Below are 50,844 nucleotides of genomic sequence, written 5' to 3' on the forward strand. Positions count from 1 at the left end.
TCCGACGTCGAAGCCGCCAAGTCGGGCGCGCCCGCCGCCAAGGCCGCTCCGGCGGCGACCACCGTCGCCCCGGCTGCCGCCGAGCCGCGCAAGGCCCTGTCGCTGGAGCAGATGGGCATTCCCGCCGGCTCCTACGACCTCGTCCCGCTGGACGGTATGCGCAAGACGATCGCGCGTCGCCTGACCGACAGCTTCCGCGACGTGCCGCATTTCCCGCTGACGATCGACATCGAGATCGACACGCTGCTGGCCGCTCGGACCAAGATCAACGGGCTGCTGGAAAAGCAGGGCGTCAAGGTCTCGGTCAACGACATCGTCATCAAGGCCGCCGCCGTGGCCTTGAAGCAGGTGCCGGAGGCCAACGCCAGCTACACGCCCGAAGGCATCGCCATGCATAAGCACGCCGATATCGCCGTGGCCGTGGCGATCGACGGCGGCCTGATCACCCCGATCATCCGCGCCGCCGAGACCAAGGGCCTGGCCCAGATCTCGACCGAGATGAAGGACCTGGCCACCCGCGCCAAGGCCAAGAAGCTGAAGCCCGAGGAATTCCAGGGCGGCACCTTCTCGGTCTCCAACCTGGGCATGTTCGGCATCAAGGCGTTCTCGTCGATCATCAACGAGCCTCAGGGCGCGATCATGAGCGTCGGGGCCGGCGAGCAGCGCCCGGTGGTCAAGAACGGCCAGTTGGCTGTCGCGACCGTGATGACCGTGACCTTGACCTGCGACCACCGCGTGGTCGACGGGGCTATCGGCGCCAAGTTCCTGGCGGCCTTCAAGCCGCTGATCGAAGAGCCGCTGACCCTGATCGTTTAACCGGGAAGCGGGGAGGGTCACCATGTCGGTCTACGACTATTCGGCCAAGACGCTGGACGGCCAGGACGTGAGCCTGGCCGACTATCGCGGGCAAGTGCTGCTGATCGTGAACACCGCCAGCAAGTGCGGGTTCACGCCGCAGTACGAGGGCCTGGAGGCGCTCTACAAGGCCTACAAGGATCGTGGCTTCACGGTCCTGGCCTTTCCCTGCAACCAGTTCGGCGCTCAGGAGCCGGGAAACGCCGAGGAGATCGCGAACTTCTGCTCGTTGACCTACGACGTGACCTTCCCGGTGATGAGCAAGATCGACGTCAACGGCGCCGACGCCCATCCGCTCTACCGCTTCCTCAAGAAGGAACAGAAGGGCCTCTTGGGCACCGAGGCGATCAAGTGGAATTTCACCAAGTTCCTGATCGGCAAGGATGGCCAGGTCGTCGAGCGGTTCGCGCCGACCGTGAAGCCCGAGGACCTGAAGGTCGCGGTCGAGGCGCTGCTTTAGATTTCTCCCAGACCGGTTCGCGAACCGGTCGACCGGTGCGGCTCCGCTCCCCCGGACCCGCGCCCAAGCTAGGGTAAGAACACCATGTCCACGGAATTCGATGTCGTCGTCATCGGCGCCGGTCCTGGCGGCTACGTGGCCGCGATCCGCGCCAGCCAGCTGGGCCTGAAGACGGCCATCGTCGAGCGTGAGAACCTGGGCGGCATCTGTTTGAACTGGGGCTGCATCCCGACCAAGGCCCTGCTGAAGTCCGGCGAGATCTACGAGCAGCTCTCGCACCTGTCCGGCTACGGCCTGTCGGTCGAAAAGGCCTCGTTCGACTTCACGAAGATCATCGAGCGCTCGCGCGGCGTCGCCAAGCAGATGTCGGGCGGCATCGCCTTCCTGATGAAGAAGCACAAGATCGAGGTCATCGAGGGCGAGGCCAAGCTCGAGAAGGGCAATCCGGCGCCGAAACTGGTCATCGCCCTCAAGGCCGGCGGCAGCCGCACGGTGCAGGCCAAGAACGTGATCCTGGCCAGCGGCGCCCGCGCGCGCGAGATCCCGGCCATCGGCGCGGTCTCCGACGGCGACAAGATCTGGACGTATCGCGACGCCCTGGCGCCGAAGACCATGCCCAAGTCGCTGGTCGTGATTGGCTCGGGCGCCATCGGCATCGAGTTCGCCAGCTTTTACCGCGCGCTGGGCGCCGAGGTGACCGTCGTCGAAGCCATCGACCGCATCATGCCGGTCGAGGACGAAGAGGTCTCCAAGGCCGCCCAGAAGGCGTTCGAGAAGCGCGGCATAAAGTTCCGCATCGGCGCCAAGGTCGGCAAGATCGAGAAGACCAAGGACGGTGTTGCCGTCACCGTCGAAGCTGGCGGCAAGATCGAGCAACTGACCGCCGAGAAGTGCATCGTCGCCGTCGGCATCGCGCCGAACAACGATGGCCTCGAAGCGTTGGGCGTGAACCTGGATCGCGGTCATGTCGTCACCGACAAGCACTGCCGCACCAACGTCCCCGGCCTCTACGCCATCGGCGACATCGCTGGCGGTCCGTGGCTCGCCCACAAGGCCAGCCACGAGGGGATCCACGCCGCCGAGGCCATCGCGGGCTACAATACCCCGAACGTTCACTCGCCGATCCCGGGCTGCACCTACGCCAATCCCCAGGTCGCCTCGGTGGGCTACACGGAAGCCAGCGCCAAGGCAGCCGGCATCGAGGTCAAGGCGGGCCGCTTCCCGTTCCGCGTCAATGGCAAGGCCGTGGCCGCGGGCGAGGTCGAGGGCTTCGTCAAGACGGTGTTCGACGCCAAGACCGGCGCCCTGATCGGCGCGCACATGATCGGCCACGAAGTGACCGAGATGATCCAGGGTTTCGTCACCGCGATCACGCTGGAAGCCACCGAGGAAGACCTGCACGGCATCGTCTACGCCCACCCGACCATGTCGGAGGCCATGCACGAAGCCGCTCTGGACGCCTACGGCCGCGTGCTGCACATCTAAGGCAGCTAGGGAGTCTGGATGGCGCGCAAGGCCGCCGCGACAACGGGTGAGAAGTCGAAGGCTCGGAAGGGATCGAAGACGACCCTTTCGGAGGCCAATCTGGCTGACCTGGGTCCCGAGCGCCTCGCCGCCATCCTGCTCGACCTTTCCAGCGACAGCCACGTCAAGCGCGTGCTGCGGCTGGAACTGTTCGCTGAGTCGAGCGCCGAGGGGCTGGCGCTTGAGATTTCAAAACGCCTCGCGACGATTGGCAAGTCTTCGTCGCGGATCCACTGGCGCAAGCGCGCCGCCTTCGCCAAGGACCTTGATCTGCACCGTCGGATGATCGAGCGGCTGGCGGAGGATGAGCCGACCGCCGCGCTCGATCTGATGCTGGATCTTCTGGATCTGGCGACGCCGACCTTGGACCGTCTCAGCCAGGCCGAAGGCCCCATCGGCGATGTTTTCCTCGCCGCCCGTGACAGCGTCGGCGCGATCGCCGCCAAGGCCATGCCGGATCCTATCGCGTTGGCGGACCGAACCGCGAGACTTCTTCGCCGCGACGACTACGCCCAGTTCGGTCCGCTGGTGAACGCCCTGACGCCGGCGCTGGGCGCCAGGGGGCAGGCGTATCTGCGCGAGACGCTGGAGAAGCTGCTCGCCGCGCGCTCGACCCGCTCAACGCACCTCTTCGACGCCCAGGGCGCGATCTTCAAGGACGCCCTGCGCCGTCTGGCCGACGCGAGCGGCGATGTCGACGCCTTCGAGGCCACCTTCTCGCCGGAGCTTCGCCGCACGCCGCTGGTCTCCGCCGAAATCGCCAGGCGCTTGCTGGCGGCGGACAGGGCGGAGGACGCCCTTGCCACCCTGCAAGCCGGCGCGCCCAGCGCGCAACGGGGACGCCACCAGAGCGCCGTCGAGGAGCGCGCGGCCTGGGAAGACGTCATGCTGGAGGCGCTCGACGCCACGGGGCACCACGAGGAAGCCCAAAAGCGCCGCTGGGCGGACTTCGAGGCGACGCTGTCGATCGCCCGCCTGCGCGCCTATCTGAAAGGCTTGCCGGACTTCGACGACGTCGAGGCCGAGGACCAAGCCAAGGCGGTGGCCAAGCGCTTCCCGCGTTTCGATGCGGCGCTAGCCTTCCTGGTCTCCTGGCCCGATCTCCCGGCCGCCGCGCGGCTGGTGCTTTCCCGCTCTGGCGAGATCAACGGTTCGGACGACACCCTGATCGCCGAGGCCGCCCGCCGGCTGGAAGGGGGCCACCCCCTGGCCGCCACCCTGTTGCTGCGGGCCTCGATCCAGTACGTGCTGACCTACGGCGTCGCGACACGCTACGCAGAGGCCGCGCGTCAATTGCTAGAAGCGGAGTCGCTCGCGGCGATGATCGGCGACCACGGCGAGTATCCCGATCACGCGGCCTTTGTCGCGGACCTGCGCGCGCTGCATGGCCGCAAGCGGGGGTTCGTCGCCGAGCTTGAAGCCCTGGGAGCGACCTTTTAGGGGCGTTTGCGCACCTGGGCGTCCAGGCTCCATTCCCCGGGGCCTTGGAACACCAGATAAAGGAAGACGAAGCAGAACAGGATCGCCGCTTCGCCGCCGTTCAGAGCCGGCCAGAAACCCTTGCTCCCGTGCGCCAGGAAATAGGCGACCGCCATCTGGCCCGACAGGACGAACGCCACCGGTCGGGTGAACAGGCCGACCGTGAGCAGGGCGCCGCCGATAATCTCAAGCCAGGCCGCCACTAGCAGCAACGGCGGCAGCGGGTCCGGGGCGCCGGGTTGCGCGGCGGGGAAATGCAACAGCTTCATCAGCCCATGCTCCATGAAGAGCAGGGCGGTGATGATCCGCAACACGCTGAGGACGCGGGGCGACCATACGATAAGACGTTCCATTCCTTCCTCCGTTGGCGACGTTCGTTGAACGCTTGGAGGGCGGATTCGTCACGCCGCTCTGGTGTCGGTCTCGGCCATGCGCTGGATGGCGACATAGTCGGTCTTGCCGCTGCCGAGCACCGGCACTTCCTGCACTTTCAGAATCTTGCGCGGCACCGCCAGTTCTGGAGCGCCGATCGTCTGGGCATGAGCGACCAGCGGGGCCACGTCGGCGTCGGGACGGTCGGTGACAAGGATCAGCTTCTCGCCCTTCTTCTTGTCGGGCATCGAAATGACGGCGTGTCGGCCATCGGGCCACACCGCCGACGCCAAGTCCTCCGCGGCGGTCAGAGAGACCATCTCGCCGCCGATCTTGGCGAACCGCTTCACGCGTCCCTTGATGGTGATCCACTGGTCGTCGGTCATCGTGATCACGTCGCCGGTGTCGTGCCAGCCGCCCTCCGGCGCGTCGACGCCGCCGTCCTCGCGCAGATAGCCGGACATGATGTTGGGGCCGCGAACGAAGAAGCGGCCGCCCTCGGCGATACCCTCGACGGGCTCGATCCGCACGTCCTGACCGGGAAGAAGACCGCCCACGGTGCCTGGACGGTTGTCGAGAGGCTTGTTGACCGCGATGACCGGCGAAGCCTCGGTGGCGCCGTAGCCCTCCAGCACCGGAACGCCATTGAAGCGCTCGCGGAGCAGGGCGTGGGTCTCGTCGCGCACCTTCTCGGCGCCGCAGACGATGAACTCCAGACCCGACAGCTCGTCGGTCTCGGCGGCGCGCGCGTACTGGTTCACGAACGTATCGGTGGCCAGCAGGATCGAGGCCTTGCTGTCCTTGATCAGCGGCGGAATCTGCTTGGTGTGAAGCGGCGAGGGATACTGGAACGCTTTCATGCCGGTCAGGATCGGTAGGATCACCCCGCCGGTGAGGCCAAAGCAGTGGAACACCGGCAACGGGTTGAACATCACCCAGTCGGGATTCAGCGCGATGTGCGCGGCCACCTGCATGGCGTTCTGGACCAGGTTCTCCTGACTCAGGACCACGCCGCGCGGCGCGCCGAAGCTGCCCGAGGTGAACAGCACGACACCGGGATCCGAAGGCTTGGCGTGAGCGCGAAACCGGCGCGGAAAGAAGCCGGCGGCCGCGGCGAACAGCTTGTCCTTCAAGCCGATCGTGGCGCGCACGTCTTCCAGATAAGTCACTTCCGCCGTCTCGCCCACGGCGTCGACGATGTCGTGCAGCTTGCCGAGTTCGATGAACTTGTGGGCCGTCAGCACGCGCTTGACGCGGGCGAGCCGACAGGCGGCCTTTATGTTCCGCAAGCCCGCAGTGAAGTTCAGCATGGTCGGCACGCGGCCGAAGGCGTGCAGGGCGAAGAAGGTCACCACCGAGCCCGCGCCCGAGGGCAGCAGAACGCCCACGTGCTCGCCCGGCTCGGTGATGGCCGCGATCTTGCGACCCAAAGCGAAGCTGGCGCGGATAAGGTCCGTATAGGTCAGGGGGGTGCGATCCTGGTCCTCCAGGATCGGCTTCTTGGCGCCATACTTGTCGCGAGCATCGATAAGGGCGTCGAACAGGGCCTTCTGGCCATTCCGCACGTCAAAAGCTACCGGCATCCCGGCGAAACCTCCCCGAAAAGCGACGGTTCGCTTTCGTTCGTTAAACGCCGAGACTGCCGGGGAAGGTCCGGTTTTGCAAGAAAGAGTCACAAAGTGTGAGGTTCAACCCTTGCGCCGGGACGTCTTGGCGTCGATGCGAGCGCGGGTGAAGCCGATGATCGCGGCCAGCCAGGGACCGCGAATGGCGTCCGATTCCATATGAAGATCGTGTCCCGCGCCGGTGAAGCGGGTCTCCTGACAAGCGGGCAGCGCGATGCAAAGACGGGTCTGGGGCGCCTCGGTGACAGCGCGGTCGCGGCCGGCGTCAAGCATCAACACCGGAACGCCGACCTTGCGCGCGTCGCGAGCGGCGGCTTCGGAGGCGTCGAAGAAGGCCGCGAACCAGCCGAGGCTGCGCCCGCCCATGCGCAGGTCGGGATTGGCCAGCATCCAGGCGTCTCGCACGCGGCCCCGTTCGGCGTCGTGGGTCAGTCCCAGCTGAAAGCCGTCCGGGCCGTCGCGTCGCCAACGGGGCTGATCGGGCGTTCTGATCCAGCCCAGCCGCAGGGCTCGCATGGCGGGCGTGAACCGGGCGAAGTCGGCGCGCGAGCGGGGCAAGGCGGTCAAGCCAAGGGCCGGCGAGGACAGGATCAGGCCGTCCATGGGAAGACCGGTCTCGGCCGCGCGCAAGGCGATCAGTCCGCCCTCCGAGTGGCCGAGAACGATCAAGGGGATATCGCCCTTGGGACGGATCACCCCCTGGACCATCGCGCGAACCGCGCCGATATCGGGGTCGAAACTGTCGGCGTGGCCCAGATCGCGCCAAGGCGTGGCGCGTTCGGAGCCGCCCTGGCCCTGACGCTCAAGCGCCCAGACCGTGAAGCCCTGGCCGACCAGGTCTTCGATCGTCTCGAACCACGTCTCGGCGCTTTCGCCATAGCCGGTCAGGATCAGGATCGTCGCCTTCGGGGCCACGGGCGGCGCGGCCACGCCATAGCGTTGCGTGAGGCCTTCGCCGACGCGCAGGAAACCCCAAGCCCAGCCCTGCGGCGGATAGAAACGAACCCCCAGCGCTGGCGGCGTTCGGGTGTCGGCGAAGGGCGCGCGCGAGGTTCCATCTCCGCAGGCGGAAACGGTCAGGGCGAGCGCGATGGCGAGAAGGCGGCGACGCATACCCGGCCACTCATTTCGCGCATCTCGACCTTAAGCAAGATCGAGCGCTTGATCCGGAGCGCAAGAAGACCGATTTAGGCGCCATGGCCACGGTGATCGACACCCTCAAGGCGCGCGGTCCGGAAGCCCGGACGGTGCGTCACCCGGAAAAGCAGAACCGCCCCGACACGCCGGTGCTCCGCAAGCCTGAATGGCTGCGCGTGCGAGCGCCCGGCTCGGGCCAGTACAACGAGACCAAGGGCATCGTGCGCGAGCACAAGCTGCACACGGTCTGCGAGGAGGCGGCCTGTCCGAACATCGGCGAGTGCTGGAGCCAGAAGCACGCAACCATGATGATCATGGGCGATATCTGTACGCGCGCCTGTGCCTTCTGCAACGTCACCACCGGCCTGCCCACCCAGCTGGATCCCGATGAGCCGCGCCGCGTGGCCGAGGCCGTCGCCAAGATGGGCCTCAAGCACGTGGTCATCACCTCGGTGGACCGCGACGATCTGCTGGACGGCGGCGCCCGGCACTTCGCCGAGGTCGTCACCGCGATCCGGTCGGCCGCGCCCGGCACGACCATCGAGATCCTGACGCCCGACTTCCTGCGCAAGGACGGCGCTGAGACCGTGGTGATCGACTCCAAGCCGGACGTCTTCAACCACAATCTCGAGACCGTGCCGCGCCTCTATCTCAAGATCCGTCCCGGCGCCCGCTACTACAACTCCCTGCGCCTACTCGACCGTGTGAAGCAACGCGACCCCTCCCAGTTCACCAAGTCCGGCCTGATGGTCGGCCTTGGCGAGACCAAGGAAGAGGTCATGCAGGTGATGGATGACATGCGCTCGGCCGGCGTCGATTTCATCACCATCGGCCAATATCTGCAGCCGACTCGCAAGCACGCGGCCGTCGAGCGCTTCGTGACGCCGGAAGAGTTCCAGGCCTACGAAGCGATCGCTCGCGCCAAGGGCTTCCTGATGGTTTCGGCCAGCCCGCTGACCCGCTCGTCGCACCACGCCGGCGACGACTTCGCCAAGCTGCGGGCCGCCCGCCAGGCGCTTGACAGCCGCGAGGCCTAAAGGCTTGCACCGCCACGCCGTGACGCGCGCGCTGCCTTACGCGCCCGAGCAACTGTTCGACCTAGTCGGCGATGTCGAGGCCTATCCAAGGTTCGTGCCCTGGATCACCGGGATGCGCACCTGGAACGCCCGTGTCGATGGCGCGGTCAGCACGGTCGACGCCGAGGCCCAGGTCGGGTTTTCGTTCCTACGCGAGAAATTCGCCACGCGAGTCCGACGTGACCGCGACGCGCTGAGCATCGACGTCAGCCTGCTCTACGGTCCCTTCAAGGCGTTGGCGAACGGATGGCGGTTCGTTCCCGAGGGGGAGACGACGCGCGTCGAGTTCGTCATCGACTTCGCGTTCAAATCGCCGCTGCTGGACGCGATGCTCGCCGCCAATATCGACAAGGCGGCCAATAAGCTGATCGCCTGCTTCGAGGATCGGGCGAGGCAGATCTACGGCGCGAAAGCCTAATCCTTCTTCGCTACGGTTTCCTCGATCCGTTCCTGAAAGTCGCCGAGGTTGCCGAACAGGTTCTCGATCGCGAAGACCAGGCCAAACACGCGCGCGGCCTCGTCGAACCCCAGTTCTCGAGTCACACCCTTTTGGCGCAGACCTTCGACGCAAGTCTGAAAGGTCTGATGCGCCTGGGCGAAGGCGACACGGTCCGGACGCGCGCCGCTGGCCAGCAGGGCGGCGGTGGCGCGCAGGAAGCGGGCGCTCGCCTCAAGCATGTCGGCGGCGGCCGGCGCGAGATCCGGCGCGGGCAAGGGCTGGCGCAGGGTTCTGCCGATCATCACCGTGTCGTTGCGCAAGCGCCAGAGCGTGCGGGGCAGGGCGTCCGACACGGATCGATCGCTAAGCCTTGTCGCGCTTTCGCGATCGGCTTCGGTCATGGCCGTCTGCAGCTTGCCGAGGGCGGCGCGCAGATCGTCCTGCGCCTTCAACGGATCGGTGGGCTCGGGCTTTCCGCGCAGCGTCATGACGTAACCCTCCAGCAGGCGAGCCTGCAGGTCGGTGATCGTCTGGACGCCGGTGATCACCGAAGCGCCGGCTCGGGCGGGAAAGATCAGTAGGGTGGCGGCGACGCCGACGATGCTGCCCACGGTGATCTCCGCGATGCGGAACCCCGCCGCGACAAGGGGCGACAGATGCGTCGTCGTGTTGCCGATCAGCATGATCACCGCGGTTACGGGCGCCACCTTCAATGAAGGCCGCATCGAGACCACAAGCGAAAGCAGCGCCACGGTGGCGCAGAGGATCAGGCCGCCGAACTCGGGCCAACGGACGTGAAGATAGGCGGCGACCGCGCCGGCCAGAGCCCCGACAACCGTGCCCATGAAGCGTTCAATCGAGGCGGTGATGGTCGCGCCGAGACTGGACTGGACCACGATGACGGCGGTGAACACCGCCCAGTAGCCTTGGGGCAGGCGCAGCAGGGTGGCCAAGGCGAAGGCCGCGCCAACGGCGGCCGAGACGCGAATGGCATGGCGAATCTCTGTCTTGCGCGCGGCCGCGGCCTTCAACGCCCTCTGCGAGAGGTTGACGCCCGTGAAGCGTCGCCAGTCGCTGGGCTCGGTCTCAGGCATCAGGCGATGGCCTCGCGGAGCATTTCCAAGGCCGTGCGCACCGCCGCCAACTGTACCGCTTCGCGAGTCTCGCCGTCGAACCGTTCGTGGCGGTGGACGACCGAGCGGTTCGCGCGCGCCACGGCGAAGTGGACGGTGCCAACGGGCTTCATCGGCGTGCCCCCGCCCGGGCCGGCGATCCCGGTGATGGCCACGGCGACATGTCCATGACTCTCGCGCAGGGCGCCTTCCGCCATCATCCGCGCCACCGGTTCGGACACCGCGCCGTGATCGGCGATCAGGTCGCCCGGCACGCCCAGCATCTCGGACTTGGCCCGGTTGGTGTAGGTGACGAAGCCACGCTCGAAGATGTCGGACGCGCCAGAGATCGAGCAGATCGCCCCGGCGACCAAGCCGCCGGTGCAGCTCTCGGCGGCCACCACGCGTAATGACTTGCCGCGCGCCTCGTCGATCAACAGTCGGGCCAGGGTCTGGATTTCCAGGGGAAACATGCGGGCCTCCGAATTCTTGGCGCTAGCTTCTTAGACGGTTCAGGCCGGCGTCTCGACGGCCACGACCGCCGAGGCGGCGAGGCCTTCGCCCCGGCCGGTGAAGCCCATCTTCTCGGTCGTGGTCGCCTTGACGCTGACGCGGTCGATCGGCAGCGCCAGGAGCTCGGCCAGTCGCTCGCGCATCGCCTGACGGTGCGGTTTGATCTTGGGGCGCTCGCAGATCAGCGTCACGTCAACATTGACGATCGCTCCACCCTTGGCCGCGACCAGCTCAGCGGCGTGTTTCAGGAATTGGTCCGAGGCCGCGCCCTTCCACTTCGGATCGGTGGGCGGGAAGTGGTCGCCGATATCGCCTTCGCCGATCGCGCCCAGAAGGGCGTCGGTCAGGGCGTGTAGTCCCGCGTCGGCGTCCGAGTGGCCGATCAGGGTCTCGTCGTGCTTGATGGCCACCCCGCACAGCCAGACCTCTTCGCCCGGCCCCCAGCGGTGAGCGTCGAATCCTTGGCCGACGCGGGTGACGCGCGTGGCGCCGGCGAGCCGTTCGGCCATGGCGAAATCCTCGGGATAGGTCAGTTTCATCAGAAGCGGATCGCCCGGCGCCAAGGCGACGCGACCGCCGGCCGCCTCCACCACCTGGGCGTCATCGGTGGGCTCCCCGTCGGACCAGGCCGCATAGGCGGCGATCAGCGTGTTGCGGCGAGCAGCCTGGGGTGTCTGGGCGCGCCAGAGATGGTCGCGCGAGGTCGTCGTGGGATTTTGACCGGGCTCGGCGCGCTTCAGCGTGTCGGCGACCGGAAGAGCGGGCAGAACCGCGTCGGCGGTCTCCAGCCTGTTCAGCACGCCCTCGATCGTGGCGAGGGTCAGGAACGGCCGGGCGGCGTCATGAATCAGCACCGGCTCATCCTCGGAGCGATGGGCGAGGGCGGCGAGACCCGACCGCACCGAAAGCGCCCGAGTCGCGCCGCCGCGCGCGGGCTTCCATCCAGACAGGCCGCTCAGCACGTTTTCTAGAGCCTTTTCGCCGTCCTCGGTCGTGACGATCACGATCTCGGCGGCGCCGGCCGCCAGGAAGGCCTCGACGGACCAGCGCAGCACCGGCTTGCCCGCGACCACGCGCCATTGCTTGGCCATGCCTGGACCGGCGCGAGTTCCCGAGCCGGCGGCGACGATCACGGCGGAAAAGGTCATGGCGGCTGTTTAGTCCGGTCATCGCGCTTGTCCATAGCCCGACCTGGGGGAGCCATGATCCTCCGGGACAGCGCGACATCACCCCATTGTCATAAACGGGTATGTCCTTGCCGATGCGGGCTTTACTGCGCCGCACAATATGCCTAAAAAGAAAGCTTCGGGGATGATTGAAAAATGAGCAACAAGCTCGAGATTGGTGGTGTGGAGGTTCCTGGTCGGGTGTGGATCGCGCCCATGACCGGCGTCTCCGACCTGCCTTTCAGAGAAACGGCCACGGCGCTTGGCGCGCCCTATGTGGCCACGGAAATGGTCGCCAGCGCGGAGTTCGCGAAGGGGCGTCCCGATGTCGTGCGCCGCGCGGCGGTCGGTGACGGGATGCCGCTGACGGTGATCCAACTGGTCGGCCGGGACATCGCCTTCATGGCGCAGGGCGCGCGCATGGCCCAGGACGCCGGCGCCGACATCGTCGATCTGAATTTCGGCTGCCCCGCCAAGGAAGTCGCCGCCGGCGCGGCCTGCGGCTCGGCCCTGATGCGCGAACCCTATCTGGCCGAGGCGCTGGTCGCCGCCGCCGTCGATGCGGTCGACATCCCGGTGACCGTGAAGATGCGTCTGGGCTGGGACGAGGCCAGCCTCAACGCGCCCGAGATCGCCGCCCGGGCCGAGGCCGTTGGTGCCAAGGCGATTACGGTTCATGGTCGCACGCGCAACCAGTTCTACAAGGGCGTGGCCGACTGGAGCGCCGTGGCGTCCGTCAAGAAGGCCGTGACGGTGCCTGTCCTGGTCAACGGCGATATCGTGGATGGGGACAGCGCCCGCCAAGCCCTCGACCAGTCCGGCGCCGATGGCGTGATGATCGGCCGAGGCGTCTATGGTCGGCCATGGATCGCGGGCGCCATCGAGGCCGCGCTCGAGGGGAGGGGCTTCGCCGAGCCCGGCGCCGAGGAGCGCTTGGCCATCGCGCTTACCCATTTCCGCCGCAGCCTGTCGTTCTACGGCGAGCGGCTGGGCCTGAAGATGTTCCGCAAGCACCTGGCCTCGTACATCGAGGCCGCGCCCTGGCCGGAGACGGCGGAAGCGCGGCGGGCCGCTCGCGCGAGCCTGTGCCGACTTGAAGATCCCGCCGCCGTCGAGATCGCCCTGCGCGACCTGTGGCTGGCGGGCGGGAGGTTAGCCGCATGACCGACAGAGCCCGCGTTCTGGGCGGAGTCGCCCCGGAAACCCTGAAGGCGGCCGCCTTCGATCTCAGTCCCGAGCCGGCCCTGGTCGTGGACCGGGATGGCGGGCTGGTGGCGGTCAACGAGGCCGCGGAGGCGTTGTTCGGGCACGGCTTGTCGCTTCTGGCGCGCGGCCGTTTCCGCGCCGCCTTGCCGCCGGGTTCCGTGCTTGTCTCTTTGCTGGATCGCGCGATCTCGGAGGGCGCTCTGGTCCGTGAGCACGGGGTCGAGGTCAATCTGTTCGGCCAGCCGCCGTTCGAGGCCGACGGCGCCGCCGCGCCCCTGGGCGACGGCTCGGTGCTGCTGACCCTGCACGTCAAGGGCGTGCTGGGCGTCGATCGCGGCGCGGACGCCGCCGGCCTTCGCTCGGTCGTGGGCCTTGGCAAGATGCTGGCTCACGAGATCAAGAACCCGCTGGCGGGCATTCGCGGCGCGGCTCAGCTGCTGAAGACCGGCGCCAGCGCGGTCGACCAGCCCTTGGCCCAGCTGATCGTCGACGAGACCGACCGCATTCGCCGGCTGGTCGACCGCATGGAGGCTTTTTCCGACGAGGTCCCGACGCCACGCGAGCCTGTCAATATCCACCAGGTTCTGGACCGTGTCCGGGCCCTGGTCGCCAATGGCGTGGCCGACGGTCTGGCCTTGAAGGAAAGCTACGATCCCTCTCTGCCGCCGGTCTGGGGCGACGAAGACCACCTGATCCAGATCTTCCTGAACCTGACCAAGAACGCCGCCGAGGCCGCGCACATGCGCGGCGACGATCGCGGCCAGATCTCGATCCACACCGCTTGGCGCCCGGGCGTGCGGGTGCGCGGAGCCGACGGCAAGGCCGCCAGCGGCGCCCCGATCGAGGTCAAGGTGATCGACAATGGACCCGGGGTGCCGCCGACCTTGCGCGACCACCTGTTCCAACCCTTCGTGACCACCAAGGCCAATGGCACCGGCCTTGGCCTGGCCCTGGTCACCAAGCTCGTCACCGCCCACGGCGGTCTGATCGACTTCGAGTCCGAGCCCGGCCGCACGGTTTTCCGCGTGCGCCTGCCGGTCGCCCCTGAAACCGCCGGAGACGCCTGAGCATGAACGCCGCGAGCAAGAAGATCCTGATCGCCGACGACGATAGCTCGGTCCGCCTGGTGCTCAGCCAGGCCTTCACCCGCCTCGGCTACCAGGTTCGCGCCACCGGCAACGCCACGACCCTGCTCAAGTGGGTCACCGATGGGGAGGGCGATCTCGTCGTCACCGACGTGATGATGCCCGACGAGAACGTATTCGACGTGCTGCCGCGTATCCGCAAGGAGCGGCCCAAACTGCCGATCATCGTGATGAGCGCCCAGAACACCCTGCTGACGGCTGTCAACGCCGCCGACGCGGGCGCGTTCGAATATGTCTCCAAGCCCTTCGATCTCGATGACGTCACCGCAGCCGCGCGCCGCGCCCTGTCGCGCCCGGCCGACGCCGAGGCCTCCAAGGCCCAGGCCCGCGCGATGCGCGACGAGCGCTTGCCGCTGATCGGGCGCTCCGCCCCGATGCAGGAGGTTTACCGCACGATCGCCCGTTTGGTCGGCGCGGATCTGACCGTGCTGATCCTCGGCGAAAGCGGTACCGGCAAGGAACTGGTCGCCCGCGCCCTGCACGAGCTGGGGCGCCGCCGGGACGGCAAGTTCGTGGTCATCAACCTGGCCGCCGTGCCCCGCGAGCGGGTCGAGGCGGAACTCTTCGGCCGCGGCGAGGGCGACAATGGCCGTCTGGTCGAGGCGGACGGCGGCACCCTGTTCCTGGACGAGATCGGCGATATGCCGCTGGACGCCCAGACCCGTCTGCTGCGCGTGATCGACGGCACCGAGCCGGTGATCAATCCCAAGACTGGCCGGCGGCCGAACGTGCGGATCATCGCCGCCACCAATCGCGACCTACGCGGCCTGATCCAGCAAGGTCTGTTCCGCGAGGACTTGTTCTTCCGCCTGAACGTCGCGCCGGTGCGCCTGCCGCCTTTGCGCGACCGCGCCGAGGATATTCCGGACCTGGCCCGCACCTTCCTGCTGCGCGCCGCCCGGGAGGGGCTTCCGGCCAAGACGATCGATCAGAGCGCTCTGGACCGGCTCAAGAGCCACCCCTGGCCCGGCAATGTCCGCGAGCTGGAAAACCTGATGCGCCGGATGTGCGCCCTCTACGCCGAAGAGCTGATCACCGCCCGCATCGTCGATCGAGAGCTGCAGGACCACGCTCCGGCCGTGCGGTCGGAGGAGGGGCCTGTCACGCTGTCGACGCTGGTGGAGCGCCACCTGGCCTCGCACTTCGCCGACCAGCCCGACGGCGTGCCCCCGCCCGGTCTCTATGACAGGATCCTGGAAGAGGTCGAGCGTCCGCTGATCCAGCTGACCCTCTCGGCGACGCGCGGCAATCAGGTTCGCGCGGCGGAAATTCTCGGTCTGAATCGCAACACCCTGCGCAAGAAGATCCAGGACCTGGGCGTGGAGATGACCCGCGGTCGCCGCTAACGTCGTCCGCTGAAGCTTTCGCGGCACATAGCTGTTGAATTTAGGACACACGCTCCTAAACTCCGCGACGATGTCTTCAGTGGCTTACGCGACGGGATCGGAGAACCCGCCGACCCGGTTCAGCCGGGCCTGGTGGCGGGAGCTTCTGCGGTCGCGCTATCTGGTCGGCGGCGGCTACGCCCTGGCGGTGATTCTCACCGTCGCCGGCGTCGCCCTGGCGTCCTCGCCGCCCCGGACCGACTCGATCAGCACGGCCAGCACGGTCATCCTGGTGGTGCTGGGCTTCAATCTGGTCCTGATCCTGGGCGTGGCCACGGTCGTGGGCCTGCGCCTCTACGATCTGATCGACGCCCGGGCCAGCGACGCCGGCGCGCGCCTTCACCTGCGTTTCGTGGGCCTGTTCTCGCTGGCGGCCGTGGCGCCGGCCGTGATCGTGGCGCTGTTCTTCGGCGTGCTGGTCAACCGAGGCGTGGACGGCTGGTTCAGCCAGCGCGTCCAGACCGTGGTCGGCAATTCGGCCAAGGTGGCCAACTCCTATGTCGAGCAGCAGAAGAACTACATCTCCGAGCACATCGGTCCGATGGCCACCGGCCTCAACCAGGCCGCGCCGGCGCTGTCACAATCGCCGGTGGCCTTCGGCCACTTCCTGGCGGGTCTAACCGAGGACAACGGCTTTTCGGCCGCCTATGTGCTGGACCGCGACGGCCGCATCCTGGCGCGCGCCGAGGCGCCGGACGCGCCGCCGTTCCTGGCACCGCCGCCCTCGAGTTACGAAGGCACCGACGGCGGCGAGGTTAGCGCACAGCGCTTCATCTCGACCGACCTCTTCCGGGCGCTCTACAAGCTGAAAGCCTTTCCGGACGGCTACCTCTATGTGGTCCGCCCGATCGAAAAGGGCATCCTGACCCACCTGATCGAAACCCAGGACGCCCTGGTTGCCTACCGGGACGCCGAGCGCAGCCGGGGCCGAATTCAGGCGATCTTCGGCCTCAGCTATCTGGAAACGGCGTTGCTGGTTCTGGTGGCGGCGATCTGGGTCGGCATCGCGGCCGCCAACTCGATCGCCGGCCCGGTAGCCGATCTAGTCGAGGCGGCCGGACGTGTTTCCGGCGGCGACCTCAACGCGCGGGTCGGCGCGGACGCGGGCCCCGAGGAAATCCGCGCGCTGTCGAACGCCTTCAACATGATGACTAGCGAGCTTCAGCTCCAGCAGGCGGCGCTGCGAACCGCCAGCCTGGACGCCGAGAGCCGCCGGCAGTTCATCGAGACCGTCCTTTCAGGCGTCAGCGCTGGCGTGGTCAGCCTGGACGAGCGCGGCAAGGTTTCCGCCGTCAATCGCCGCGCGGTCGCCTTGCTGGGCCTGCCGGAAAACGCCCTCGGCGTCGATCTCATCGAACTGGCGCCCGAGTTCGAAGCGGTGATGACCGCTTTGGCGGAGAGCCGTCCCGAAACCGATGTCGAGATCGACCTGAATCGCGACGGCGAGACGCGCCGTCTTCGGGTGCGCGCGGCGGGCCACGTGGCGCAGGGCCTGGTCCTGACGTTCGACGACATCACCCGTCTGGTCGCCGCCCAGCGCAACGCCGCGTGGAAGGACGTCGCGCGCCGTATCGCGCACGAGATCAAGAATCCGCTGACTCCCATTCAGCTTTCGGCCGAACGGCTACGCCGCAAGTACCGCAAGGAAATCGCCAGCGACCTGGAGACCTTCGATCGTTGCACCGACACCATCATCCGGCAGGTGGGCGATATCGGTCGAATGGTCGACGAGTTCTCATCCTTCGCCAGGATGCCGGCCCCGCGCTTTGAAGCGGCCAATCTGACCGAGATGTTGCGCCAGGCGGTCTTCGCCCAGCGTTTCCAGGACGTCGAGATCGAGGTGAAGCTCGATGAGCCCGGCGGCGAAGATATCTGGATCACTAGCGACGCGCGGATGATCGGCCAGGTGCTGACCAATGTTCTGAAGAACGCCGGCGAGGCGGTGGGCGCGCGTCGCCTCGCCGAGCCGGACTTGCGCGGCCGGATCACCGCGACTCTGACCTCCGACGCGGAGGATTTGTGCGTAATCATCGAGGACAACGGTGTGGGTCTCCCCGCCAAGGACCGCGATCGTCTGACCGAACCCTATGTGACCACCCGCGAAAAGGGCACGGGCCTGGGCCTGGCCATCGTCAAGCGGATCATGGAGGACCACGGCGGCGGCCTGGTCCTCACCGACGCGCGCGAACCGCCCGGCGCGCGCGTGATCCTGAAATTTCCGGCGACCGCGCGGCTGACCGCCGCGACGCCCAGTCATGTCACGGACCAGAGTGGCGTTGAGGAGATGATATGAGCGCCGACGTTCTTGTGGTGGATGACGAGGCCGACATCCGCGAACTTGTGGCCGGCATCCTGGAGGATGAAGGTTACGCGGTGCGCACGGCCGCCGATTCCGACCAGGCCCTGGCCGCCATTCGGGCCCGCAAGCCCGCCCTCTTGGTTCTGGACATCTGGATGCAGGGCGGCGGCATGGACGGCCTCGAACTGCTGGACATGGTCAAGTCGCTGGACGCCGACCTGCCGGTGATCATGATCTCGGGCCACGGCAATATCGAAACCGCCGTCAGCGCCATCAAGCGCGGCGCTTACGAGTTCCTAGAAAAGCCCTTCAAGTCGGACCGCCTGCTGCTGGTCGTCGAACGCGCGCTGGAGGCGGCGGGCCTGCGTCGCGAGAACCGCCGACTGCGGGCTCAGACCCTGGCTCCGGACGGCCTGATCGGCAAGTCCGCCCCCGCCCAGGCGCTGCGTCAACTGATCCTCAAGGTCGCGCCGGCTAACAGCCGCGTGCTCGTCTCGGGGCCGCCGGGATCGGGCAAGGAGCTGGTCGCGCGCTTGATCCATGGGGCCAGCACCCGCGCCCGCCAGGAGTTCGTCGCGGTCAGCGCCGCCGGCATGGCGCCGGAGCGCCTGGATGTCGAACTGTTCGGCGAGGAAGGCGAGGGCGGACGGCCGCGCAAGATCGGCGTGTTCGAGCGGGCGCACGGCGGCACGCTGTATCTCGACGAAGTGGCCGACATGCCGCGCGAGACGCAAGGCCGCATCCTGCGGGTTCTCGTCGAGCAACGCTTCCGCCGCGTCGGCGGCGACAGCGACGTCCAGGTCGACGTGCGGGTCATCTCGTCCAGCTCCCGCGACCTGCGCGACGAGATCGCGGCGGGCCGCTTCCGCGAGGACCTGTTCCATCGCCTGAACGTGGTGCCCGTGCGCGTCCCGGGCCTGGCGGAGCGGCGCGAGGACATTCCGGAGCTGATCAACTACTTCGTCGAGCGGATCAGCGAAGCGACCGGCTTGCCGCGCCGCCGCCTGGGCGAGGACGCGTTGGCGACGCTGCAGGTGCAGACCTGGCCCGGCAATGTCCGCCAGCTGCGCAACAACGTCGAGCGGATGCTGATCCTGGCCTCGGGCGAGCCGGGTGAGGTGATCACCGCCGAGATGCTGTCCGGGGCCGACCAGCCCAGCGCGGGCAACGCCGGCGCGATCGGAGCCGAACGGATCATCGCCCTGCCGCTGCGCGAGGCGCGCGAGCTGTTCGAGCGCGAGTATCTGAACGCGCAGATCCTGCGGTTCGGCGGCAATATCTCGCGCACCGCCAACTTCATCGGCATGGAGCGCTCGGCGCTGCATAGAAAGCTGAAATCCCTGGGCGTCGCCGGCGCCCGAGCGGAAGAGGAAGAGTAGATGTCGCGTTTTGCCTATGTGAACGGCCGGTTCTTGCGTCACCGCGAGGCCGCCGTCCATATCGAGGATCGCGGGTATCAGCTGGCCGACGGCGTCTACGAGGTCTGGGCCGTGATGAACGGCAAGCTGGCCGACGCCGAGGGGCACTTCAAGCGGCTGTGGCGCAGCCTGGACGAACTGCGCATCGCCCATCCGATGACCGAGGCCTCGCTACTGCTCGTGCTGCGCGAAGCCGTCCGGCGCAACAAGGTCCGCAACGGCCTATGCTACCTGCAGGTCACCCGCGGCGTGGCCAGGCGCGACCACGCTTTCCCGAACCCGCCCGTCCCGCCCGCCGTGGTGATCACCGCCAAGTCCGTCGATCGCGCCGCCGCCGACGCCAAGGCCTTGGTCGGCGCCTCGGTGATCTCGGTTCCGGAGACCCGTTGGGCGCGTTGCGACATCAAGTCGATCGGCCTTCTGCCCAACGCGCTCGCCAAGCAGGCCGCGCGCGAACGCGGCGCCGTCGAGGCGTGGTTCGTCGACGACATGGGCCTGGTGACGGAGGGCGCGTCCTCGAACGCCTGGATCGTCGACGCCGACGGCGTGCTGCGCACCCGCGACACCAACGCCAACATCCTGAGGGGCGTGACGCGCTCGACCCTGCTGGAGGTGATCCGCGAAAGCGGCGTGCCGTTCAGCGAAAAGCCCTTCACGATCGCCGAGGCGCAGCAGGCCAAGGAGGCCTTCATCTCGGGCGCCGGGTCCCTGATCACTCCGATCGTGCAGGTCGATGGCGTTAAGTTGGGCGACGGGAAGCCGGGCGAGGTGGCGAGCCGGCTTCGGCGTCTCTATATTGAGCGCGCGCGAGAAAAAGCCGTCTGAGGTCGGAGCGAATTCCAGTCAGGCGCGCTTCGGACCGGGCGACCATGTGGAATTTTTCGCCGAGGCCGTGTCGCTTTCGGCGGAAAATCCTCTAGCATGGCCGTGTTTGTGTGGGGGGCGTGTTGCCCTCCGTGAACAACGAGAGGGGAACCCCCGATGTCGACCGAAAAGAAACAAAACCTTCAGGACACCTTCCTGAACAGCGTGCGCAAGTCGAAGACGCCGCTCACCATCTTCCTCGTCAACGGCGTCAAGCTGCAAGGCGTGGTCAGCTGGTTCGACAATTTCTGCGTCCTTCTGCGTCGCGACGGCCAGTCGCAACTGGTCTACAAGCACGCCATTTCCACCATCATGCCGGCCCAGCCCGTCCAGCTGTACGAGCCCAGCGCCGACTCCGACGACTGATCTAGAGACGCTTGTCCAAATCCCCATCCCGGTCGATCGACCACGCCGCGCCGATCCTGAAGGCGCTTGTCATCCATCCGGCGCGGCAACTGAGAGGCCAGGCGGCCCTAGAAGCTCGGGATCCCAACGCCCGGCTCGAGGAAGCCGTCGGCCTTGCGATCGCGCTTGATCTCGAGGTCGTCGAGACCATGGTCGCGCCGCTGCGCGTCGTCACCCCGGCGACACTGTTCGGCAAGGGCAAGGTCGAAGAGTTCGCGGCGATCTGCGAGGTCGAGCATATCGACGTCGCCGTCTTCGACGATCAGTTGACGCCGATCCAGCAGCGCAATCTCGAAAAGGCGCTGGAGGTCAAGGTCGTGGACCGCACCGGGCTGATCCTCGAGATCTTCGCCCGTCGCGCGCGCACGCGGGAAGGCCGTCTGCAGGTCGAGCTGGCCCGGCTCGAATACGAGCGCTCGCGCCTGGTCCGCACCTGGACCCACCTGGAGCGGCAGCGCGGCGGCACGGGCTCGACCGGCGGTCCCGGCGAAACTCAGATCGAAATCGACCGCCGCCTGATCGCGGGGACGATCATCAAGCTCAAGAAAGAGCTCGAAGAGGTGCGCCGCACGCGGACCCTGCACCGCAGCGCCCGCAAGAAGGTTCCGTATCCGACGGTCGCCTTGGTCGGCTACACCAACGCCGGTAAGTCGACGCTGTTCAACCGCCTGACCGAGGCCGATGTTCTGGCTAAGGACATGCTGTTCGCGACCCTGGACCCGACCTTGCGCACGGTGAAGCTGCCCGACGGACGGCCGGCGATCATGTCGGACACCGTAGGCTTCATCTCCGACCTGCCGCACGAGCTGGTCGAGGCGTTCCGCGCCACCCTGGAGGAGGTGCAGGAGGCCGACGTCGTGCTGCACGTCCGCGACGTGGCCAATCCCGACAGCGAGGCCCAGGCCCGCGACGTCGAGACAGTGCTGTCAGAGCTGGGCGTCACCCTCGACGAGGGCAAGACCGTCATCGAGGTCTGGAACAAGGTCGACCTGCTGTCCGAGGACGACCGCGAGATCATCGAGGGCCAGGCGCGGCGCAACGGCGCGTCCGCGGTCTCGGCCGTGACGGGCGAGGGCTGCGAGGCGCTTTTGCGCCGGATCGGCGGGCTGATCGACGACTCCCCCCCGGTCGAGGTGTCGCTGGGCGTGCATGAAGGTCAGGCCTTGGCCTGGATCTATCGCAACGGCCGGGTGCTGAGCCGCTATGACGGCCCGGACGGCGACGTGGTGCTGATGGCGCGGTTGGATGGCCAAGCCTTGGGCCGGTTCGAGCGCCAGTTCCCCGACGCCGTGGTCAAGGCCGCCGCCGAATAACATGCCATGAACTTGGCCCAGGGAGGCCAAGGCCGCTGTCCTCACGTCTCAGTTACGGGTCATCCCGCCTTCTCCGTCGCCTTGGCGTCGTTCCAGAGGGCGTCCATCTCGGCGAGGTCGGACTGGTCTGGCGTCTTGCCGCGCCGAGCCAGCGCCGCCTCGATGAAGGCGAACCGACGGGCGAACTTGGCGTTCGTGGCGCGCAGGGCGTCCTCGGGATCGACGTCCAGCTTGCGAGCCAGGTTGGCGCAGACGAACAGGATGTCGCCCAGCTCCTCGCGGGCCTTGGCAACGTCGCCGGCCTCGATCTCGACCCGCAGCTCCTCGGTCTCCTCGCGCAGCTTGGCCATCACCTCGGTGGTCGAGGGCCAATCGAAGCCGACGCGGGCGGCGCGCTTGGTCAGCTTCACGGCGCGGGTGAGGGCGGGCAAGCCCGTCGGTACGTCGTCCAGAACGCCGGTCTTGGCCTTGGCCTTGCGTTCCTGGGCCTTCAGCGCTTCCCAGCCCTCGACCTGGGCCGAAAGGTTTTCGTAGGCGTGATCGCCGAACACATGCGGATGCCGGCGGATCATCTTGTCGGAAATGGCCGCGGCGACGTCCTGGATGTCGAACGCGCCCTGTTCCTGGGCCATCCGGGAATGGAAGACGACCTGAAGCAGCAGGTCGCCCAGTTCCTCCTTCAGATCCGCCAGATCGTTGCGTTCGATGGCGTCGACGACCTCATAGGCCTCCTCCACCGTGTAGGGCGCGATCGTCGCGAAAGTCTGTTCCAAGTCCCACGGACAGCCGCGCTCCGGATCGCGGAGGCGATCCATGATCTGGATCAGGCGGAAGATCGGATGCTGATCCTCACTTGGCGGGGGCGATGTCGACGGGGAGGGCTGAGACATTCGGGTCCGGTTCGGCTGCGGGCGGGGTCTGGACCGTCACCGCGTCCCGCGCCGCCAGTTGGCGCTGAATCTCGGCGAGGCGTTGAGCATCCAGCGGATAGCGCAGCATGACGACCGAGACCAGCAGGCCCAGCCCGGCGGGCAGGAAAGCGAACAGACCGATCAACGCCGCGTCACCGGAGGCGGTCGGCGCCTTTGGATCGAAGCCCATCCACGAGAGGACGATGAACACCCCCACGGCCAGGGCGTAACCCAGCTTCATCGCGCCGCTGACGATGGCGTATAGCAATCCGGTGCGGTCCGCCCCGCTGGCGAGGCGTTCCTCGTCGCCGATGTCGGCCATCATCGAGCGGACCAGCAGCGGCGCGGCGGAATAGGGCAGGCCCGACAGGATCAGGGACAAGGTTCCGATCCAGGTAAACCCGGTGGGGGTCATCGCCGCCGCGATCTGGAACACGGCATAGGCGATAGCGGCGACCGAGAGCGCCCGGTGCTTGCCCAGACGCTTGGCCAGGAACGGCCAGATGGGAGCGCCGGCCAGGGCGGCCACGAAATAGACCAGAAGCAGGACGCCGGACTGGGTCTTGTCCAGGTGCTTGATGCGTTCAAAGAAGAAGATGAACAGCGAGCCGGCGATGCCGGGCGCCAAGCCCATCAGGATGTCGGCGGTCAGCAGCAGGCGCACCGACGGACGCTTGAACAGCGCCGCGTATTCTCGCAGGCCGGCCTTGTGAACCACCTTGGGCGCTTCGGGCTCGCCGACCAGGGTGGTGGCCAGCAGGGTGCTGAGCGGGGCCAGGATGACGACGAACCAGCCCATGGCCTGGACGCTGGCTAGATGATCGCCCTTGAAGACCCCGGTGACGATGGGCGGCAGGCACAGGACCAGGATCATCCCGACCACATTGCCGGCCTGCCACCAGCCATAGACCCGCGAGCGTTGCTGATAGTCGCTGGATAGCACCGCGCCCCAGGCGGTCTGGGACAGCACCACCATCGAGTAGCCGCCATAGACCACGACCAGCCAAAACCACAGATAGACGGGACCGACGCCGGGCTGGGCCATGAACAGGAAATAGGATCCCGCGACGATGACCGGCGTGCCCGCGATCAGCCAGGGACGAAAACGCCCCAGCCTTGTCCGCGTGCGGTCCATCATTCCGCCCAGGATGGGGTCGAAGAAGATGTCAACCAGCTTGACCACCAGGAACGCAGCGCCCACTGCGCTCAGCGAAAGACCCAGCGAGCTGACGTAGAACTCCGGGAGGTAGACCACCAGCGGCAGGCCCATCGCGGCGATCGGGATGCACGGGGTCGCGAAGGCGGCCAAAGCCCACGAGGGGCGTCGGTCGGTCATGGCTTACTCCTCCCTGGCCGCTTGGAACGCACTGATGTTCGACGGCTGTTTCAAACGAGTGTGCGAGCCTTTCGCGTCGAGCGCCAGCCTCTTTCCACCGCGCTTGCGCCTCGACGCGGCCTAAGCGGCCGGCTTCAGGCGAAGGGGCAGCCCCGCCGCGATGAAGAAGACTTCGTCGACCGCGCGCGCCAAATCTTGATGCAATCGCCCAGCCTCGTCGCGAAAGCGGCGACCCAAAGGCGTCTCGGGGACGATGCCTAGACCGACCTCGTTGCTGACCAGCCAGAGTCTCGCTTCACAAGCGCTGACCGCCTTGAGCAACGCCCCCGTCGCCGTGGCGACGTCTTGGTCGGCCAGCATCAGGTTCGACAGCCAAAGCGTCAGGCAATCCACCACGGCCACGCCGTCGGCGGGGAGGGCGGCCAGGGCCGCGGACAGGTCGAGCGGCGCCTCCACGGTCATCCACGAATCGCCTCGGTCGGCTTGGTGACGCGCGATCCGCTCCGCCATCTCGTCGTCGAAGGCCTGGCCCGTCGCGATCAGAACCGGACGCGCGCCGATCGCCGCGCCTTCGGCCGCCCGCTGGGCGAAGGCGCTCTTGCCCGAGCGGGCCCCGCCCAGAACCAGGGTCGCGGTCATGTCAGCTCCACAATTGACGCTTCGCGGCGCAACCGTTAGGGCTGGCGGTGCGTCAGGTTCCTCGAAAGAGGATCAAAAGGGAACGAGGTGCAAGACCTCGGCTGCCCCCGCAACTGTAAGCGGCGAGTTCAAGCGTCATAGGCCACTGGGATCTTCGGATCCTGGGAAGGCGACGCCCAGAGCCTTGACCCGCGAGCCAGGAGACCTGCCCGACGCGGTCGTTCATCGCTCGGCCGGGGTGCGCCGAACGAACGGGATCTCCCGAGAAACGGCAGTCAGGACCGCGCGCCGGTCCAACGCCTTCGCGTCGCCTCCAACGGCGCGGGTGCGTCGCGTCGGCGCGCGGGTCGTTCAGAACGGGAATGAAAACCATGATCCGAGCGCTTCTCTGCTCAACCGCCCTTTCGACCCTCCTCGCCGCCGGCCCCGCCATGGCCGACGAGCAAAAGGCGCCCGAAGCCGACGTCGCCGGCAAGGCCGGCGCCAACGGCGTCGCCGAACTGGTCGTCACCGCGACGCGCACCGCTCAGCCGATCCAGACCGTCGGCGCGTCGGTGACCGTCCTTACCCAGCCCGCCATCGAGGCCAGCCAGGCGATCTCGGTCGTCGAACTGCTGGCTCAGCAGCCGGGCGTCAGCTTCACGCGTAACGGCGGGACGGGCGAGACCACCAGCCTGAATATCCGGGGCGCGGAGACCCAGCACACCGTGGTGCTGATCGACGGCGTCAAGCTGAACGACCCGTCCTCGACGCAGGGCGGCTTCAACAGCGGCAACCTGCTGGTCGGCGATATCTCGCGCATCGAGGTGCTGCGCGGCGCCCAGTCCACCCTCTGGGGCAGCCAAGCCATCGGCGGCGTGGTCAATATCGTCACCGCCGACCCGACCAAGCCCTTCGAGAGCTCGATCGACGTCGAAGGCGGCGCGCGCAAGACCGGCTATCTGCGCGCTGGCCTCGGCGGCGCCAGCGAGAAGGTCACCTGGCGCGTGGCCGGCGGCTACTACACCACCGACGGGGTCTCGGCCTACAAGTACGGAACCGAGACGGACGGCTACCACAACGCTGGCGCCTCGGGCCGCTTGCGCGTACAACTGGCCGACAACGTCTCGGCCGAGATCCGCTCGGTCTATTCGCGGGGCAAGAACGCCTTCGACGGCTTCAATGTCGATGACGCCGAGTTCGGCCGCACCAAGGAGCTGGTGGTCTATAGCGGCCTGAACTTCGCTCTGTTGGACGGCCGCTGGAACAATCGTGTCGGCTACGCCTACACCGACACCGACCGCAAGAACTACAACCCCGTCCTGCTGATCCAACCGCTGACCTTCGACGCGGCCGGCAAGAACAGGCGCTGGGAATATCAAGGCGTCTTCGCGATCAACGACGCCTGGACCGCCACCTTCGGGGCCGAGCACGAGAAGTCCACGATGCGGACCCGCTCGCCCACGACGTCGAAGCCAAACCCCGCCTTTGGCACGGGTCGGGTGGGCGTCGATAGCGTCTACGGCCAGCTGCGGGCCGAGGTGGCCAAAGGCCTGACCCTGACCGCCGGCCTCCGCTACGACGACCATGACACCTATGGCTCGCATACCCTGGGCCAGGCCGCCGCCGCTTGGTCGCTGAACGACGGCGCAACGGTGCTGCGCGCCAGTTTCGGCCAGGGGTTCCGCGCGCCGGGCCTTTACGAGCTGTTCAGCCAATACGGCAATCAGGCGCTGTCGCCGGAAGAGTTCGACAGCTGGGACGCGGGCATCGAGCAGCGGTTCCTGGGCGGCAAGGTGAAGGCCTCGGCGACCTGGTTCCACCGCGAAGCCGACAACGAGATCCGCTTCTTCTCGTGCTCCAGCGGTTCGACCGATCCGCTGTGCGCGCCGGGCGGGACCTTCCGGTTCGGCTATTACAACAACATCCTCAAGACCAAGGCCGAAGGCCTGGAACTGATCGGCGAGGCCAAGCCCCTGTCGAACCTGACGATCACCGGCAACTATACCTATACCGACGCCGAGACGGACGCCGGCGCCAACAAGGGCAAGCAACTGACCCGCCGGCCGAAGAACATGGGCAACCTGTCGGCGACCTATCGCTGGCCGGTGGGGCTGTCGACGGGCGTCGCCGTGCGTTACGTCGGACGGACCTACAACAACGACGCCAATACCCAGGTGGTGAAGGGCTATACGCTGGTCGATCTGCGCGTCGCCTATCCGATCAACGCTCGCCTCGAAGCGTTCGGTCGGATCGAGAACCTGTTCGACAAGGACTATCAGACGATCCTGAACTACGGAGCGCCCGGACGAGGGGCCTTCGTGGGCCTGCGGGCGCGGTTCTAGCGCGCGCCGTGACGTTGATCGCGCCCATGGGCGCTTTTCGGCATGGCGGCCGTCTCCACGAGGCGATGGCCGCCTATCCGGACGCGCCCCGTCCTTGGCTGGATCTGTCGACCGGCATCAATCCCGAGCCTTGGCCTGGCCCCCGCGCGCCGGCGGAAGCCTTGCGGCGACTGCCGGACCCCGCCCAGTTGACCGCGTTGGAGGCCGTGGCCGCGCGGGCGTTCCGGGTCGATGATCCGGGGCGCGTGGTGGCGCTGCCGGGCGCGGAGGCGGGGCTGCGTCTGCTGCCGAACCTGATCGGCGGCGGCCAGACGGCCCTGGTCGCGCCAATCTATGGCGGGCACGCCGAGGCTTGGGAACCGCGCGCCGCTCGCCTCATCCATGCCGCCGACGACGCTGGCAACGCCGACGTTCTGGTGTTGGTCAATCCCAACAATCCCGATGGCCGACGGATCGAGCGCGACGCGCTGGCGGTCTTGGCCAGCGCGCGTTCGGCGCTCGGCCGCTGGACCGTCGTGGACGAGTCTTTTGTCGAGGTGGCCCCGGATCTCAGCTTGGCGGACTTGGCGATCGAGCGGCTGGTGGTGTTGCGCTCGTTCGGCAAGTTCTACGGCTTGCCGGGAGCGCGGCTGGGTTTTGTCATTACCAGCAATGAATTGGCGCGAGAAATTCGCGTACTCTTGGGGGATTGGCCGCTGAGCGCCGATGCGCTCGCGCTCGGTCTCGCCGCTTATGCCGACGACGCCTGGCGCGCGACGACCCAGGCCAGGCTGGCCGCGCAAGCGGGGAAGCTCGATGCGCTGCTGACCAGCGCTGGGCTGAACGTACTCGGCGGCTGCGACCTCTTCCGCTGGGTCGCCGCGCCGGACGCTCATGCGCTCTTTTCGCGGTTGGCCGAGCAAGGCGTTCTGGTCCGCCCGTTCGCCGATCGTTCCGATCGACTTCGGTTTGGGTTGCCTTCTCGACGGGATTTCAAGCGACTGCGAGATGTTCTTGAGGTCGTTGCGCCATGATCGTTTCGCGTCGCGAGATCGTGGTCGGCGCCATGGCCCTCACCGCCGCCGCCGCGCCGCCGCCCAGGCGCATCGTTTCGCTGAACGCCTGTCTCGATGCGATGCTGGTTCATCTGGCTGACCGAAACCAGATCGCCGCCCTCAGCCACTACGCCCGCGATCCGCATGGCTCGACCGTGGCCGAGCAGGCCAAGAGCCTGCCGTATACCTGGGAGAGCGCCGAGGAGGTGATCGCGCTGCGGCCCGACCTTGTTTTGGCCAGCCAGCATTCGGCCTTGGCGACACGCAACGCCCTCAAGCGGCTTGAGGTCCCGGTCCAGCGTTTCGCCGTACCCAAGACGATCGCGGAAAGTCTGGCGCAGGTGCGCAAGGTCGCCAGATTAATAGGTCGCCCCGAGCGGGGCGAGGCCCTGGTCGCCCGCGTCGAGGCCGCCCTCGCGGCGGCGACGCCCGCGTCGGGCGCGCGCCGGCTGACCGCTCTGATCTATCAGCCCAACGGGTTCGCGGCCGGGCCCAACACCTTGGTCGACGAGGTGATGACCCGGGCAGGCTTCGACAATGTCGCCCGTCGGTACGGCTTGAAGGCGTGGGGCAATGTGGGGCTGGAGAGGCTGCTGGCCGACCCGCCCGAGGTGCTTCTCGTCGGCGAACCCGCGCCGGGCGCGCGCGGTTGGGCCGATCGAGTCATGACCCATCCGGCCCTGAAATCCATCGCGGGCCGTATGCGACAGGCCCGGCTGCCCGAGCGACTGCTCTATTGCGGCGGCCCCGTGCTGATCGAAACCGCTGACGCCATGGCGCGGGCTCGGGCCTTGGCGCTGAAGGAGGGGGCATGAAGCTTCGATCTCCAGGAACGGTCAGCGCGCTGTTGGCGGCGCTTCTGGTCGTCCTGTTCCTCGTCAGCCTTGGCGCTGGACGTGTCTGGACGCCCTGGAGCGCCTGGATTTCGGGCGGCGCCGATCCCCGCTGGGCAATTGTCTTCGGCCTGCGCCTGCCGCGCACGATCCTGGCGGTCCTGGTCGGCGGCGCTCTGGCGCTGGGCGGCGCGGCGATGCAGGGCTATACGCGCAATCCGCTGGCCGATCCGGGAGCGCTCGGCGTCTCGACCTCGGCGGCGCTGGGGGCGGTGCTGACGCTGTATCTGGGCAAGGCCGGGGAGGCGGCCTGGGTGCTACCGCTGGCGGCGATGGTCGGCGCGGGCCTCGGCGTCGCGGCCTTGCTGGGCCTGGCGGGCATGACCTCCAGCATCGTCACCTTCGTGCTAGCCGGCTTTGTCATCCAGACCGTCTGCGGCGCCGGCATCGCCCTGGCGCTGAACCTCGCCCCCAATCCCTGGGCGGTGAACGAGATCCTCAACTGGACCCTGGGTTCGCTGGCCGACCGTAGCATCGACGACGTGCGGATCGCCGCGCCAGGCATCGTGGTCGGTGGGCTCCTGCTGCTGACCCTGGGACGCGCGCTGGACGCTCTGACCCTGGGCGAGCAGGGCGCGCGTTCGCTAGGCGTCGAACTGGCCCGGACGCGTCTTCTCATGGCGCTTGGCGTCGCTCTGGCGGTCGGGTCCAGCGTCGCGGTGACCGGGGTGATCAGCTTTGTCGGCCTGATTGTCCCACACCTGCTTCGCCCGCTCTTGGGGGCCAAGCCGAGCGCGGTGCTGGCGCCGTCCTTTCTGGGCGGGGCGGCCCTGACCCTGGGCGCGGACATCCTGGTGCGCCTGACCCCGGCCGCCAGCGAGGTCAAGCTGAGTGTCGCCATGGCCATGCTCGGCGGCCCGTTCTTCCTGGCCATGCTGATCTCCATGCGACGGAGGCTGGCATGAGCCTTGCCACTGAAGACGTTTCACTGGCGCTGGGCGGACGCGCCGTGCTCGCGGGGATTACCGCGCGCTTCGCGAAGGGCGGGGTGGTGGCGATCGTCGGGCCCAATGGCGCGGGCAAGTCGACCCTCCTGTCTTGCTTGGCGGGCTTGCGGCGTCCGGACAGCGGCGCGGTGACGCTGGACGGCGCGGCGATCACCGCCCTGACCGGCCCCCAGCGCGCTCGTCGCATAGCGTTCCTGGCCCAGGCCCCGCAGATCGCGTGGGACGTCGATGTTCGAGCCTTCGTCGGGCTGGGGCGCACGCCGCGTTTGGGCGCTTTCGGGCCCTCCGCCGAGGACCACGCCGCCGTCGAGGCGGCCCTTGACGTCAGCGACCTGAACGCCTTCGCCGACCGCGCTGTCACCCAGCTCTCGGGCGGAGAGCGCGCCCGCGCCCTGATCGCCCGAGGCCTGGCCGGCGAGACCGACTGGTTGCTGGCCGATGAGCCGCTGACCGGTCTCGACCCCGGTCACGCTCTCGACGCCCTGGCCCTGTTCCGCCGCCTGGCCCATGACGAAGGCAAGGGCGTGCTGCTGACCTTGCACGACCTCAATCTGGCGGCGCGCTTCGCCGATCGGATCCTGGTGTTGAACGCGGGGCGCCTGGTCGTCGAAGGCGCGCCGGATGCCGCCTTGGCGCCCGACATCCTGTCGAGCGTTTATGGCGTTGTCGTCCGTCGTCATGCCGGCGAAAGAGGGCCGCTGATCGAAGTGCTAGGCCGTGCCGACTGATCCCCGGCTCGTTCTCGCCGCCGCGGCGCTGGAGGCCGCCGTGGGCTATCCGCGGGCGCTGCACCGCTGGATTCCCCATCCGGTAGTCTGGGCCGGCGGTCTGATCGCGATGCTGGAGGCGGGGCTGAACCTGCCGAGTTTCAGCGAGGTCACCCGCCGGCGGCTCGGCGTCGCCACCCTGATAACGCTCGTCTGCGCGAGCGGACTGGCCGGTTGGCTGATCACATGGTTCGGCGGCGTCTGGGCCGTGGCGCTGGTCGGAACCCTCGGCCTGGCGCAGCGTAGTCTGTTCGACCATGTCCGCGCCGTAGCCAGGCCCTTGGCCGCCGGTGACCTCGGATCCGCGCGCGCCGCCGTCGGGATGATCGTGGGGCGCGATGTCGAGCGTCTGGACGAGAGCGGCGTAGCGACCGCCGCCATCGAGAGCCTGGCCGAGAGCTTCAACGACGGCGTCGTCGCGCCGATGTTCTGGTTCGCCTTCGGCGGCCTGCCGGGCCTGTTCGTGTACAAGGCGGTCAATACCGCCGATAGCATGATCGGCCACCGCGAGCCGCGCTGGCGCGCGTTCGGCTGGGCCTCGGCGCGCTTCGACGATCTGCTGAACCTGATCCCGGCGCGGTGCGCGGGCGCGGTGCTGGCGCTGGTCGGGCGGCGCGGCTGGAAGACCATGCTGCGCGACGCCGGCAGGCACGCCTCGCCCAACGCCGGCTGGCCCGAGGCAGCGATGGCCGGCGCGCTGGGGGTTCGGCTTGGGGGGCCTGCCTGGTACGACGGCCAGCGCGCCGAGCGGCCCGTCCTGGGCGAGGGCAGGGCGGCCACGCCTGACGACCTCGCCCGCGCGCTGCGCCTCTATCTGCTGGCCTGCGCCGTGCTTTGGATGATGCTGGCGGCGGGAGGCCTGGCATGGCGGCATTGATGATACAAGGCTGCGGATCCGACGTCGGCAAGTCGGTGCTGGTCGCGGGCCTGTGCCGGCTTTTCGCCAATCGCGGTCTGACCGTGCGTCCGTTCAAGCCGCAGAACATGTCCAACAACGCCGCGGTCACGGCCGACGGCGGCGAGATCGGCCGCGCCCAGGCCTTGCAGGCCATCGCCTGTCGCACGCCCCCGACCGTCGACATGAACCCTGTCCTCCTGAAGCCTCAGAGCGATGTCGGCGCCCAACTGGTGGTGCGGGGGCGGATGGCCGGGACTTGGCAAGCGCGAGGTTATCAGGCGCGCAAGGGCGCGTTGCTGGACACGGTGCTGGAGAGCTTCCGCGCCTTGGAGGCTCAAAGCGACCTCGTCATCGTCGAGGGCGCAGGCAGTCCGGCCGAGACCAATCTCCGCGTCCACGACATCGCCAATATGGGCTTCGCGCGCGCGGCCGATGTCCCGGTGGTGCTGGTCGGCGACATCGACCGGGGGCACGTGATCGCGGCCCTGGTCGGCGCCCACGTGGTACTGGACGAGGGCGATCGGGCCATGGTGCGCGGTTTCCTGATTAACAAGTTCCGGGGCGATCCCAGCCTGTTCCAGGATGGCCGCGCCGAAATCGCGCGGCGCACCGGCTGGAAGGACCTGGGCATGGCGCCGTGGCTGGCCGCCGCGCGCCGGCTGCCGGCCGAGGACGCCGTGGTCCTGGACCGCGCCGCCAGTGGCGATCGCCGCAAGGTCAGGATCGTCGCGCCCATGCTGTCACGGATCGCCAATTTCGACGAATTCGACGCCCTGCGCGCCGAGCCCGAGGTCGAGTTCGCCTATGTTCCGCCCGGATCGCCGCTGCCGGGCGACGCGGACCTGGTGATATTGCCCGGGACCAAGGCGACGCTGGCGGATCTGGCCTTCCTGCGCGCCCAGGGCTGGGACGTCGATCTGGCGGCCCACGTCCGACGCGGCGGCCACGTATTGGGCGTGTGCGGCGGCTATCAGATGCTGGGCAGAACGGTTTCGGACCCTGACGGCCTCGAAGGCGAGGTCCGCGCGGCCGAGGGCCTGGGCCTTCTGGACGTCGAGACGGTGATGACGGGGGAAAAGACTCTCCGACCGGTCTCGGGGCGTCTTGTCGGCGGGGCGCGGTTCGAGGGCTACGAAATGCATATCGGCCGCACCCACGGCGCGGCGCGGCCCATGCTTTGGCTCGACGACGGGACGCCGGATGGCGCGGTCTCGCCCGACGGCCGGGTGCGCGGGGCCTATGTCCATGGCCTGTTCGAGCGGGGGGAGGCGCGGGTCGCGCTGCTGGCCGAGTTGGGCGCTGTTTCGGACGGGGTCGATCAATCCGTCCGTGTCGATCAGGCGCTGGACGAGATCGCCGCCGCTCTGGAACGGGCCTTCGATATTCCGTCCCTGGCCGCCATCGCCGGCCTGGAGCTCAGATCATGACTTTGCCCTCCGTATCCCCCGTGGAGACCGGCCGAGCGACGCATCTTCGCGCGCTGATCGATGGCAAGGCCAAGCCTCTGGGCGCGTTGGGTCGTGTCGAGGACCTGGCCGTTCGGCTCGGCCAGATCGCGGGCGCGCGGCCGCCGACCTATGACAAGGCCCTGCTGTTGGTATTCGCCGGCGATCATGGGCTGACGTCGGAGGGCGTCTCGGCCTATCCGTCGTCGGTGACCCAGGCCATGGTCGCCACCTTTCTGGCCGGCAAGGCCAGCGCCAACGCCTTCGCCCGCGCGGTCAGGGCCGAGCTTCGCGTGGTGGACGCCGGCGTCGACGGCGAGTTGGCAGCCCATCCGGACCTGCTACGCGAAAAGATCCGGCGCGGGACCCGCAACGCCGCCGTCGAATCGGCCCTGACGGCCGACGAGGTCACGCGAGCGCTGGAGGCCGGCGCGCGCCTCGCCCGCGACGCGGCGGCCGAGGGCTTCGAAATCCTGGCCCTGGGCGAGATGGGCATCGGCAACACCGCCTCGGCGGCGCTGATCATGCACCGCCTGGCGCCGGCGCCGCTGATCGACTGCGTCGGGCGCGGCGCGGGCCATGATGACGAGGGGCTCACTCACAAGCTGGCGGTTCTGAAACGCGCCGCCGCGCGTTCGGACGCTTCGGCGCCGCTGGACGTGTTGGCGCAGTTCGGCGGGTTGGAGATCGCCATGATGGCCGGCGCGATGATCGGCGCCGCCTCGGTGGGGGTGCCGGTGCTGGTCGATGGGTTCATCGTCTCGGCGGCGGCGCTGACCGCGATCCGCTTGAGACCAGAGGTGCGAGAGTACGGCATCTTCTGTCACCGCTCGGCCGAGCTTGGTCATCAACGGATGTTGGCCGCGCTGGAGGTCGAGCCGCTGCTGGACCTGGGCCTGCGCCTGGGCGAGGGGACCGGCGCGCTGCTGGCTCTGCCCATCGTGCGCGCCGCCTCGCGGCTGCTGGGCGAGGTCGCCAGCCTCGAGGACGTGCTGAGCGGACGGCTCTGATCCGTGGACTGGGCGCGCCAACAGCTCCGGCTTTTGATCTGCGCGACGCAGTTCCTGACGCGCGTTCCCACGCCCGCGCTGAAGACCTTCGATCCCGACTGGATCACCCGCTCAGCGCGATACTTTCCGCTGGTCGGGCAGGGCGTGGGCGCGGTTTGCGCGCTGGTTCTTTGGAGCTCCTCGCGGATCTGGAACCCGACGATAGCCGCACTGCTGGCGGTTGGCGCGGGGCTGCTGATCACGGGCGCCTTTCACGAGGATGGCCTCGCGGACACCGCCGACGGCCTGGGCGGCGGCCAGACGGTCGAGCGGCGGCTGGAGATCATGAAGGACAGCCGCATCGGAACCTACGGCGTTTGCGCGTTGGTGGTGGTTCTGGGGCTTAAGGTTTTCACGCTGGCTTCGGTCGCCCCGCCCAGGGGCGCGACCCTGCTGCTGGCCGCGCACGGCCTGGGCCGCGCCGCCGCCGTCCTGGCCATGCGGCTGACGCCCTACGCCCCGGACGGCGTGGCGGGGAAGTGGAAGCCGGTTCCGCGAGGCCCCCACTGGGGCGAGGTCGCTATCGCCGCGCTGATCGCGGCTTGGCCGCTGGTTCTGCTCCCGTCGAGCGCGACGCTGGTCGGCCTGGCGGTTGCCGGCCTTTTGGCTCTGCTGCTTTCCTGGCGCGCCCGCCGACTGATCGGCGGCCATACCGGCGACGTGCTGGGCGCGATCAAGCAGGTGTTCGAGCTGGGTTTCCTGCTCGGCGCGACGGCGCTCTCGTGAGGCTGGTGGTCGGGCCGGTCACGGCGGTGGAGCGCCTGCTGGCCGCCGCGCCGATCGATCACGTCCTGACCCTGGTTTCGCCGGAGGCCGAAATCTCGTCGATCGCCGTTCCACGCACGGTCCTGCGCTTCAACGACATCAGCGAACCTCGGCCCGGTCTGGTCGCGCCGGATGCCGCTATCTTGGCGACCTTGCTCGACCTGCCGCGTGAATTGGCCGCCGACGCGACCCTGCTGATCCATTGCCACGCGGGCGTTAGCCGCTCGACGGCGGCCGCCTATGTCCTGGCCTGCGCGCAGGGTTCGCCGGGCGAGGAGGGCGCGTGGGCCTGGCGGTTGCGCCAGGCTTCGCCCGAGGCGACACCCAACGCCCTGATGATCGCCTTGGCTGATCAAGCCTTGGCGCGCGGCGGCGCCATGGTCCGCGCCATTGCCGGCATCGGCCGCGGCGTCGACTGTCTTGAGGGTTCGGTTTTCGGGTGGACCTTGGATTAGTCGCGCTTGCCCAGGTTGGCGGGCAGATCGATCCGCGTGAGCTTCCAGGCGAACACGGCGCGCCGCTCCAGCACCAGGCCGATCTCCGCCGCGTCCGGATCCTTCCGGTCGTGGTAGGTCACGCGGAAGTGGTCGAGATCGGTGTAGGCCGCGTGGGTCTCGATCGTCGACTTGGCCTTGGACTCGGTCGCCGTGGGCGGCGGCGTCGTGTCGGATTGGTCCGGGGTCTCGGCCTTGTTCGGCTTCGGCGCGCGCGAGGTGGCGACCATGGTGGCGATCGCGTCGGGCGTGGCGTAGGCGTCGACGGCCTTGTCGACCAGACCGACGACCAACATCTGGCCGAACGCGGCGAAAGGATTGTCTCGCAGCGACTCGTCCTTGCTGAACGATTGCAACATCGCCCCCTTCAGCTGGCTTTTGAGACTTTCGCGCACGGCCGGGAAATCCACCGCCTGCTCCAGCCGGTCGCGGTCGCCGGCTCGAGCCGCCGAGGTCAGGTTCCGCAGCGCCAGAAACGGCGAGGCAAAATAGCCCGCGATCAGCAGCAGAAACGCCAGCGCGACGCCGGCGCCGATCAGGATGCGGGTGTTGCGAGTCATCGGGGCCTCCAGCCGCGATAGAGGCAGGCGGGAGGAAGTGGGTCAATCCAGAGGCGTCAGGCGGCGGGCGCGCGCGAAGCCCGCAGGATCTCGGCCCAGGCCGGCGGCTTCTTGTGGACCTTGGCGGCCAGAGCGTCGCGCAAGACCAGGTATTGGGGGTCAAGAAGACTGGCCAGGGTGTAGGTCGAGACGCCGTTGGCGATGTCCCACGGATGCGGCGCATACTCGCCCTGGCCGGCATTGGCCCGGTCGCGGTCGAACTGGACCTTGGAATTGACGAACTCGATGTGTTGCTTTTCGCCCTTGGCGTAGGGCGCGAGCCAGTCCAGAGCTCCCGATAAGCTGGCGCCGGCGGGGCTCCTCCAGCCGAACCAGTCCTGACCGTGGGCCTGGGCGGCCAGGGCGGCCATCATCAGCGGGTCCAGGTCGTAGGTGACGTAGTGCAGGGCGTCGCGTTCCGCGAAGTCCCAGACCGATCCGTCGGGATTGATATTGGCGGCGATCTGCTTGCGGAAAGCCTCGTGGGCGCGCGCGATGATCCGGGCATCCCCGGTCTGGAACGCGGCCATGGTCGCCAGCTTCACCCGGTGGCTTTGCCAGTTGTTGACGGCGTTGCGGGCGCCGGCGTCCATCGCGTCGAGATAGCCGACCGCCATCTTGCGCCAGAACGCATCGATCTTGGCGCGGATCGGCGGGGGGAGATCGGTCTCGGTGAGGTCCGTGGCCATGATCAGGGCGTCAAAGCCCGTCTCGTCGATCGGGTTGAACGACATCTGGTAGACGTCCGCCCAGTTTTCCAGATAGCGGCCGGTCGCCTCAAGGAAGCGCCGGTCGCCGGTCAATCGCCAGGCGATGGCCAGGTCCAGGGCGATCGGCTGATCTTCCTTGGCCGTGAGGCTAATCTCGCGGATGCCCTTGCCTGGCAGGGTGCCTTCGGTATGCAGCCGAGGGATGGCCCCGGGCGGACGCCCCAAAGCGGCCTCGGCGCGCTGAACCACGCCGGCCTTAAGAGCGGGGGCGATGGGGCCCTTGCCAAAGCCTGGCCCCAGCAGGCCGTAATCGGCCGCATGGGCGGCGGAGGCGGTGAGAGCGAACACGACGCTTACGGCAAGCCAAGCGGCTTTCAAGAGGACCTCCCAATCGATTTTCGCTCTGGCGTTTCGCCAAGCCCTTTATCGACGGGTATCCTCTTGGTCATGCCGCGTGTCAAGAATTGGTAAGACCGAATAGGTTCGTGATGGTCGGACCAATTCTTAGCCGAGCGTCGCCGCTTCCTTCTTTCGCAGGTCCGCCTCGGCCGCTGCGATATAGTCGCGGGTCAGCGGGACATCTTCCTGCCGGCGCGCCAGCTGCATCTGGAAGACGACCACGTGCTCATGGCGGAACGCGGTCTCCGACATGGCCAGGTAATATTCCCACATCCGGCAGAAGCGCTCGTCGAACAGCCGGACGGCCTCGTCCCGGCGGGCCATGAACGCGTCGCGCCAGGCGCGCAGCGTCTCGGCGTAGTGCAGGCGCAGCACCTCGATATCGGTGACGATCAGGCCCGAACGCTCGGCCGACTTGGCCATGTCCGATAGCGAGGGCAGGTGGCCGCCGGGGAAGATGTACTTGGTGATCCAGGGATTGGTGACGCTAGGCTCGTCGGAGCAGCCGATGGTGTGCAGCAGCATCACGCCGTCCTCGGCCAGGCGCGCCCGGCAAGTGGCGAAGAACTGGTCGTAGTTGCCTAGCCCCACGTGCTCGAACATGCCGACCGAGACGATGCGGTCGAAGGTTTCGGTCACGGCGCGGTAGTCCGAGAGGGCGAAGCGGGCGCGCGCGGAGAGATCGGCCGCCTCGACGCGCGCCTTGGCGCGGCCGATCTGCTCGTCGGAAAGGGTCACGCCCAGGACTTCGGCCACGCCGGCGGTGCGGGCAAGGTAAAGCGCCATGCCGCCCCAGCCGCAGCCGATATCCATCACCTTGTGATCCGGCTTCAGCAGCAGCTTGGCGGCGATGTGGCGCTTCTTGGCCAGTTGGGCGTCGGCCAGGCTCTGGCCAGGATGTTCGAAATAGGCGCAGGAATACTGCCAGTCCGGATCCAGGAAGAGGCCGTACAGCGCGTCGCCCAGGTCATAATGGTGGGCGACGTTGCGCCGGGAGAGGCTGGCGTCGTTCTTTTGTCGCCACAGCTGAGTGGCGGTGCGCAGGCGATCGATGGCCTTGACGATCGGCGAAGGCTCGCTGTCGTCGCCGTGACGCAGGATCAGGCTGAGGAAGTCATAGACGTTCCCGGTCTCGATGATCAGTCGTCCGTCGGTGAAGAGTTCGCCGGTACGGAGGTCGGGATCCAGCAGCATGGCCCACACCGCGCCGCGATCCGCGATCCGCGCCACGACCGGATCGCCGGTTCCATCGCCGAAGACCAGTCTTTCGCCGTCGGGCATGACCAGGGTCAGGTCGCCGGTGCGCACCAGCGAGGAGAGGCCCTTTCGAAGGAGAGCGGTGGCGAGGAACATCGAGATCAGAACCGCGAACTGAGGCGCACGGCGATGGTGCGCGGCCGAGGAGGGGTGACGACCCGGTCCCGAAGGATCAGGAACGGGTTGCCGAACGAAAAGCTGTTAGCGTAGCCGCCAAGCGGATTATCGATGGTCGCGGTCAAGGTCCAGCTTGGCGTCTCCCAGGCGGCGCCGGCGCGCACGGCCAGGAACTTGCCCATCTTGTGCATCTTGTTGGCGTCGAACGTGATGTACGAGTTGCCGACATAGGAAAACTGGCCCTGAACGCGCAGGACGCGGTCCTGGGCGACGTCGCGGTGATAGTCGAAGCCGGTGCTGGCCGCGACGCGCGAGACGCCTGGCAGGCCGGCTTTCCGGCGCGACCCGAACGTGGCGTTTGGCCGGTTGATCTCGGGGTCGTTGAGAATGGTCGCGGCGCGGAGGTCGAGGTGGCTGTTCACCCGCCAAGCGCCCTCGGCCTCCACGCCGCGGTTCTCGCCGTTGCCGATATTGGCGGTGTAGGCGGTGCCGTCGCTCAGATATTGGTCGCTCTGCACGGCGTTCCACGTGGCGTAGAACAACGCCAAGCGGGTCTGTAGGCGATCGCCCCACCAGCGCGCCTTGGCGCCGATTTCGTAGTTCCAGAGTTCGTCGGGCTCGTAACGGCGGTGCGGCGTGCGCGGCTGGTCGAAGATCTGGCCGAGCCGTCCGGCGGTGTTGTAGCCGCCGGGCCGATACCCCTCCGCCGCCTGCGCGTAGACCAGCACGTTCGGCCGTGCGCGGTAGCTGAGCAGCACCTTGGGCGAGACGCCCTCGGCGTCGTCGCTCCCGTCGAACAGGCGTTGGCCAGCCGCCTGGGTGACCACCGAAAGCGTGTCGAAACGATAGTCGAACCAGCGCAGCCCGGCCGTGGCCGCCAGGCGCGAAGTGATGTCGAAAGTCAATTCGCCATAGACGGCGGTTTCGTTGATCTTGTCCTTGCGCGCCTCGGCATAGGCTGGATCGCCGACAAGCGGATAGCTGCCCAGAGCCGTCCGTAGCTTGGTCGAACCGGTCGAGGCGAAGACGCCCAGCAGCGCGCGCCAACGCCGATCTTGCGGCGTGGTGTAGGTCGCTTCGGCTATGGTCAGGTCGATGGACTTGGCTTCGTCCAGGGCCGCCGGGCCGCTGGGCAATCCGTAGAGCGCCGTCGCGGTGCTGGCGTCGTAGCGGCTGTCGAAATGGTGCGCCAGCTTGGCGATGGAGGCGGTCAGGCGCCCCCAGTCGCCTTCGCCATTCAGGGTCAGCGATTCCCGGTCGAAGTCGTTGTCGTGCGGCTCGCGCACGAGATTGTCGCGCACGCGCCGGCCCAGGCGGCGGATCGCGTACTGGGTGTCGTCGTTGTGGATCGACTGGTCGGTGACATTGAAGGTCGCCACCCATTCGGACGACAGCGCGGCGCTGAGCGCGGCGCGAAAGCCCTCGCGCTGCGAGCCGTTGATGTGGCTGAGGCCCAGGGCTGGGTTGTTGATGTAGCCGTCCTGGCTGTCGCGATAGGCGACGGTCCTCAAGGCCAAGCGACCGGGCAGCAGCGGCAGATTGACCATGCTCTCCAGCTCGGTGCCGATCCCGCCATGGGCGGTCTGCGAGAGGCCGACCATCGCCATGGCGTCGAAGCCATCGAGATCGGGTTGGCGGGTCGCGATCCGCAGTACGCCACCCAGCGAGCCGCCGCCGTAGAGCGTACCCTGCGGTCCGCGCATCACCTCGACGCGGTCGATGTCGGCCAGCCGCAGGTTCGGGTCCGGCGCGTTGTAGGTGATCGGAACATCGTCGAGATAGAGCGCCACCATCGACTGGGTCTGTCCGGTGAACGCGCCGTCCGACAGGCCGCGCAACAGGATCTTGTCGCGGCCGGGTCCCAGGTTGGTGACGGTCATGCCGGCGACCTGGCCGGAAAGGTCGCTCATGCTGGCGACGCCCTCACGGTCGATGGTCTCGCCCGACACCACCGAGATGCCGTAGGGCGTGCGACCGGGCAAGTTCGGATAGCGCTGGGCGGTGATGACGATTTCCCCGATCGCCAGGGATGTCGGCGCGTCGGGCGGCGAAGGCGGCGCTACGCGCGGCGTCGGGTGCGAGACGCGGGGCGGGGGCGGTTCGGCCTTGCGCACCACGATCGTGCGGATGTCGGGCTGGATGTAGCCGCAACCGCTGTGCGCCAGAAGTTTCTTGAGCGCGGTGTCGATCGGCATCCGGCCGGCCAGCGCCGGGGCCTCGCCCACGCAGAGGTCCAGATCGCCGCCCAGGGACAGATCCGCCTGCAGCGCGAAGTCGATAAGGGCCGCTCGCACGGGCTTGGCCGCGATGCGCAGGCGCACCGACGGCGTCGACGCGCCTGCGTGAGCCATGCTCGCGACAAGGCTGGCCGCCACCGTCGCCGCGGGCCAGACGCGGCGCGATTCGTTTTTGCGACCTGAGCCCACGCTCAGGGTCGAGCCGTCTTGGCCTTAAGTACGATCTGGCCGGACCCTGGCTGGCTGACCACGGGTGCAAACAGTTCCAAACGCCGGATCATCGCAGCTTCCTCGTCGATCGAGAGAACGCCGGAGAATTTCACTGATGCGGCGCTCGGATCAACAGAGATAGGCGTCGCGACGTAACGATTAATATCCGCGACAACCTCGGATAGCGGCGCGTCGCGATAGATCAACTGGCCTTTCGACCAAGCGAACTCGGCCTCGGGGTCGACCGCCTTGATGGGCGAGATCGCCGAACCCTTCGCATGGGTCAGCTTCTGCCCCTTGGCGACTTGCACGGACTGACCATCGCCTGACACCGCCACCAGGCCACGACGGACGGTCACGTCCAGACGATCGCCATGATTCAGCACGTTGAACTCGGTGCCCAGAACCCGAATCTCGCGGTCGCCGGCGGCGACGACGAAGGGGCGAGACGGCTGGTGGGCCACGTCGAAAGCGGCTTCGCCATCGACCAGCACCGCGTCGCGCTGGGTCTTGCCCAGTCGCACGCGCAGGGTCGAGGCGGCCCCCAGAGTAACCTTGGAGCCGTCGGCCAGGGAGATTTTACGGATCTGGCCCTTGGCGGTCGCGTAGTCCTCGTAACCCGGCTTCATCAGCGCGGGGAGGGCGATCGCCACGGCCAGGGCCGCGGCGACGGCGCCGCCGACGCCTATCCAGAGACCGCGTCGGGGCGACTTGGCCGCGCGACGCGGCGTCAGCGGCACGACGTTGTCAGAAGTCGTGGCGGCGCGACTTTCGCGGGATGGCGGAGCCTCTTCGATATCGACCCAAAGCGCCTCGACCGTGTCATAGGCCCGGGCGTTGGCCGAATCGGCCTCCAGCCAAGCCTGGAAACCGATCCAGGTCTCGAGATCGGAATCGCCTTGCAGCCGCACGAACCAGTCGACGGCGGCTTGCAGCGTCATATCGGAAGGCGCTGGCGTGCTCATCGGCGGGTTAAGGGTCCTCTCGGCCGCGGCCCGAGGGCCGTTTCGCCACAATGACGCCACGCCCTCCAAACCCCCTCCTCGAAAATCGTTGGGGTTGGTTCGACGGCCACGATCAACGTCCGATCTTGGTCAGAAGATGCTTGAGCGCCAGGCTGACGTGTTTCTCGACCGCGCTGCGGGAAATGCCCAGCCGGGCCGCCGTCTCGGCATGGGTGAGCCCTTCAAACTTATGCAATTCGAAGACCTTCTGGGTGAGAGGCGCGAGGCTTCTGAGGGACTCGGTCAGCCGCTGGAGGCGCTGGCGCGCGATGACGGCCGCCTCGGCGTCCGGAGCGTCCACCACGTCCGTGCTTCCCAGGCTGGCGTGGTTCTCCCGCCGCCATTCGGCGTCGCGCGCGCCAGCGCGGCGCTGGCGACGCAATCTGTCGAGCATCAGGTTGGACGCGAGCCGGTAAAGATAGGCCGGAGGGTTGTCGATCGGCTCGGCGTCCAGTCCCTGGACCTTCAGATACAGCTCCTGTACCAGGTCCTCGATGTCGTCGCTCGCGCCGAGGCGGGCCAGAAAGAACCGGCGCATATCCTCGCGTCGCTCGAAATACACGGCGACCATGGGCGAGACATGCGGGGGCGGAGGGTTCAAAGGCTTGAGCCTCGGCCGCCGCTCTGCGCGTCTTTTTGGATCTGGGCGGACATCGGGGAGGCGGAACGCGCTCGGCAGTTGAATCGAGCGCCTCTGATGACCCGCCCGAAGGGCGAAGGCAAGGCGCGGACGAAAATCGGTGAGGCGCCCGCCCCAGGGCGGCGTCATTCCCTCAAACCGACGGCGGGCGTCGCGGAGAAGACGAGTAAATGCGGGTAGTTTGCGATTTCGACGGTACGATCACGCGCCGCGATACTGTCGATCATGTCCTGGAAGAGCTAGCGGATCCGGCGTGGCGGGACGTTGAGGCCCGCTGGGTGCGCGGCGAGATCTCCGCCGCGGAGTGCATGCGCACGCAGGTCGCGATGATCGACGCGAGCGACGGCAAGCTGGATGCGCTGCTGGACACCGTCGAGCTGGATCCTGGCTTCGCGGGATTTGTCGAGTGGTGCGAGGCGCGCGGCATTCCGGTGACGATCGTCAGCGACGGCGTCGACTATTTCATCCGCCGCATCCTGGCCCGTCATGGCCTGGAACGCGTGCATGTCACGGCCAATCGCCTTGTCGAGACGACGCCGCTGGCGCTCGAGCAGCCCTGGTCGCGCGCCGGCTGCGCCGCGGGGTCGGGCGTGTGCAAGTGCGACGTGGCGGCGCGCGAGCGCTCGACCCTGGTCTATGTCGGAGACGGGCGTTCCGATTTCTGCGTTTCGGGTCGCGCCGACATCCTGTTCGCCAAGGCGTCGCTGGCCGACTATGCCGCCGCCCGCGGCCAAGCGCACCATGTGTACGAAACCTTCGACGACGTGACCCTGGCCATGGCTGGCATGTTCGGTCGCGTGATGCTGAAGCCTGTCGCCGCCCGTCGCGCGGCGCTGTAAAAGACTTTCTACCGGAGATATCCATGTACGACGCTGACAAGCCCGCCGCGAGCGCGGGGTCGGTCCTCGACGAAGCCGCTCTGCGTGAGCTGGAAGCCCAGTACTGCTCGTATGGCGACACCGTCCACTATCTGGCGGATCCGAAGTTCTTCACCGGCTGCGAAGGCTCGTACATGTACGACGCCAAGGGCACCGAATACCTCGACCTGCAGATGTGGTACTCGGCGGTCAATTTCGGTTACCGCAACCCGCGCCTGAACGCTGTCGCTCACAAGCAGCTCGACACCCTTCCGCAGGTCGCCAGTCAGTACCTGCACCGCGAGAAGGTCGAGCTGGCCGCTTTCATCGCCCAGGACGCCGAGAAGAAGTTCGGCGCCAAGGGCCGTGTGCACTTCAACGTGGGCGGCGCGCAGGCCGTCGAGGACTCGCTGAAGCTGGTGCGAAACGCCACGGGCGGCAAGCAGCTGATGTTCGCCTTCGAGGGCGGCTACCACGGCCGGACCCTCGGCGCCTCGGCGATCACCTCGTCGTACCGCTATCGCCGTCGCTACGGCCACTTCGGCGACCGCGCCCAGTTCATCGAGTTCCCGTACCACTTCCGCGGCCCGAAGGGCATGAGCAAGGAAGAGTACGGCCACTACTGCGTCCAGAAGTTCGCCCGCCTGTTCGAAACCGAATATAACGGCGTGCTGGACGTGAAGACCGGCCAGGCCGAATACGCGGCCTTCTATGTCGAGCCGATCCAAGGCACCGGCGGCTACGTCATCCCGCCGATGAACTTCTTCCCCGAGCTGAAGAAGGTCCTCGACCAATATGGCATCCTGCTGGTGGTCGACGAAATCCAGATGGGCATGTGGCGCACGGGCAAGCTGTGGTCGATCGAGCACTTCGGCGTGCAGCCGGACGTGCTGGTGTTCGGCAAGGCGCTGACCAACGGCCTGAATCCTCTGTCGGGCGTCTGGGCGCGCGAAGAAATGATCAATCCCGAGATCTTCCCGCCCGGCTCGACCCACTCGACCTTCAACTCCAACCCGATGGGCACCTCCGTCGCCCTGGAAACGCTGCGGATGACCCACGAGGTCGACTACGGCGCCCAGGTCATGGAGAAGGGCGCCTACTTCCTGGAAGGCCTGAAGGAGCTGCAAAAGCGCTGGCCGCAGATCGGCGATGTCGACGGCCTGGGCCTCGCGCTTCGCGCCGAGATCTGCGAGGAGGACGGCTTCACGCCGAACAAGGCGCTGCTGAACAAGATGGAAGACATCGCCATGTCGGGCGATCTCGACGTCGACGGCAAGAAGATGGGCCTGATCCTGGACGTCGGCGGCTACTACAAGAACGTCATCACGCTGGCTCCCTCGCTGGAGATCAGCAAGGACGAAATCGACCTGGCGATGAAGCTGCTGGACGCCGTGCTGCGGCGCGCCACCGCCTAGGAGATTCCGTCGTCATGCGGCCGGTGCTGCTCCATCTGGACGAGGCGCTGGACCACCAACCCCTGCTGCGCGAGCGGCGGGGGGCGATGGTCGACGCGCGGGACCTCGGGCCCGCTCTGCGCCTGTGGAGCCGGCCCAAGGCCCTGTCACGCCTGACTGAACGGCTGCGTCGCGACTTGCCGACCGGCGCGGAGGCAGACCTGATCTTCGCCGGTTCAGGCGATTTCCATCACGTCTCGCCGCTGTTGATCTCGCGCGCGATCGAGGCGGCTGGCGGTAAGCCGCTGACCGTTCTGCATTTCGACAACCATCCCGATTGGGTGAAGTTCAGCAACGGCATGCACTGCGGCTCGTGGGTGGCGACCGCCGCGCGTCTGCCGGGCGTGGCGCGCGTCATCACCATCGGCGTGTGCAGCGGCGATATCGATCATCCCGAAACCAAGCGGGCGGACATGTCGCTGATCGCCGACCGCCGCGTCGAGCTCTACCCTTACCTCGCCCCCGACGGCGGTCCGGTCTACCGGGTCGGCGACCAGAACTGGCCATCGATCGCGGCGGTGGGGGAGGCGGCCTTTACCGAGCTGCTGGTCTCGCGCATCGAGACCGACGCGGTCTATGTCACCGTGGACAAGGATGTTCTGCGCGCCGAGGACGCGGTGACGAACTGGGATCAAGGGCGACTGTCCTTGGACGGTCTGCGGACCATGATCCGCGCCGCCGCTCAGCGGGCCAGGATCATGGGCATGGACGTGGTCGGCGACTGGTCGCCGCCGCGTTACGGCCCCGACCTCCTGTCGGCTGTACTGAAACGCGGCGAGGCCTTCCTCGACCAGCCCCGTCGGGGGCCGTCGCCTGACTTGGCCAGACAGGTCAACGAGGCCGCCAATCTCGACCTGCTTGACCTCTTTTCGGAGGTCGCCGCTTGACCGTCGCGTCCACCGAGGTGATGACCTTCGCCGGCGGCGCGCTGCTGGCGTTCTGCATCGCGACGGAGATCGGCCGCGAGCTGAGCTTCAAGGCCGCTTCCGATGGCGCGGCTGGCCAGCACGCCTATCTATGGTCTCTGGCCAAGCAACCCGTTCTTTGGCTGGGCATCGTCTTCTGGTTCGTCGAGATGGTCGCCTGGATTCTCGTTCTAGAGCGCACGCCTCTGAGCGTCGCTTTTCCATTTATGACCCTGACCTATGCCGGCGTGCCAATCGCCGGGGCCCTGGTGCTCAAGGAGCGGCTATCCCGCTCGCAGATCGCCGGCGCGGCCCTGGTGGCGCTGGGGGTCACTTGCGTGGGGATTTCGGGCCTATGACCGACGCCGCCAATCCAATCAATCCCAGCGACTTCCGCCTGCCCAAGCGCAAGACGGGCGTGATGGCCTACACCCTCGTGGACCTGATCCCGGTCGCCGCGGCCTTCGCGCACCTGGCGTTCATCGTCTGGACCGTGGCCGGCTTCGCGCATCGTCCCTGGTGGGGCAATCTGATCTGTGGCGCGGTCTACGCCCTGGCGATCAGCTGGAACGTCAACGGCATCTCGCACAACTTCCTGCACACGCCCTATTTCCGATCCAAGGCGCTGAACCGCGCTTTTTCGCTGCTGGAGTCGGTGGCCATCGGCTTTTCCCAGACCTTTTACACCTGGGTTCACCTGCGCCATCACGAGGGCAACAGCGACCGTCCCGATGAGAAGGGCGAGACGCGCGACTGGCTGTCGATCTATCGCCACGGCAAGGACGGACGGCCCGAGAGCGTCTGGTCCTATGTATTCCTGGGCTTTTTCCGTGACAGCGGTGGGTCGGTGTACGACGCGCTGAAGTCGCGCGGCCGCGAGGATGACGCCAACTGGGGTCGCGTCGAGATCGGCGCCGTCGTCGCCTTCGCGGTCGCCATGGCCGTGATCGACTGGCGCGCGGTGCTGATGCTGCTGCCCTTCTACTATCTGGGGGAATGCCTTTCCCAGCTGAACGGCTACTACGAGCACCTCAACGCCGATCCGGACACGCCGTTGGCATGGGGGGTGTCCAGCTACGAGCCCGTCTACAATTTGACCTGGTTCAACAACGGGCATCATGCAGAGCACCACTATCGTCCCGCCGTTCACTGGACCCGCCTTCCGGCCATGCGCCGCGCGTTGCGGGACGAGCAAGCCGCCAAGGGCGTCCACGTGATCGGAACGCCCCACGCCCTGGGCTTTCTGGCCCGCTCCAACCGCCAGGGGACCGTCCGCTGATGGCCGTCGAACCGCTCCGCATTCCTGGCAAGACTGGCCACGGCGTCCTGCTGATCCACGGCCTGACCGGCGCGCCCGCCGAGATGAAGCCGTTGGCCAAGCGTCTGGCCCGTCGCGGCTTCGAGGTCGCCGCGCCGCTGCTGCCCGGCCATGGGGTCGATGAGGCCACGCTGCTGCGCACCACCTGGCGCGACTGGCTGGACGGCGTGCGCGAGGCCTATGATCGTTTCGCGGGCGAGGTCGACAGCGTCAGCGTGGCTGGCATCTGCGTCGGCGGCGCCCTTGGCGTCATGCTGGCCGCCGAGCGCCCGGCCGTCCGCGCCGCCGCCGTCTATTCGATGACCTTCGAATACGATGGCTGGAACATGCCGCGCTTCGCGGTGGCCGCGCCGGTGATCCAGCTGGTCGCCAACCTGCCGGGCGTCCGCAACCTCGCCTGGACCGAGACCTATCCGTTCGGCCTGAAGGACGAGCGGCTGCGCGCCATGGCCGAGAAGGCCCCGGAGAGCCTAATCGAGGGTTCGATCGATCGCTTGCCGCTGGGTGCGCTCTATCAGATGTATCGTCTTGGCCGGCACATCGAGCGCGTGGGCCATGAGATCAAGACCCCGACGCTGATCCTGCACGCCCGCGACGACGATATGAGCCACCCGCGTAACGCCTGGCGCTTGAAGCGCGCTCTAGGCGGGCCGACCAGCGTCCAGTTGCTGGACGACAGCTACCACATGATCCACGTCGATCAGGAGCGCGACCGCGTCGCGGCCATGACGGCTGAATTCTTCAACGAGGTGACTCCTCAAGCCGGCCTGGTGACGAGCGCGCGGACGCATGTTTGAGGTCGAGGTCCTTCGGAGCCTGTCGCATACCCCGCGCCAGGCCTGGGATCGCCTCTTCGGCGGCGCCTTGGAGGGCTATGACTATCTGCGCGCCATCGAGACGGCGAGGCTGGCCGGCTTCGAGTGGCGTTATATGTTGGCGCGGCGAGGCGGCGAGATCGTCGCCGCCGTTCCGGCCTTCATCACCGACTATCGCCTGGAGACGACGTTCGACGGCGCGGGTCGCAAGGCCGCCGAACAGGTGCGTCGCGTCCTGCCCGGGCTGATGACCCCGCGCCTGGCGTGCCTCGGCTCGCCCTGCGCCGAGACCGCCACGATCGGCTTCGCGCCCGAGCTCACCGCCGACGAGCGGCTGGAGGCGGCCAAGGCTCTGGTCTCTGGCTTCGAGGCCGAGGCGGGCAGGGCCGATTGCCCGCTGATGGGGGTCAAGGACGCCGATCCGGCCCAGGCCGCGCTATGGGGTCAGGTGCTGAACGGCGCGCGCTACGCCGAGGTCCCCGGGCAGCCCCTGGCCGACCTGCCGATCGATTTCGCCGACATCGACGGTTATCTGGCCAAGCTGTCCGCCGCCTCGCGCAAGGATATGCGCCGCAAGCTGCGCGCCCGCCAGGATGTTCGGGTCGAGATCGTCGAGGATCTTGGCGTCTGGCTGGAGCCGGCCATGGCGCTCTATCGCCAGACCCTGGCCCGGGCCGAGGCCCGGCTGGAAGAGCTGACCGCCGCCTTCTTCGACGGCGTGGCCAAGAGAATGCCGGGGCGGGTGATGTTCGCCCTCTATTTCGTCGGCGAGGAGCTCCTGGCCTTCAACCTGCTGCTCACCGACGGCGAGACCCTGCTGGACAAGTTCTTCGGCATGGACGCGGTCAAGGGGCGCGTCCACAACCTCTATTTCTTGAGCTGGTTCTTCAACCTCGAGCTCTGCGCGGCCCGGGGCTTCAAGCTTTATCACAGCGGCCAGGCCAACCTGGCCGACAAGGTTCGGCTGGGAAGCCGCCTGACTCCCGCCAGCATGTGGTTCCGGCACCGCAACGGCCTGCTGAACCGCGCCCTGCGCGCCCTGGCGCCGCTGCTGCTGGACGACCCGATGGCGGAGCTGGCCGCTTGACCGCCATGACCAAAGCCCGTCGCCTTCATTCCCGTCTGGTCCAGGCCATCCTGTTCGCGATCCTGCCGGCCCTGACCCTGGGCTATCAGATCACCGCCAAGTTTTCGGCCAATCAATTGGCCCATGCGCGCTTCGACACGGCGTGGGCGATGACGGCCATCCGTATGCCGTCGGTGCAGCTGCTGATCGTGCTGGAGATCGCCAGCTTCGTCGCTTGGATGACCGTGCTGGCCCTGCTGCCGCTGAGCGCGGCCTTTCCGTTGTCGGCGGTCAGTTACGTGCTGATCATAGCCGCCAGCGTCGTCGTCTTCCACGAGCCGCTGAACGCCCTGCAGCTGGTCGGGGGCCTGATGATCCTGGCGGGCGTGTGGATGGTCGGTCGCGGCGGCGCGTTCGACACGCGCGAGCCAGCGCCCCAGAAGGACGACGCCGCATGATGGGTCAAATCGCGCTTCGCGGCCTGCTGTTCGACTGGCGTCGTTTCGCGCCGGCCGCCGTGGCCGTCGGTTTCGCGGGGCTGCTGGTGCTGCTGCAGGCTGGCCTGATGCTGGGGGTTTTCTCGCTGGCCAGCGTCTATGTGACCAAGTCCTCGGCCGATCTTTGGATCGGCTATCCAGGCGTGCAAAGCATCGACCTGGGCCGTCCGGTTGGCGGCGTCACCGAGCTTTTGCTGCGCGCCGATCCGCGCGTGGCGCGGGTCGAGCCCTTCTACTGGGGCTCCGGAGAGTGGCGCACGCCCCATCGCGGCATGGTCAATGTCTATATCGTCGGCGTGGCGCCGAGCGCGGACGCGATGGTTCTGGACGAAGTCCTGACGCCGCATCAGCGCGGCCTGCTCGCCATGCCCGACGCGGTGCTGGTCGACAAGGCCGATCTCGACAAGCTGGAGACCGACGTCGGCGGCGTGGCCGAGATCAATGGTAAGCGTGTGCGGGTGGTTGGCGTGACCAAGGGGCTGCGCGCCCTGGGCGGCGTCAATGTGATCGCCTCGCCCCAGACGACTCGCCGTCTTGACCCGGCTTCCGGACCCGGCGACGGCGCGGCCTATTTCACGGCCCGGCTCAAGGATCCCCGCGACGCGGCCGAGGCCATCGCCGACCTGAAGTCGGTGGGCAAGCACCGCGGCTTCGAGGTGATGACCGCCAAGGCCTTCGCCGACCGCAGTATCCGCTACTGGCTGGCCGAGTCCGGGGCTGGCGTGGCGTTCGTGTTCGGCAGCGCCGTGGCCATTCTGGTGGCCGTGATCGTCACCAGCCAGACCCTGGCCGCTGCCGTCGCCGCTTCGCTAAAGGACTACGCCGCCCTGCGCGCCTTGGGCTTCACCATCGGGGCGCTCCGAACCATCGTGCTGGCGCAGACGGCGTGGATCGCCGCCGCGGGTCTGGTCCTGGCCGGCGCCCTGGCCGGCATCCTCGTGCTGCTGGCCCAGATCCAGGCCACGCCGCTGATCCTGACGCCGGCGATGGCTGTCGGGGCCGTCACCTTGGTCATCCTTGTCGCCTTGGGTTCAGGTCTCTGGGCCCTGCGTCGAGTCGCGCGCGCTGATCCGGCCGCGCTGCTACTTTGAGGTCGTTTCGATGAAGGTCGAGGTTCTTTTCCGTAGCGCGACCGTGGCCCTGGCGGCCGGCGCGTGTCTGACCCTTGCGGCGTGCGATCGTCATTCGGGTCAGGCCTCGGCCCAGGCGCGCACCGACGCCGTGGCCGTGGCGCGGGGCGTGATCGCTGTGGACGGAGGTCTCGTCTCCGTTTCGGCGCCGCGCGATGGCCTCGTGGCCAAGATCAATGTCGACGAGGGCGACCACGTCGCGCGGGGCCAGGTTCTGGCTCAGCTCGACGGCGATCGCGCCCGGTTGGAAGCCAGTCAGGCCGCCGCCGAGACCGCCCAGGCCGAAGCCGCCTGGCGCGGCGCCCGGGCCAAGGTCGCCGCCGCCAATGCCGAG

General features: G+C 67.7%; 49 protein-coding genes and 1 riboswitch. Of the genes, 34 read left to right on the forward strand and 15 right to left on the reverse strand.

What is annotated here, in order from left to right; translation table 11 throughout:
* From FCU40_RS10930 to FCU40_RS10945, 4 genes are all read left to right on the forward strand, one after another.
* A partial coding sequence (locus tag FCU40_RS10930) for a 2-oxo acid dehydrogenase subunit E2 (protein ID WP_175582073.1) occupies positions 1 to 816 on the forward strand: 816 nt, incomplete at its 5' end.
* Between the two features lie 22 nt (positions 817 to 838).
* Positions 839 to 1,315 (forward strand): glutathione peroxidase, encoded by a 477-nt coding sequence (locus FCU40_RS10935; RefSeq protein WP_004615424.1) that lies wholly within the window; start codon positions 839 to 841, stop codon positions 1,313 to 1,315.
* 84 nt (positions 1,316 to 1,399) lie between these two features.
* Positions 1,400 to 2,800: a dihydrolipoyl dehydrogenase gene (gene lpdA, locus FCU40_RS10940; protein ID WP_168074867.1), complete on the forward strand. Its 1,401-nt coding sequence runs from the start codon at positions 1,400 to 1,402 to the stop codon at positions 2,798 to 2,800.
* An 18-nt stretch (positions 2,801 to 2,818) separates the two neighbouring features.
* A complete protein-coding gene (locus FCU40_RS10945; RefSeq protein ID WP_168074868.1) occupies positions 2,819 to 4,279 on the forward strand; it encodes a DUF6880 family protein in 1,461 nt (486 codons plus the stop codon).
* Here the strand turns inward: FCU40_RS10945 and FCU40_RS10950 are convergent.
* The 3 genes from FCU40_RS10950 to FCU40_RS10960 form a co-directional block, all read right to left on the reverse strand.
* Complete coding sequence (locus FCU40_RS10950; protein WP_168074869.1) at positions 4,276 to 4,671, reverse strand: DoxX family protein; 396 nt, start codon at positions 4,669 to 4,671, stop codon at positions 4,276 to 4,278. The genes FCU40_RS10945 and FCU40_RS10950 overlap by 4 nt on opposite strands.
* A 48-nt stretch (positions 4,672 to 4,719) precedes the next feature.
* Positions 4,720 to 6,273: an AMP-binding protein gene (locus FCU40_RS10955; protein ID WP_168074870.1), complete on the reverse strand. Its 1,554-nt coding sequence runs from the start codon at positions 6,271 to 6,273 to the stop codon at positions 4,720 to 4,722.
* Positions 6,274 to 6,378: 105 nt separating this feature from the next.
* Positions 6,379 to 7,428, reverse strand: coding sequence for an alpha/beta hydrolase (locus FCU40_RS10960; protein WP_168074872.1), 1,050 nt, complete (start codon positions 7,426 to 7,428; stop codon positions 6,379 to 6,381).
* An 83-nt stretch (positions 7,429 to 7,511) separates the two neighbouring features.
* On the opposite strand from FCU40_RS10960, the gene lipA reads away from it, so the two are divergent.
* Together lipA and FCU40_RS10970 are read left to right on the forward strand one after the other, a co-directional pair.
* The gene (gene lipA, locus FCU40_RS10965; protein ID WP_168074874.1) at positions 7,512 to 8,489 is read left to right on the forward strand and encodes a lipoyl synthase; all 978 of its coding nucleotides are present in this window, start codon (positions 7,512 to 7,514) and stop codon (positions 8,487 to 8,489) included.
* A 4-nt stretch (positions 8,490 to 8,493) separates the two neighbouring features.
* Positions 8,494 to 8,946, forward strand: coding sequence for a type II toxin-antitoxin system RatA family toxin (locus tag FCU40_RS10970; RefSeq protein WP_168074876.1), 453 nt, complete (start codon positions 8,494 to 8,496; stop codon positions 8,944 to 8,946).
* Here FCU40_RS10970 and FCU40_RS10975 read toward each other — a convergent pair.
* From FCU40_RS10975 to FCU40_RS10985, 3 genes are read right to left on the reverse strand one after another with little or no spacing between them, the layout of a single operon-like run.
* A complete protein-coding gene (locus FCU40_RS10975) occupies positions 8,943 to 10,061 on the reverse strand; it encodes an FUSC family protein (RefSeq protein WP_168074878.1) in 1,119 nt (372 codons plus the stop codon). The two genes, FCU40_RS10970 and FCU40_RS10975, sit on opposite strands and share 4 nt — an antisense overlap.
* Positions 10,061 to 10,552: a CinA family protein gene (locus FCU40_RS10980; protein WP_004615415.1), complete on the reverse strand. Its 492-nt coding sequence runs from the start codon at positions 10,550 to 10,552 to the stop codon at positions 10,061 to 10,063. Before FCU40_RS10980 ends, FCU40_RS10975 begins: the two co-directional genes overlap by 1 nt.
* A gap of 39 nt (positions 10,553 to 10,591) precedes the next feature.
* Complete coding sequence (locus tag FCU40_RS10985; protein WP_168074880.1) at positions 10,592 to 11,740, reverse strand: bifunctional 2-C-methyl-D-erythritol 4-phosphate cytidylyltransferase/2-C-methyl-D-erythritol 2,4-cyclodiphosphate synthase; 1,149 nt, start codon at positions 11,738 to 11,740, stop codon at positions 10,592 to 10,594.
* 174 nt (positions 11,741 to 11,914) lie between these two features.
* Here FCU40_RS10985 and dusB point away from each other — a divergent pair, with 174 nt between their 5' ends.
* The 8 genes from dusB to hflX all read left to right on the forward strand — a co-directional run bounded on the left by dusB (position 11,915) and on the right by hflX (position 21,793).
* Positions 11,915 to 12,922, forward strand: coding sequence for a tRNA dihydrouridine synthase DusB (dusB, locus tag FCU40_RS10990; protein WP_168074882.1), 1,008 nt, complete (start codon positions 11,915 to 11,917; stop codon positions 12,920 to 12,922).
* Complete coding sequence (locus tag FCU40_RS10995) at positions 12,919 to 14,031, forward strand: nitrogen regulation protein NR(II) (RefSeq protein WP_168074884.1); 1,113 nt, start codon at positions 12,919 to 12,921, stop codon at positions 14,029 to 14,031. The genes dusB and FCU40_RS10995 overlap by 4 nt, the downstream gene beginning before the upstream one ends.
* Positions 14,032 to 14,033: 2 nt before the next feature.
* Positions 14,034 to 15,455, forward strand: coding sequence for a sigma 54-interacting transcriptional regulator (locus tag FCU40_RS11000; RefSeq protein ID WP_004615410.1), 1,422 nt, complete (start codon positions 14,034 to 14,036; stop codon positions 15,453 to 15,455).
* Positions 15,456 to 15,525: 70 nt separating this feature from the next.
* Positions 15,526 to 17,787 carry a PAS domain-containing sensor histidine kinase gene (locus FCU40_RS11005; protein ID WP_168074886.1) on the forward strand — a complete coding sequence of 754 codons (2,262 nt, stop codon included), beginning with the start codon at positions 15,526 to 15,528 and terminating at the stop codon, positions 17,785 to 17,787.
* Positions 17,784 to 19,172 (forward strand): nitrogen assimilation response regulator NtrX, encoded by a 1,389-nt coding sequence (ntrX, locus tag FCU40_RS11010; RefSeq protein ID WP_004615407.1) that lies wholly within the window; start codon positions 17,784 to 17,786, stop codon positions 19,170 to 19,172. Before FCU40_RS11005 ends, ntrX begins: the two co-directional genes overlap by 4 nt.
* Positions 19,173 to 20,036: a D-amino-acid transaminase gene (locus tag FCU40_RS11015; protein WP_168074888.1), complete on the forward strand. Its 864-nt coding sequence runs from the start codon at positions 19,173 to 19,175 to the stop codon at positions 20,034 to 20,036.
* Between the two features lie 156 nt (positions 20,037 to 20,192).
* Positions 20,193 to 20,441 carry an RNA chaperone Hfq gene (gene hfq / locus FCU40_RS11020; RefSeq protein ID WP_004615405.1) on the forward strand — a complete coding sequence of 83 codons (249 nt, stop codon included), beginning with the start codon at positions 20,193 to 20,195 and terminating at the stop codon, positions 20,439 to 20,441.
* 11 nt (positions 20,442 to 20,452) lie between these two features.
* Positions 20,453 to 21,793, forward strand: coding sequence for a GTPase HflX (hflX, locus tag FCU40_RS11025; protein WP_168074890.1), 1,341 nt, complete (start codon positions 20,453 to 20,455; stop codon positions 21,791 to 21,793).
* Positions 21,794 to 21,852: 59 nt separating this feature from the next.
* Here hflX and mazG read toward each other — a convergent pair whose 3' ends face one another.
* The 3 genes from mazG to cobU all read right to left on the reverse strand — a co-directional run bounded on the left by mazG (position 21,853) and on the right by cobU (position 24,679).
* Positions 21,853 to 22,683 (reverse strand): nucleoside triphosphate pyrophosphohydrolase, encoded by an 831-nt coding sequence (gene mazG / locus FCU40_RS11030; protein WP_168074892.1) that lies wholly within the window; start codon positions 22,681 to 22,683, stop codon positions 21,853 to 21,855.
* Positions 22,643 to 24,040, reverse strand: coding sequence for an MFS transporter (locus FCU40_RS11035; RefSeq protein WP_168074894.1), 1,398 nt, complete (start codon positions 24,038 to 24,040; stop codon positions 22,643 to 22,645). The genes mazG and FCU40_RS11035 overlap by 41 nt, the downstream gene beginning before the upstream one ends.
* Positions 24,041 to 24,160: 120 nt before the next feature.
* Positions 24,161 to 24,679, reverse strand: a complete 519-nt coding sequence (cobU, locus tag FCU40_RS11040; protein WP_168074896.1) for a bifunctional adenosylcobinamide kinase/adenosylcobinamide-phosphate guanylyltransferase — start codon at positions 24,677 to 24,679, stop codon at positions 24,161 to 24,163.
* Positions 24,680 to 24,716: 37 nt separating this feature from the next.
* A riboswitch (cobalamin riboswitch) is annotated at positions 24,717 to 24,907 on the forward strand.
* Positions 24,908 to 25,050: 143 nt separating this feature from the next.
* On the opposite strand from cobU, the gene FCU40_RS11045 reads away from it, so the two are divergent.
* The 10 genes from FCU40_RS11045 to FCU40_RS11090 are packed head-to-tail and all read left to right on the forward strand — an operon-like array spanning position 25,051 to position 35,256.
* Positions 25,051 to 27,003, forward strand: coding sequence for a TonB-dependent receptor (locus FCU40_RS11045; protein WP_168074898.1), 1,953 nt, complete (start codon positions 25,051 to 25,053; stop codon positions 27,001 to 27,003).
* Between the two features lie 26 nt (positions 27,004 to 27,029).
* On the forward strand, positions 27,030 to 28,016 hold the full coding sequence (cobD, locus tag FCU40_RS11050) for a threonine-phosphate decarboxylase CobD (RefSeq protein WP_168074936.1): 987 nt from the start codon (positions 27,030 to 27,032) through the stop codon (positions 28,014 to 28,016).
* Positions 28,013 to 28,852, forward strand: a complete 840-nt coding sequence (locus tag FCU40_RS11055; RefSeq protein WP_168074900.1) for an ABC transporter substrate-binding protein — start codon at positions 28,013 to 28,015, stop codon at positions 28,850 to 28,852. The genes cobD and FCU40_RS11055 overlap by 4 nt, the downstream gene beginning before the upstream one ends.
* Entirely contained in the window at positions 28,849 to 29,835 is a 987-nt protein-coding gene (locus FCU40_RS11060) for an iron ABC transporter permease (RefSeq protein WP_175582074.1), read from the forward strand. The genes FCU40_RS11055 and FCU40_RS11060 overlap by 4 nt, the downstream gene beginning before the upstream one ends.
* Positions 29,832 to 30,605 (forward strand): ABC transporter ATP-binding protein, encoded by a 774-nt coding sequence (locus tag FCU40_RS11065; protein ID WP_168074902.1) that lies wholly within the window; start codon positions 29,832 to 29,834, stop codon positions 30,603 to 30,605. Before FCU40_RS11060 ends, FCU40_RS11065 begins: the two co-directional genes overlap by 4 nt.
* Positions 30,595 to 31,521 carry an adenosylcobinamide-phosphate synthase CbiB gene (cbiB, locus tag FCU40_RS11070; RefSeq protein ID WP_168074904.1) on the forward strand — a complete coding sequence of 309 codons (927 nt, stop codon included), beginning with the start codon at positions 30,595 to 30,597 and terminating at the stop codon, positions 31,519 to 31,521. The genes FCU40_RS11065 and cbiB overlap by 11 nt, the downstream gene beginning before the upstream one ends.
* Positions 31,509 to 32,969 (forward strand): cobyric acid synthase, encoded by a 1,461-nt coding sequence (locus FCU40_RS11075; protein ID WP_168074906.1) that lies wholly within the window; start codon positions 31,509 to 31,511, stop codon positions 32,967 to 32,969. Before cbiB ends, FCU40_RS11075 begins: the two co-directional genes overlap by 13 nt.
* Complete coding sequence (gene cobT / locus FCU40_RS11080; RefSeq protein WP_168074908.1) at positions 32,966 to 33,997, forward strand: nicotinate-nucleotide--dimethylbenzimidazole phosphoribosyltransferase; 1,032 nt, start codon at positions 32,966 to 32,968, stop codon at positions 33,995 to 33,997. Before FCU40_RS11075 ends, cobT begins: the two co-directional genes overlap by 4 nt.
* A gap of 3 nt (positions 33,998 to 34,000) precedes the next feature.
* Positions 34,001 to 34,762, forward strand: coding sequence for an adenosylcobinamide-GDP ribazoletransferase (cobS, locus tag FCU40_RS11085; RefSeq protein WP_168074910.1), 762 nt, complete (start codon positions 34,001 to 34,003; stop codon positions 34,760 to 34,762).
* Complete coding sequence (locus tag FCU40_RS11090; protein WP_168074912.1) at positions 34,759 to 35,256, forward strand: protein tyrosine phosphatase; 498 nt, start codon at positions 34,759 to 34,761, stop codon at positions 35,254 to 35,256. The genes cobS and FCU40_RS11090 overlap by 4 nt, the downstream gene beginning before the upstream one ends.
* On the opposite strand, the gene FCU40_RS11095 is transcribed toward FCU40_RS11090, so the two are convergent.
* The 6 genes from FCU40_RS11095 to FCU40_RS11120 all read right to left on the reverse strand — a co-directional run bounded on the left by FCU40_RS11095 (position 35,253) and on the right by FCU40_RS11120 (position 42,399).
* The gene (locus FCU40_RS11095; protein WP_168074914.1) at positions 35,253 to 35,855 is read right to left on the reverse strand and encodes a DUF2939 domain-containing protein; all 603 of its coding nucleotides are present in this window, start codon (positions 35,853 to 35,855) and stop codon (positions 35,253 to 35,255) included. The genes FCU40_RS11090 and FCU40_RS11095 overlap by 4 nt on opposite strands.
* 56 nt (positions 35,856 to 35,911) lie before the next feature.
* The gene (locus tag FCU40_RS11100) at positions 35,912 to 36,952 is read right to left on the reverse strand and encodes an alginate lyase family protein (RefSeq protein WP_168074916.1); all 1,041 of its coding nucleotides are present in this window, start codon (positions 36,950 to 36,952) and stop codon (positions 35,912 to 35,914) included.
* A gap of 156 nt (positions 36,953 to 37,108) precedes the next feature.
* Positions 37,109 to 38,356 carry a cyclopropane-fatty-acyl-phospholipid synthase family protein gene (locus FCU40_RS11105; protein ID WP_168074918.1) on the reverse strand — a complete coding sequence of 416 codons (1,248 nt, stop codon included), beginning with the start codon at positions 38,354 to 38,356 and terminating at the stop codon, positions 37,109 to 37,111.
* Positions 38,357 to 38,361: 5 nt separating this feature from the next.
* Entirely contained in the window at positions 38,362 to 40,728 is a 2,367-nt protein-coding gene (locus FCU40_RS11110; RefSeq protein WP_241693591.1) for a TonB-dependent receptor, read from the reverse strand.
* A gap of 77 nt (positions 40,729 to 40,805) precedes the next feature.
* The gene (locus FCU40_RS11115) at positions 40,806 to 41,765 is read right to left on the reverse strand and encodes a FecR domain-containing protein (protein WP_168074922.1); all 960 of its coding nucleotides are present in this window, start codon (positions 41,763 to 41,765) and stop codon (positions 40,806 to 40,808) included.
* A 136-nt stretch (positions 41,766 to 41,901) separates the two neighbouring features.
* Positions 41,902 to 42,399 carry a sigma-70 family RNA polymerase sigma factor gene (locus FCU40_RS11120; RefSeq protein WP_004615381.1) on the reverse strand — a complete coding sequence of 166 codons (498 nt, stop codon included), beginning with the start codon at positions 42,397 to 42,399 and terminating at the stop codon, positions 41,902 to 41,904.
* Between the two features lie 239 nt (positions 42,400 to 42,638).
* On the opposite strand from FCU40_RS11120, the gene FCU40_RS11125 reads away from it, so the two are divergent.
* The 10 genes from FCU40_RS11125 to FCU40_RS11170 all read left to right on the forward strand — a co-directional run.
* On the forward strand, positions 42,639 to 43,307 hold the full coding sequence (locus tag FCU40_RS11125) for an MtnX-like HAD-IB family phosphatase (RefSeq protein ID WP_168074924.1): 669 nt from the start codon (positions 42,639 to 42,641) through the stop codon (positions 43,305 to 43,307).
* Between the two features lie 23 nt (positions 43,308 to 43,330).
* The gene (locus tag FCU40_RS11130; protein ID WP_168074926.1) at positions 43,331 to 44,740 is read left to right on the forward strand and encodes an aminotransferase class III-fold pyridoxal phosphate-dependent enzyme; all 1,410 of its coding nucleotides are present in this window, start codon (positions 43,331 to 43,333) and stop codon (positions 44,738 to 44,740) included.
* 14 nt (positions 44,741 to 44,754) lie between these two features.
* A complete protein-coding gene (locus tag FCU40_RS11135; RefSeq protein ID WP_168074928.1) occupies positions 44,755 to 45,666 on the forward strand; it encodes an arginase family protein in 912 nt (303 codons plus the stop codon).
* Positions 45,663 to 46,043 carry an EamA family transporter gene (locus FCU40_RS11140; RefSeq protein ID WP_175582075.1) on the forward strand — a complete coding sequence of 127 codons (381 nt, stop codon included), beginning with the start codon at positions 45,663 to 45,665 and terminating at the stop codon, positions 46,041 to 46,043. The genes FCU40_RS11135 and FCU40_RS11140 overlap by 4 nt, the downstream gene beginning before the upstream one ends.
* A complete protein-coding gene (locus FCU40_RS11145; protein WP_206677334.1) occupies positions 46,040 to 46,963 on the forward strand; it encodes a fatty acid desaturase in 924 nt (307 codons plus the stop codon). Before FCU40_RS11140 ends, FCU40_RS11145 begins: the two co-directional genes overlap by 4 nt.
* The gene (locus tag FCU40_RS11150; RefSeq protein WP_004615375.1) at positions 46,963 to 47,799 is read left to right on the forward strand and encodes an alpha/beta fold hydrolase; all 837 of its coding nucleotides are present in this window, start codon (positions 46,963 to 46,965) and stop codon (positions 47,797 to 47,799) included. The genes FCU40_RS11145 and FCU40_RS11150 overlap by 1 nt, the downstream gene beginning before the upstream one ends.
* A complete protein-coding gene (locus FCU40_RS11155) occupies positions 47,792 to 48,904 on the forward strand; it encodes a GNAT family N-acetyltransferase (protein WP_168074930.1) in 1,113 nt (370 codons plus the stop codon). Before FCU40_RS11150 ends, FCU40_RS11155 begins: the two co-directional genes overlap by 8 nt.
* On the forward strand, positions 48,901 to 49,341 hold the full coding sequence (locus FCU40_RS11160; RefSeq protein WP_168074932.1) for a transporter: 441 nt from the start codon (positions 48,901 to 48,903) through the stop codon (positions 49,339 to 49,341). The genes FCU40_RS11155 and FCU40_RS11160 overlap by 4 nt, the downstream gene beginning before the upstream one ends.
* Entirely contained in the window at positions 49,338 to 50,471 is a 1,134-nt protein-coding gene (locus FCU40_RS11165) for an ABC transporter permease (protein WP_004615371.1), read from the forward strand. Before FCU40_RS11160 ends, FCU40_RS11165 begins: the two co-directional genes overlap by 4 nt.
* A 10-nt stretch (positions 50,472 to 50,481) precedes the next feature.
* On the forward strand, positions 50,482 to 50,844 hold a 363-nt coding region (locus tag FCU40_RS11170), incomplete at its 3' end, for a biotin/lipoyl-binding protein (RefSeq protein WP_168074934.1).

It is taken from the genome of Caulobacter sp. SSI4214, from assembly GCF_012184455.1.
In the GTDB taxonomy this organism is placed as follows: domain Bacteria; phylum Pseudomonadota; class Alphaproteobacteria; order Caulobacterales; family Caulobacteraceae; genus Caulobacter; species Caulobacter vibrioides_E.

Coding starts and splice junctions, on each gene's coding strand:
- FCU40_RS10935 (WP_004615424.1), top strand. CDS start 839: ATGTCGGTCTACGACTATTCGGCCAAGACGCTGGACGGCCAGGACGTG.
- lpdA (WP_168074867.1), top strand. CDS start 1,400: ATGTCCACGGAATTCGATGTCGTCGTCATCGGCGCCGGTCCTGGCGGC.
- FCU40_RS10945 (WP_168074868.1), top strand. CDS start 2,819: ATGGCGCGCAAGGCCGCCGCGACAACGGGTGAGAAGTCGAAGGCTCGG.
- FCU40_RS10950 (WP_168074869.1), bottom strand. CDS start 4,671: ATGGAACGTCTTATCGTATGGTCGCCCCGCGTCCTCAGCGTGTTGCGG.
- FCU40_RS10955 (WP_168074870.1), bottom strand. CDS start 6,273: ATGCCGGTAGCTTTTGACGTGCGGAATGGCCAGAAGGCCCTGTTCGAC.
- FCU40_RS10960 (WP_168074872.1), bottom strand. CDS start 7,428: ATGCGTCGCCGCCTTCTCGCCATCGCGCTCGCCCTGACCGTTTCCGCC.
- lipA (WP_168074874.1), top strand. CDS start 7,512: ATGGCCACGGTGATCGACACCCTCAAGGCGCGCGGTCCGGAAGCCCGG.
- FCU40_RS10975 (WP_168074878.1), bottom strand. CDS start 10,061: ATGCCTGAGACCGAGCCCAGCGACTGGCGACGCTTCACGGGCGTCAAC.
- FCU40_RS10980 (WP_004615415.1), bottom strand. CDS start 10,552: ATGTTTCCCCTGGAAATCCAGACCCTGGCCCGACTGTTGATCGACGAG.
- FCU40_RS10985 (WP_168074880.1), bottom strand. CDS start 11,740: ATGACCTTTTCCGCCGTGATCGTCGCCGCCGGCTCGGGAACTCGCGCC.
- dusB (WP_168074882.1), top strand. CDS start 11,915: ATGAGCAACAAGCTCGAGATTGGTGGTGTGGAGGTTCCTGGTCGGGTG.
- FCU40_RS10995 (WP_168074884.1), top strand. CDS start 12,919: ATGACCGACAGAGCCCGCGTTCTGGGCGGAGTCGCCCCGGAAACCCTG.
- FCU40_RS11000 (WP_004615410.1), top strand. CDS start 14,034: ATGAACGCCGCGAGCAAGAAGATCCTGATCGCCGACGACGATAGCTCG.
- FCU40_RS11005 (WP_168074886.1), top strand. CDS start 15,526: ATGTCTTCAGTGGCTTACGCGACGGGATCGGAGAACCCGCCGACCCGG.
- ntrX (WP_004615407.1), top strand. CDS start 17,784: ATGAGCGCCGACGTTCTTGTGGTGGATGACGAGGCCGACATCCGCGAA.
- FCU40_RS11015 (WP_168074888.1), top strand. CDS start 19,173: ATGTCGCGTTTTGCCTATGTGAACGGCCGGTTCTTGCGTCACCGCGAG.
- hfq (WP_004615405.1), top strand. CDS start 20,193: ATGTCGACCGAAAAGAAACAAAACCTTCAGGACACCTTCCTGAACAGC.
- mazG (WP_168074892.1), bottom strand. CDS start 22,683: ATGTCTCAGCCCTCCCCGTCGACATCGCCCCCGCCAAGTGAGGATCAG.
- FCU40_RS11035 (WP_168074894.1), bottom strand. CDS start 24,040: ATGACCGACCGACGCCCCTCGTGGGCTTTGGCCGCCTTCGCGACCCCG.
- cobU (WP_168074896.1), bottom strand. CDS start 24,679: ATGACCGCGACCCTGGTTCTGGGCGGGGCCCGCTCGGGCAAGAGCGCC.
- FCU40_RS11045 (WP_168074898.1), top strand. CDS start 25,051: ATGATCCGAGCGCTTCTCTGCTCAACCGCCCTTTCGACCCTCCTCGCC.
- cobD (WP_168074936.1), top strand. CDS start 27,030: ATGGGCGCTTTTCGGCATGGCGGCCGTCTCCACGAGGCGATGGCCGCC.
- FCU40_RS11055 (WP_168074900.1), top strand. CDS start 28,013: ATGATCGTTTCGCGTCGCGAGATCGTGGTCGGCGCCATGGCCCTCACC.
- FCU40_RS11060 (WP_175582074.1), top strand. CDS start 28,849: ATGAAGCTTCGATCTCCAGGAACGGTCAGCGCGCTGTTGGCGGCGCTT.
- FCU40_RS11065 (WP_168074902.1), top strand. CDS start 29,832: ATGAGCCTTGCCACTGAAGACGTTTCACTGGCGCTGGGCGGACGCGCC.
- FCU40_RS11075 (WP_168074906.1), top strand. CDS start 31,509: ATGGCGGCATTGATGATACAAGGCTGCGGATCCGACGTCGGCAAGTCG.
- cobT (WP_168074908.1), top strand. CDS start 32,966: ATGACTTTGCCCTCCGTATCCCCCGTGGAGACCGGCCGAGCGACGCAT.
- FCU40_RS11095 (WP_168074914.1), bottom strand. CDS start 35,855: ATGACTCGCAACACCCGCATCCTGATCGGCGCCGGCGTCGCGCTGGCG.
- FCU40_RS11105 (WP_168074918.1), bottom strand. CDS start 38,356: ATGTTCCTCGCCACCGCTCTCCTTCGAAAGGGCCTCTCCTCGCTGGTG.
- FCU40_RS11110 (WP_241693591.1), bottom strand. CDS start 40,728: ATGGCTCACGCAGGCGCGTCGACGCCGTCGGTGCGCCTGCGCATCGCG.
- FCU40_RS11115 (WP_168074922.1), bottom strand. CDS start 41,765: ATGACGCTGCAAGCCGCCGTCGACTGGTTCGTGCGGCTGCAAGGCGAT.
- FCU40_RS11120 (WP_004615381.1), bottom strand. CDS start 42,399: ATGGTCGCCGTGTATTTCGAGCGACGCGAGGATATGCGCCGGTTCTTT.
- FCU40_RS11125 (WP_168074924.1), top strand. CDS start 42,639: ATGCGGGTAGTTTGCGATTTCGACGGTACGATCACGCGCCGCGATACT.
- FCU40_RS11130 (WP_168074926.1), top strand. CDS start 43,331: ATGTACGACGCTGACAAGCCCGCCGCGAGCGCGGGGTCGGTCCTCGAC.
- FCU40_RS11135 (WP_168074928.1), top strand. CDS start 44,755: ATGCGGCCGGTGCTGCTCCATCTGGACGAGGCGCTGGACCACCAACCC.
- FCU40_RS11145 (WP_206677334.1), top strand. CDS start 46,040: ATGACCGACGCCGCCAATCCAATCAATCCCAGCGACTTCCGCCTGCCC.
- FCU40_RS11150 (WP_004615375.1), top strand. CDS start 46,963: ATGGCCGTCGAACCGCTCCGCATTCCTGGCAAGACTGGCCACGGCGTC.
- FCU40_RS11155 (WP_168074930.1), top strand. CDS start 47,792: ATGTTTGAGGTCGAGGTCCTTCGGAGCCTGTCGCATACCCCGCGCCAG.
- FCU40_RS11165 (WP_004615371.1), top strand. CDS start 49,338: ATGATGGGTCAAATCGCGCTTCGCGGCCTGCTGTTCGACTGGCGTCGT.